This window comes from Pedobacter gandavensis (assembly GCF_032677645.1).
Lineage (GTDB): Bacteria > Bacteroidota > Bacteroidia > Sphingobacteriales > Sphingobacteriaceae > Pedobacter > Pedobacter gandavensis_A.
Genome location: NZ_JAVTSB010000010.1, coordinates 173,015 through 230,685 on the forward strand (window position 1 = coordinate 173,015; position 57,671 = coordinate 230,685).

Below are 57,671 nucleotides of genomic sequence, written 5' to 3' on the forward strand. Positions count from 1 at the left end.
AGTCCTTTAGTCAGACCCTGCTAATCTTTACGGCCATCCCTCTTTCTGCAATCGGAGGTGTTTTCGCCTTGATTCTTAGAGACATGCCTTTCAGTATTTCTGCCGGAGTAGGTTTTATCGCATTATTTGGTGTAGCTGTACTCAATGGAATTGTATTGATCGGTTATTTCAATCAATTGAAAGAAGAAGGCATGACCGATATCTACCAGCGTGTAATGGAAGGTACAAAAGTGAGGTTACGCCCGGTCATCATGACTGCCGCTGTGGCTTCCCTGGGCTTCCTGCCAATGGCACTTTCTGGTAGTGCAGGTGCCGAAGTACAAAAACCTTTGGCCACAGTGGTGATTGGTGGCTTACTTTCCGCTACCCTCCTTACCCTGTTTGTACTCCCTTGTTTATACTTATTATTTTCCCGCAAGAAGGAAAAAACCGATAAATTAAATCCCAATCACATGGTAAAAAGCTTGTTTATTATCGGACTAATTGGTTTAACCAGTTTTAGCAGTGTCAATACTGCTAAAGCACAAAGCAAAGCACTCAGCTTAGACAGCATGATTGCGATGGCGGTTAACAATAACCTAAAGCTGAAATCCGCCAAACTGGGCATTGATCAGTCGAAAGCCTTACAAAAATCCGGCTTTGACCCTGCAAAAACAGAGTTTTCTGTTACGCAGGATCCTACCAGTGGTGGTGGTAACGACAATTCAGTCAATGTAACCCAGACTTTCTCCTGGCCAGGTCTGTATAAAAACCAGAATAAGGTCTTACAGATGGAAACCGGTTTAACGGAAAAAGCATTCAACTATTCCCGTGCAGAGATTGTCCGCGATACGAAAACCGCTTATTTCAATTATCTGTACTATACACAGACTTTAAAAGTCTTGAATTTCCAGGATAGCATCTATCGCAGCTTCATTAAAAAAGCAGAAGTAAGACATAAATCCGGTGAAACTTCTAACCTGGAACTCATGACCGCCAGAAACAAATATCAGGAAGTACAGGCTTTAAAAAATGCCGCAGCGGCGGAATTGAAAATCCAGGAACTGAGCATTCAGCAATTGCTGAACATCAGAAACCCAATCGTTCTGGCTTCAACAGATTTGCCCTTGTTAACTGCGGTTAAACTGGATTCAGCTTCCAGAAGCTTAAATCCAATGCTCAGTTATCAGGAACAACAGGTGGCAATTGCCAATGCGAAAATCGCCTTGCAGAAGTCTAAAGCCATGCCTGATTTCACCCTTGGTTATAGTCAGCAGATGGTGATCAAATCATTTAACCCCGCAAACATAGACCGGAGTTATACGCCAGGCACCCGAATTGCAGGTATGCAGGTTGGTATTGCTGTGCCGCTATTTAATGGTGCTGGTCGCGCAAAAGTGAAGGCAGAGAAAATTGCCGTACAAATCGCGGAGAACGATTACCAGAATACAGCCCGTGAGTTCGAAATCCAATACGAGCAAATATTTCAGGAATACCTGAAAAACAAACAGATTCTGGATTACTATACGAGTGTGGGTCTAAAACAATCAAAAGAACAATTGCGTATTGCACAGGTATCTTTTGATCTTGGAGAGATTGGTTACATGGAATATGTGCAAAACATTTCCCTGGCCATTCAAAGCCAGATCACTTACCTCGAAACATTAAATCAGTTAAACCAGACCAGCATTCAATTGGCATTTATCAAAGGAGAATAATCAGATGAACTTATATAAAAACAACTTAACACTTAGCCTGGCCTGCGCATTATTGCTAAGTACTTCCCTGATCGCCTGCAATGGCAGTAAAGAGAAACCGGCAGAAAAAGAAGCAACCGAAGTACATGAAGAAGAGGCAGAACATAGCGATGAAATTGAGCTGACCGAACAACAAATGAAAGCGGTAGGCATTGAAATCGGGACTATTCAGGAGAAAAACCTCACCGCGGTAGTGAAAGCCAGTGGTCAGTTGGCCGTACCACCACAAAATGAGGCTAAAGTAAACTTACTTTCCGGTGGGATCATTCGTAAAATCAATGTACTCGAAGGACAAAGGGTAAAAAAAGGACAAGCCCTGGCAGTAGTAGAAAATCAGGAAATGATTAAGCTACAACAAGACTACTTATCTGCAAAAAACGGCTTCTCTTTTGTCGATGCCGAATATAAACGCCAGCAGCAACTGAAAGCCGCAGACGCCGGAACAGGCAGATCTTTCCAGCTGGCAGAAGCAAATTATCATACCGAGCTTTCCAAAATCAAAGCATTGGAACGTCAGTTACAACAACAGGGAATCTCCCCTAAAAACGTTTCCGCAGGAAATATCACGGCTCAAACCACAGTAACGGCCCCTATTTCCGGAACTATCGGAACCATCCAGGTCACTACCGGTGCTTTTGTACAACCGGGGACTTCGCTAATGGACATCGTAGACAACTCAAAAATTCATGCCGACTTACTCGTATATGAGAAAGACCTTTTCAAAGTACAGATTGGTCAGAAAGTGAGTTTCAGATTAACCAATCAGGATAATCAGCAAATTGAAGGGGTATTGATCGGGATCAACAAATCATTTGAAGATGATACCAAAGGCGTAATTGTTCATGCCGTGATCACTAAACCATTACCCAACCTGATTCCAGGTATGTATGTGACCGGATTAATCAGTGTAGGCACAGAAAAATCGCCGGCAGTACCAATTGATGCAGTCGTAAAGGCCGAAGGAAAAGAATATATTTTCATCGTGGAAGAGGAAGCGAAAACTGATGAACATGAAAAAACGGAAGCACCAAAAAGCACCGGAGCAGCTGAAAAAGAAACGCCAAAAGGAGCAGAAAAACATGAACACGGTACGCATTTCAAAAAGGTAGAAGTGGTGACCGGAGTTTCAGAACTGGGATACATCAGTATTACCCCACTGGAAAAACTCCCTGCAAACACCAAGTTAGTGGTTAAAGGAGCATTTTATCTGCAATCTAAATCTACAGCTCCTACGGCTCACTCCCATTAAAAACCGGTATTTTTACAACCATAATTTGAGATTCAGCAAATCTTTACAGACTTGCTGAACTCCTAAAGATCTTCAAATGACGAAAGACATCGAACAACGGCTAAACCGTAAAAACATCAAACCCACTGCCATGCGATTGCTGGTATTGGATTTTTTGATGCAACAAAATGCGGCCATTAGTCTGAATGATCTGGAGAAAGGTATGGGTCCGTCCGACAGGATCACCTTATACCGTACCCTGAAAACTTTTGAAGAGAAAGGCCTGGTTCACCACATTGATGATGGAACAGGTACTACAAAATATGCTTTGTGCATGGAGGAATGCGATGGTGACCATCATCAGGACCTCCATGTACATTTCTATTGCAACAGCTGCAAGGAAACCTTCTGTTTGCCAAACACTAAAATCCCGCAAATGACACTTCCTGAAAAGTTCCGTTCAGAAGAAATGAATCTGGTGATCAAAGGAATCTGTGATCGTTGCAATCCGGATTAACCCCGCTGCAAAGCACTGGTAACCCGCGAAGGCTATCCCATACTAACTTTGCAATAGTATTGCATCATTTTTGCTGGTAAGTTTGTATATTAATTATAAACAAGACGCCAGAATCTATGAAACTCAAAGACTGCTGTAGTACAGAAGAAAACGATAAAACCGCTATAAAATACCAGAATCAACATCCTAAAAACGGCCATGCCAATCATTGCCATGCCGGTCATCAACATGAAGGACACACGCACAGTGCTGAGGAAAGCCATGACGATGACGACGGGCATAACCACGGTTCCGGAGAACCGGAATCCTGGACCAGTCACTGGCCGCTATTGACCTCCCTCGCTGTGGTCATCATCATGCTGACACTCGAATATGGCTTTGGCATTACCTTTAACACACTTATTCAGCTGATCATATTTATTCCTGCCTACCTCCTGGCTGGTTATAATGTCTTAGAACTCGCTTTCAGAAAAGCCCTGAGATTTGATTTCTTCAACGAATTTTTCCTGATGAGTGTCGCCACAATTGGTGCTTTTGCCATCGGTTCCTACAGTGAAGGTGTAGCCGTTATGGTCTTCTATTCTATCGGAGAATGGTTCCAGGACAGTGCCGTAAATAAAGCCAAAAGAAGTATTAAAGCCTTATTAGATATCAGACCCGACAGTGTCGATGTCATCCGTGAAGGAAAAGTGATCACAATTGCCCCGGCAGAAGTAGCACTGGAAGAAATCATTCAGGTGAAACCCGGAGAAAAAGTGGCCCTGGATGGCATTCTATATTCTGAAAAAGCAATATTCAATACCGCTGCCCTGACCGGAGAAAGTAAACCAGATTCCAAAAACAATGGTGATCAGGTATTTGCCGGAATGATCAATTTAAATCAGCTGGCACAAGTACAGGTGAAATCACTGTTCAAGGATAGTAAACTCAGCAAAATTCTGGAAATGGTACAAGATGCGACCGCCAGAAAGTCACAGACCCAGCTTTTCATATCCAGATTTGCCAAAGTATATACCCCAATTGTTTTCCTGCTGGCCGTACTGCTGATTGCCCTTCCTTACTTCTTTGTAGCAGATTACAATTTCCAGGACTGGTTTTACCGTGGACTCGTATTCCTGGTGATCAGTTGTCCATGTGCCCTGGTGGTCTCTATTCCACTCGGTTATTTCGGAGGAATCGGACTCGCATCCAAAAACGGAATCCTGTTTAAAGGATCAAACTTCCTCGATATCATGACTAAAATTGATACCGTCGTGATGGACAAAACCGGAACCCTGACCAAAGGTGTTTTCCAGGTGCAGAAAGTCAGTACCGAAGCTGACATTGATGAAAAAGAATTCATACAATTACTCGCAGCTATTGAAAGTAAATCGACGCATCCGATTGCCACAGCAATCGCTGAATACGCCGGAACTACGCCAGACCAGGATAAGATCAACCACGTAGAAGAAATTGCAGGACACGGCTTAAAAGGGCTGGTTGATGGCAAGGAAATCCTTGCAGGCAACGCAAAGCTGCTTAAAAAGTTTAATATTCCCTATCCTGCGGATATAGATGCCATCGTAGATTCCGTAGTGGTGGTGGCCATAGCTCAGAAATATGCCGGCTATGTCACCATTGCCGATGAAGTCAAAGAAGACGCAAAACAAGCCATTGCCGACCTCCATGCTTTAAACATTAAAACCGTCATGCTGAGTGGTGATAAACAAAGCGTGGTAAATAAAGTAGCTGCATTTTTGGGCATCGACCAGGCCTTCGGCGACCTGCTTCCTGAAAACAAAGTGACTAAAGTAGAAAACCTTAAAGCCGATGGAAGAACCCTGGCCTTTGTAGGCGATGGGGTAAACGATGCACCGGTAGTTGCTCTGGCAGATGCCGGAATTGCGATGGGTGGATTAGGTAGCGATGCCACCATTGAAACCGCCGATATCGTGATTCAAAATGATCAGCCTTCCAAAATAGTATCGGCCATAAAAATTGGTAAGCTCACCAGAAATATCGTGTGGCAAAACATCATCCTCGCCATGAGTGTCAAAGCAATTGTACTCATTCTTGGCGCTGGTGGAGTAGCCAACCTTTGGGAAGCGGTGATTGCCGATGTAGGGGTAGCCTTACTGGCGATCTTAAATGCCGTGCGCATTCAAAGAATGAAAGTATAATTGCCAGGCTTCTTGATTACCCTGCCAATTTAAACGATCAAATTTCAGAATATTATCGCGCTATTGCATGGTCACAAATCAAACCGGACCATCAAATGAAGCACAAATTTACCCTGACTGTGCTGGCCCTCCTGGCCAGCACAGTTCTTTTATCTTTTATCAACAACCAGGACCCCAATAGTACCGCTACCTGGAAGTCGAAATTCCTCAACATTCATAAAGACGGAACCATCAGCTACCACCCCGACGAACAAGGAAATACCATCCCCGATTTCAGTCTGGTAGGTTATCACCATGGCCTAACGCCAATCCCAACTCTAAACACACTCAAAACCCTACACCCCATAAAAGGCGATGCCAGAGCCATGATCCAACAGGCAATTGATGAAGTTGCCGCCTTACCCGCTGATAAAAACGGCCATAGAGGAACCATTCTGCTAAAAAAAGGCGATTACCCGATTGCCGGAAGCCTACTCATCAAATCCGACGGCATTGTACTTAAAGGCGAAGGAAACACAGCCAAAGGCACAAGACTCATCGCTACCGGCAAAGGTTCCCGCTCCCTCCTCGTAATTAAAGGCAGCGGCCAGGTCACAGAAATCCCGAAAACCAGGGTAAATATCAGCGACACTTATGTGCCTACCGGCGCAAAATCTTTTAACGTAACCGATGCCAAATCCTTCAAAACCGGAGATAAAATCATCCTTTTCAGACCGGGCAGTACCAACTGGATCAAGGAAATACAAATGGATCAGATCATTGCCAGACAAGGCACCAAACAATGGACAGCGGAAGATTACAACCTGAGCTATGAAAGAGAAATCACCCAAATCAAAGGAAATACTGTTTTCATCGACAATCCGGTGGTGATGGCCATAGACCAGAAATACAGCACCGGTGCCATTTTTAAATACAGCTACAAAGGCCGTTTACAGGAAGTTGGCGTAGAAAACATACTTTTTGAATCTGAATATGCGAATGATACCGACGAAGATCATGGCAATATTGCCATCGATTTTGATGATATTGAAAACGGCTGGGTAAGTAACATCACCGCGCGATTTTTTATTTATGCCGCGGTTAGTCTCAATACCGGTGCAAAAAACATTACAGTAAAAGACTCCAAATGTCTGGATGCAAAATCGATCATTACAGGTGGCAGAAGATATTCTTTTAACAACAACGGACAACAGAACCTATTCATGAACCTCGAAACCACCGAAGGCCGTCACGATTACGTAACCGGGGCTAAAACTGCCGGACCTAACGTATTTTACAACTGCACATCCAGAAATACACATGCAGATATCGGTCCACACCACCGTTGGGCAACAGGAACGCTATATGACAACATCGATACTGATGGACAAATCAACGTACAGGATCGTGGAAACTGGGGTAGCGGACACGGCTGGTCGGGTGTAACTCAGGTTTTATGGAACTGCACTGTAGAATCGGCAGCTGTCCAAAACCCATGGGCATCTGGTAAAAACTACGCCATTGGCCTTAAAGGCAAGAAGGTATCGGGCCGCCTGCCGGGAAAACCGGATGGAGAATGGGAAGGTCAGAATCAGATAGACCTGCAACCAAGTTCTTTATTCATTGCACAATGCAAAGCCGCCGGAATTAATATCCGGTAGCTTTCAGTATAAAATCTACAATGGGTTGCGGATTGGGAAGACTATGCGGATGATGTTTGCCTTGCGGCTTATGAATCAAATGAATATCCCCGCCCGCAGCCTTAATTTTCTCTGCAAAAGGAAGGCTGTTTTCTGCCATCGGCACCACCTCATCTATATCTCCACAAACGTGTAACATCGGATATTTACCTTTCACAATGGCTGCAATCTGATCTATCGGACTCCCTTTAAAATCAGGCGCTTCCGCATCATTGGCATAGCCATAATCTTTCAGGACAGTTGCCCAATCGCCTTTACTTCCCGGGCCTTTACCCTTTCCTCCAGGCCAGCTTTTTAAATCCAGCACCGGATTATCGGCATAAACACAAGCCACTTTATCCGGATTAGCCGCAGCCCAATTGTAAACATACACTCCGCCCCTGCTCATTCCTTCCATCACCGCCTTCTTTGCAAAACCCAACTTTTGCAGGGAGCTGTAAAAATCATTCCAGATCCCAACAGCTTCGGCATTGCCATACAACTCGGCTACATCGCAATACACCACATGGAAACCACGTTCCAGCATCGCGATATCCGTTTGTGCCTCATGGCCATAAAACCTCGCCCGCCATACCCAGGGCATCCCTTTGGCCACCTGCTTCGGACTCACAATCTTCGCGTCCCGACCTTTAAAAGAAAAGTTCAGTTGCTCATAACCATAAAAAGAACTCCGTTTCACTGGCGTTTTAATCTTCCTGGAAAGGTCTTTTCCGGGTTTTGTTTTCTGAAGGATAAAAGACTTTAAACGTTCCGCAATAAAGGTATCACCTGCTGCATTTGGGTGGACTTTATCCGCCAGCAAAGCCTCTTTATCCGCAAATAAGGAATAGAGATCCAGCAATTCCAACTGCTCCTCATAAGCGATCTTTTGTACCATAGGCATCAGGCTATCTTTCAGGTAAGCACCTGAAATCCCAAATTTCGTCTCCGAAAAAGCCTTCAATGGAAGTAATAAAACCACTTTGGGTTTAGTAGCAAGGCCCTGAAAACTATGAACCATATCTTTATAATCGGCAACAAAAGCCCCCATCTGCGCACGGTTGAGCTCCTTACTATCATTCGTCCCCAATTTGATAAAAACCAGATTCGGATTGCTCTTCAATACCTGTTGATATTCAGGCGTATTCCAATAAGGCTTGTTCCCTTTTTTAAGCATGGTTGCCCCGCTAACACCAAAATTCAGCACCTCATAACCCGACCCAAGCATGGCCTGTAACTGCGCCGGATAAGATTCTTTAGCGCGGTCTTTCAATCCCGAACCAAAGGTGATACTATTCCCAACACAAGCAATTCTTATTGCCGACTGTGCATAGCCCTCAAAACCAGTTAAAACCAACAGCCATATCAAGCAGCACTTAAATACTTTTCCCATGTAATTTCTATTTAGCTTTCGCCAGATCAACTCCTTTTAATCTCCATTGCAGTTGTGCCTCAAATAAGGAGACAGGAAGCACCGGTTTCCCTTGCGACTCATTTAGGCCGGCATGGGCAAAAGTTACTACTTTATCCGCAGTAAAGCCAACCAGAATTGGCAAAGCAATCGTATAGTTTCTTCTGCGCGAGCTATCCCAGAAATCATAATGCTGATCTTTAACTGATTTATGCTCAAAATTCCAGAGCACCAGCTCCTTACCATGATGTGGATATCCGGGTTCAGGCCCTCCTAAATTATAAAACACCCCACCTTTAATATCATCATAAAGCGTTGCATAAGGTTGTCCGGAATGGATATCAATGTTCTGATCTACGCCCAAAGTACAGTTGGTAATCACCGTTCCTACGGCACTATAACCGGTTCCGGCACCATGATGTTGCGCCCCGTTAAAGGAACAATTCTTCACCAAAACCCCATATCCGGCACGTGCATGAATCGAGGCATGGCCCTTTTTCCCTCTAAAATGAGTGTTTTCTATCGTCATCCGGTAGCCAGAGCGGATAAAAACCCCCTCATTCAGGTCATGAAACTCACAATTCCTGATCCAGCTGTCCTTTAAGTACTCCATTCCAACTGCCTCATACGCATAATCATGGATCTCATTCTTATGGTGTACAAACTCTTCCGGGTAATTTTTCCAGTTACTGGAGAATTTAAGGTCCTCAATTCCGCATTCTGAGATAGAATTATAGCTATCGATGTCCCAGGTTCCGCTCTTCACCAATTTGATATCCAGGTGAACAGGGTTCTTAAACAGCACCTGATTTCCTGCAATCTTTGCAATCGTGTGTATCTCATAAATCTGCATTCCTCCCTTATCGCCAAATAGCCTCGACCATTGTGGTTTTAAATCCAGGGGCGCAAAATACAGTCGCGTAAACTCCTCAGACCGATGTCGGATCACCACATCCTGCCCTACTTTCAATTTGGAAGCATCCTGAACATTTACCGCAAAAGTTTCCCTTCCGGCATCAGCCACGATAGTGGTTAGTTTCTTTCCGACCCCAGCTGCTGGCTGAAACAAAAACTGTCTTCCATGAATCCGCATATTTGCCTGGTATATTTCAGTCCCGCCGGCACCACTTCCTGAGCCTTTTAAAATGATCCCGCTTTTAGAAATCCTGATCTGCTTTTTAGCATCCCCATCCGGGGCGATCAGGTATTTTCCCGGCGCAAAGAAAACAATTCCTCCACCCGGATTTGCCTCCGCTGCATTAACAGCTTTCTGTATCGAAGCATCATCAAACAACTCGTCATTTGGAATCGCACCATAATCGGCTACGTTGAACACCTTTTTCCCGGTCAAAGCAGGCAGCTCCTTTTCCGACCAATGATACCCTGCATAAGAGAAATCAGGAAGAACCGGAGTTTTACCCTGCTGTTTTGACTTTACAAAATCCGACCAAAGTGGTGATACTTGTTGTGATTTCCCGGCGATTGCCAAAAATAGCAAGGGGAAAATAAGAATTGATTTCTTCATGAATCAGGAAATATTAAAAGCGGCTTGTACGAAGATACAGGCCGCGTTATTAAACAATAATATAAAGGATTACAATATCAGAAAAGAAGTAGTCAACTTAGCCCAGGAAGGGCCAATTTTACCGCTTTCCCAGAAGGGTTTAAATGCCCGCTGTCCAGGTTTTAAATACAAACCATTGGCCATCTTTTTAAGCGATTCGTTTTTCAATACAAAACCTTTTTCAGGAGTACCAGCGTAAGACTTACTCAATAGCTGGTTATCCTCAAAAAGAACAGAAACCTTGTCATCGTACCATTTTAATGGAGACTGATCAGAAACAATGATATTCTTTGCAAAAACCGTGTTTAAAGCAAGCAGGTATCGATCTGGATTATAGCCCGCAGCAATGGCAAAAGGCTCCTTACAATTTAGAATCAGGTTGTCCCTGATCACCGCATTTTTTACCTGCCAATGACTCGTTAATATCGGATTTGGCAATCCTGCCATGATAGAAATCGCCGCAGAAACGCTGGTTCCTGTTAAATCCTGAAAGTAATTATCATGCACAATATGATCTTCCCCAATGATCCGTACCCCACCGGTTTTAGGTTTCCCATTCCCAATAAAGAAGTTTCCGTAGACTTCTGCATGATTCCCATGCCTTAAAGTCAGCGTCGCCTTGCACTCATAGAACAAATTGTTTCTAATGATATTCCGGCAGGATTTGTTGGAAACAGCCTCTAACTCCCCGTCACAATGCTCAAAAACATTCTCTTCTACGATCGTAAAGGAATCATGAAAAGACCAGGTACTCGTTCCGATTCTAATCGTTTCTCCACCATTTCTACCCAACTCCGGACGTGGCCCAAAATAATTATGGTCAATCTGGTGGTAATTTGGCTTTTCAGAAAGCCAGACAATAAGCGTAACACCTTGATGGCGCTTGCCTTTAAAAAAACAATGGTCTACCCGGTTATGATTTCCTCTTAAAGAAAGCCAACGGTAATCTACCTTTTCATCCGGGGAGTTATAATCAACCACAGCAGTATTGGTTATCCTGCAAAAGGAAGACTGTTCAGAAAAACCGATCACATCACCTTCATTCAGAAAACCATTAACAAAAGATAAACCATCCACCAATAACCAAACACCATCAATAACCAGCGAAGAATTACCGGTCAGGAACGTTTTTCCAGGATTTACAGCCATTAAAACAATGGGAAGCGCTTTGCTCCCATTGCCTTTAAAAACAAGATGCTGATCTTTCCAGTCCCCTTCTGCCATCAACACCCGATCTCCGGGAGCCAATACCAAAGCTTCCAGTTCCTTTGCAGAACCAATACGATGATCTTTTGCCTGCCCGATAACAGCGATCCATAACAGAAAAACAGTGAAAAGTATCGTTCTCATTTGCTTAATCTAATGCACCGGTTTTCATTTCTTTTTTAGGCTGATCAGTCGTCTGATGATCCACAGTACCTTCAAATTCAACACGGATCACCGAAGCCACCGCATCGGGAGCCTCCGCAGGAACACGGATCAACAGGTCATCACCTTTTCTTTCCGTAGTCACTTTACCCTTCGCTAAAAGCGCCGCTGATTTTACTTTATTTTTAACACCAGGAACCACTAAAACCCCATCTTTAGGCCAGTTGAACACCGAAAAATAAAGTACCGTGCCGTTTTTAGTTTCTTTCTTTGTGCAACGACCCCAATCTAATGGCGCTAGAGGGCTGGCTTTTGTACCATAAATCGCTTCGCTGTTTACTTTCATCCATTTACCGATATCACTCAACCTTTGCACACTTTCCTCAGGAAAAGTACCATCAGGTTTAGGGCCCACATTCAGCAGGTAATTCCCTCCTTTAGAGCTGATATCAGCTAAGTTGCGGATCAGGGTTTCTGATGATTTCCATTTATGATCCGCAGTACGGAATCCCCAGGTACCATTCATGGTCATGCAGGTTTCCCAATCCATGCCATCCAGTTCTGCCTGATTAGGGATCTTTTGTTCCGGAGTTTTAGTATCACCAGGAAAATTCGGTCTTTTCAAACGATCATTAGTAATGATTTGTGGTTGTGATTTTAACGCATTCTGAAGCTTCAAAGCCGCCTCATCCGTCATATTTGTTGGGGTATCCCACCAAAGCACGGCGATATCTCCGTAATTGGTCATCAATTCTTTTACCTGTGGTACAGCGACCTCATCAATATACTGGTCGAAAGTTTTAGTCTGTTGCGCAGCATCCCAATGTCCTTTATTGGCCAGGGTATAGGCATCAATCTTTGTAGAATCCGGATTTGCCCATCCTTCTCTCATTTCTTTTCGTGCAGCTGATCCCCCTGGATTGTTCCAGTCCTGAGCCTGAGAATAGTAAAAACCTAATTTCAAACCTTGTTTCTTACAGGCTTCTGCTAAAGGTTTCAGCAAATCTTTACCGTAAGGAGTCGCATCAGTGATGTCCCACTTACTGGCTTTAGAGTTAAACAAAGCGAAACCATCATGGTGTTTAGCGGTAATAATCAGGTATTTCATACCCGCATCTTTCGCCATTTTCACCCAGGCCTCCGCATCGTATTTCGTTGGATTAAAGCTTTTTGCCATTTCCTGATACTCAGCAACAGGAATTTTAGAGCGGTTCATGATCCATTCTGCGCCACCGCGACGTTGTTCATGGCCTTGATACACCCCGGCAAATTGTGCATAGACCCCCCAGTGGATGAACATCCCAAATTTGGCTTCCCGCCACCAGGCCATCCGTTCGTCTTTAGTCAGCGCGCGTTGACCATGGGCCAACTGAATGAAAAAAGATAAGGCTATGATAAGTGATAATGATATTTTACGCATGCTCGTTTATTTTGGTTAGGTCTTCTAATGTACTGCATATTTGCCAAGTAGCACACTCTCCAATTGGCTGATCTTTCAGCAATATTACCAGCTATTATTTCAACTGATCAGCTCTTAATAAAGCTTCCAGGTAATAATAATCCGCATAAGAAAGTGGCACATCCACCTCAGAATTGGAAGGTTTAGAACCCGTACTACTGATCAGGATAAAACCTTTATTGGTCCCAACCGGCGCAGTATATTTATTGGCCATGCTGTTCATCATCACATTTGCCTTATCCAGATAAGTTTTCTTTTGATCACTATAAGCACTCAATTCATACAATGCCGAAGCGATGACCGCAGCGGCGGATACATCACGAGGCTCATCAGGAATATTTGGCGCATTATAATCCCAGTAAGGAACCAGATCTTTTGGCATATTCGGGTGATTCAGGATATAAGCAGCAACGTTTTCTGCCTGCTTTAAATAAGCAGGATCTTTGGTGAACCGGTAACACATCGTGTAACCGTAAAGCGCCCAACCCTGTCCTCTGGACCATGCTGATTCATGGCTATAGCCCTGATGGGTTTGTTTTTTCAACACCGCTCCCGTTTGAGGATCATAATCAATCACATGATAAGAGCTGTAGTCCGGGCGGAAATGGTTTTTCATGGTGGTATTCGCATGGCTCACCGCGATCTTATAAAAAGAAGAATCACCACTTAACTGCGTCGCCTCGAACAACAATTCCAGATTCATCATATTGTCGATGATCACTGGGTTTACCCATTTATCTCTGCTATGGTCCCAGGATAAAATCACCCCTGTTTTAGGGTTAAAGCGGGTGGCCAGTTTCTTTGCCGACTCTAAAACAACTTCTTTATAATGTTCATCTTTCGTAATGCGATACCCGGTTCCGATACTACAATACACCTTAAAGCCCATATCATGAGTGGTACCGTTCAACTTTTCCTTCTCAATGTCTGCAGAGAATTTCCGGGCTTCTTTCATCCAGGGTTGTTGCTGATTGTATTCGTACAAAAACCACAATACACCCGGAAAGAACCCACTGGTCCAGTCTCTGGAAGCCACCAATTTCAGCTTCCTGTTTTCAATGGTTCTTGGCGAAACCAAGGCCGGATTCCCCGATTTAACTTTCGCATCCTCCACCTCCTTCAACATAAATTCGGTTTGTTTAGCGGCCAGCTTAAAGGCCTTTTTAACGTTCGGTTTCTGAGCAATAATGCTGGTATGCAGCAAAGAAAGAGCTAGTACTGTAAAAAAGTATCTTTTCATTATTAAATAGGATAAGGGTAATTATATAGGTTATCGGTAATTATAATTTCAACAATTGAAGGATCTCAACAACATGATGATGCTAAGGAGCAACAGGTATCACCTGCACTTCCAGCAATTTCATCAGCTCAATGCCTTGCGCTTTTGCAGCAGTAAGTTTGAGCTGATATACCCCGGCAGGTAAATCTATGACTCCTATTTCCTGAGTCACCACACCGGTTTTCTGATTAAATGTTGGCATTTCCACATTCAAAGCATCCAACTCCAGCCGATAGGTGGCATGAGGATCTGCTCCCCCGAGGTATTTAACCAGGATCTGATATTTTGCAGGGGCCAGCGTTTTAAAATCCCAGGAAAAATATTGCCCTGTCGATTTTAACCCATCCACAAAATAGCGGTCGGTTTTTCCATCCCCAAAGCCAAATCCTTTTCCATGCAATTCCGCATCAAAAGACAACAACCGGTTTACGATATCCTTATCGGCTAGTAAACGCATAGAATCAACCTGCAAAGGGGCATTCAATTCCAAAACCAGGACTGCATCCGCCGCATCCGGACATTTCTTAGGTACCGAAATACTCAAATCTGCCGGCCCTAAACGCTTAACCAACAATTTCTTTTTGGCCGGGTCATTCAGCAGGTAGGCCTTTTTTACCTCCGTTTTTAAACCGCCCAGCAACAGTTTCCCGTCTTTTGGCCAGTCAAACACATGCAGGAATACCTTATTCCCTTTTTGTGTGGTCACTCCCCAGGCCGGAATCGGTAAAGTCGAGCGACCTGCTCCAAAAATGGAAGCTTTATTTTTATGCAGCCATGGGCCGATACTATCGAGAATCCGCTGATCTTTCTGATCAAAACTACCATCCCCTTTAGGGCCGATATTCATCAAAAGATTGCCCCCACGGGAACTTGCATTTGCCAGCAACCGGATAAAAAATCCAGCAGATTTATGACTGTTATCGTGTTTCGAATAGCCATAAGACTCATTGGTGGTTGGGATGGCTTCCCAATCTCCAGGTACCGTACGGAATTCTGCCGGACGATCGCCGGTATTTTGATAATCACCGAAATTCCCTGTAGCAGTTCTCGCCAAACGGCCATTTACCACAATATTCGGGTCCGTTTCACGAATCGCCTGAAGTATCTTCAGATTTTCAGAAAAGGGTAATTTATGAGGGGTATCAAACCATAAAATATCAGGGTGATACTTGTTGATCAATTCTTTAATTTGAGGAATTGCTTTCTCGTCTACATATTTTTGTGCTTTAGGCAACCAATCCGGATGGTTATCAAACCAGTTTGCTCCGCCAATCAATTGATCACCACCAGGGTTTTTATACTCCCAGTCGTTACCCGGCGCATTTGGATCCTCCCAATCGAAAGCATGAGAATAGTAGAAGCCGAACTTCATGCCATGTTTTTTAGCTGCTGCGGCCAACTCTGCCATCGGATCACGTTTAAAAGGTGTCTGATCCATCACATCAAAATCAGAGATTTTAGAATCAAACATCGCAAAACCATCATGATGCTTGGCAGTAATGATAAAGTAGTTCATCCCTGCCTTTTTCGCGTCTAAAATCCACTCTTCTGCATTAAACTTCAAAGGATTGAATTCAGCAGCAAGTCCGAGATAATCAGTCTTGCTGATCTTTTCCTTCCGCATCAAATGTTCGGCATAACCGTTTACGACCTTACCTTTCCATTCTCCTTCCGGAATAGAATACAAGCCCCAGTGTACGAACATGCCAAATTTAGCATCCCTCCACCATTGCATCCGCGCCTCATGATTTTTCATCGATGCCGTCCACCAGCCGTTTTTAGCTGCTGCAATTGCCCGTTCATCACGCGTTTTTGCCTGGTTAAACATCTCTTTATCTTCATCGCCAGCCACCTGGCTATAACTATAACCCGCAGAAAGCGATAAGGACAACAATAAAATAGCCGATTTACAATTCATCATTTATCATCTAAAAACAGGTTTACAATTTTACCGATCGATTTTACCTGATCAATTTAACCAAATCAGCGGATTTCTGACCGGCAAATTGCGGATCACTTCTTCCACTTTCGGATCATGCTCCAGTTTCTGCCAGGTTTTAAACCAGGTCTGCTCCTGAAAAGCATCTGCCGCAAATATTAAGAAAGGCTGTGCTACCGGCCAGTTGTCCCAATACATTACATCCGGTTTTAAAGGCCATTTACTTTTATCTTTTACAAAAGGGTAGAAATATTCCACTCCTTTTCTGATCGATTTCCCATCTGCCGTTTCAAAAGTCCAGAGGTTATCCTGAGGCGTAGAAAGAATCTGGCAAATGGTAGTCATGGCATCCAGGTTAAAAACTGAATATCCATAAGGTTTAGTCCGTGACATTTCCCTTGGGAAACTGCCATCTACCGCCATTTGATTCGGTAATAACACGGTTTTATAACGGTCGCTACAAAAACGCATCAACTCCTGATTTCCAGTCAGCTTCGCAAAAGACGCCACCTGCATCGTAAAACAAGTCCCATGATTATTCTCCGCATTCATCTCTTTTATACCATAAGGATGAGTCATCAGCCAGTTCAGGTATTCCGAAAACCAGTCCTTAACCCCTTTTAACACTTCTTTATCCAAAACAGCCGACATCACCAGGACGCCCTGCGCTACTTCCATCAACTGAATCGTATCGATGATCCCAATCCCACGACCAGTAAACCTGCCCTTAATCGCCTGTGCGAATTTCAGATCCGGATTCATCATCGTACCCTCATTGATAAACCAGGCTTTCAAATGAACCATGGCCTGTTTCGCATATTTCTCTTCTCCGGTTAAGCGATAAGCAGAAGCGAGTGCGCCAATAATTTCGCTAAAGCGGATCATGGCTAAACGATGCGCCACAAAATTTTCCGGATTGGTCATCCCATCCTTTTGTATATAAGGACTGTCAATATTTTTAGGATCCGGCCACCAGTAATCACCTTCGGAAAAGAAATCATGTAAACCACCGGCAGTTCTGGAAGAACTTTCTGCGGTTACCGTGATCGGTTTTTGTTGCATAGCCCATTTTGCCTGAGACAAAATCTGTTTCTTCAAAGTCAGTTCCGCCTGTTTCTTTATTTCATCAGCAAGATTCGTTTGCTCATTAACCTGATCAAAATCAGCAGCAGGTAGCGGATTCCCACTGACAAACCGGGGAAGGCCTGCCAATAGAAAAACAGCTGTACAAATCATTAGGGTCAATTTTTTCATCATATTTTTTTACTAGTCATCGCTTTAAAACTGATCTTATTCAAGGTGTTTGGTTTTCCTTTAGCAGCAGTGCTGATCGAAGCTTTCAATTTCCCATCTTTTCCGCGTTCCATGTTAATCTCCCTAAAGCTAAAATCTCCTTTTTCATAATTAAAAGTCTCGCCATCATCATCATAAAGCTGATACGTTCCTGGCTTACTTCCATAATACCTGATCTCCAGGTCTATCTTATCGGTAGGTTTTGGTGCATGTAATAAAGCCGGGCCCATCGGAATGATACCACCATCTTTAACATATACCGGAATCCGGTCTAAACCTGGTGTTACAGTAATCACCGTTCCATCCCCTACAAAATCACCGGTATAAAAATCAAACCATTTCCCTCGCGGAAGAATCACCGTACGTGTTGCTTTGCCGGCAAACATTGGAGCAACTAATAAATACTCGCCTGCCATATACTGGTCTTTTACTTCTTTAGTGACCGCTTCTACATAAGGATTATCTTCCAGATTGGTGCTTTTAAGTTCCTTCTCCGGGCCATAAGCAAACCCGGATTCCAGGTTCATCGCACGGAAAGGAGGAATCCCCTGAAAATGATACTTTGCAAACTCACTATACCAGTAAGGCATCATTTGCATCCGTAGCAAAGCCATTTCTTTCACCTGCTTTTCAACTTCCGGATAAGACCATGGTTTTGTACCGCTAGACCAGGCATTGATCATCGCCATTGGCGAGAACACCACCGATTGCATCCTGCGCAACCACTCTTCTCCTGTTTTAGAAGCCCTAACTTCCGGCGTCCATAAAACTCCCGCAAAACTGCTGTTGATTAAAGCCGTAATAAAGTCTTCATGGTTATAATAATCGTTGTAAATCACATAAGGGAAAGCCGTTCCACCACCATTAGAGCCACGCACCAGGCCATAAGTTCGCTGATTGCGCTCATGAAAAATAGCGGTACTGTAACGCTGCATCAGCAAACCGTAAGTCTGACGCATCTGCTCCGCACTTTTACCCGAAGGGAAAGTCGTCACATCTGGCCATAAGTAATGGTCATAACCATCCACCTCATCAAATTTATAGCCGCTTACCCCGATAGCTACCTGACTCTTTTTCAACTGTCCGAACAACAACTGCTGTGCCTGGGGCATGGTCAAATCAGGAATTGCACCCAGCCAAACGGTATGGTCTGCGGTAAAAGGCTTAATTTCTTTGTAAATCGGAGATTCCGGAGAAACATAAGGATTGGTCCATAAATTCAGCCTGATTCCCTTTTTAAGCATATCGCTCACAAAGCCGGCAGGATTTGGAAACCTGCTCTTATCCCATTCAAAAGAACAAGGATAAGCCTTACTTTGCCAACCCGGTTCTAAACCGATAAAGTCTAAAGGAAAACCTTTATCGGTAAATGTTTTCGCTTCATTCTCCACCTCATCCGCGGTAAACAAGGTTTTCACCCGTTGCGTAAAACCCAATCCCCAACGCGGAGGCAAAGGGCCACCGCCATTAAATAAATTATAACGGCTCACCGCATTTAGTGGCGTCGGACCGGCAAAAACATAAAACTCTACCCCTTCTGCCGGAACAAGAATCTCCACCGCATCAGAATAAGGACGCGAAGCCCAGCTTTTATCCGTATTCCGATCTTTAGCCGGAGGGGCATTTTCGCTGTCTCTACGAACCGCAGAACCTGCATAAACTTTCAGGTAACGGGCAGAATTGATGAAAACCCCGTAACCATCAGAAGACACATAAAAAGGGGTAGGCGCATGTGTACGGCCATTGTCTTTACCCCCAAAATGGTCTACATGCAATTCCAGAATTTTGCCCCGCTGATGGATCGTCTGGAAGTTTAACCCAAAGCCAAACAACTGCTCTGCCTTTTTCAGCGGAAAGCGCAAATACGTTTTCCCATCTTTTAACTGCGCAACCACTTCCTGTTGTACCATCGGGAAAGCAGAAGAACCTAACTTGTTTAAGCCTTCCAAATAAGGTTTAGCACCCGAAGCCGTTAATAAATTATAACTCTCAGGTTGACCAACTGTCCCTTTCCAAACCCCTGGAGCCACCAACTCCCAGGCAATATTTTGTGCATTTACGCAAAAACAACTCAGTAAAAATGCAATACAAACAACAATGCTTTTAAACATAAACCTAATTTATATCGTTACAATCTTATAAACCTTACCCTTTTCTGTCTTAAAATCTACCACATAACCCTGAGCAATATCCAGGTCTTTCAACACTACAGTAGAAACCTTTTTATAAGCTGGTACATACGGTTTTTGCATTAATAAATTATGATTCTCCCCGGTAGCCGAAGAAACACCTACCGCTACAATTTTCACCGGTTGCAAAGTCCGCAACCTGCAATTTCCACCGATCTCAGATTTGATGGTCGCCTCAGTCAGTTTTCCCTCTTTCCAGCTCATCCCGACTACAAAATTTCCTCTTGCTTTAATCCCCTGAATATTCCCCGAAGTCCAGGCATCCGGTAAAGCTGGCAATAAGCTGATCATCCCGTCCTGACTCTGCAACAACATCTCCGTAATTCCGGCAGTTGCACCAAAATTCCCGTCAATCTGAAAAGGAGGATGTGCATCAAAAAGGTTCGGATAGGTACCACCCCCACTCATCTGCGCTTTGGTTAAGGTCGGATCGATATAAGTAAAAGCATCTTCCAGAATTTTATAAGCATGATTGCCATCCTGTAACCTCGCCCACCAATTGATTTTCCAGGCCATAGACCAGCCGGTACTTACATCCCCTCTAAAAACCAGGGTTTGTTTGGCTGCACTGGCCAGCTCCGGAGTTTCAAAAACAGAAATCTGGTTGCCGGGAAACAAGCTGAACAAATGAGAAATATGACGGTGTTTATCCTGAGGATCATCCCAATCCTGAAACCATTCCTGCACCTGACCATACTGGCCAATGTGGAAAGGATATAACTTTTCGCGGGCATTAATCAATTCTTTTCTGAAAGACGCATCGATATTTAAAGCCTCCGTAGTACGGATTAAATCCGTAAACAACTGTCTGAGGATCGACATATCCATCGTTGAAGCTTTAGAAAGCTGGTATTCCTTACCTTCAATTTTAACCGTATTTTCAGGAGAAGTAGAAGGACTCGTCACCAGGTAACCGCTTTTATCATCCTTGATCAACCATTGTAACATAAATTCTGCCGCACCTTTCATCAGTGGATAAGCCGTTTTACTTAAAAACACCTTGTCTCCCGTAAACTGATAATGCTCAAATAAATGTGTACTGAACCAGGCGCCACTCATCGGCCAGGCCGTCCACCTTGGTGCACCTTTCGGATCCCAGTCGTAGCCACCCGGAGGAGAAGTTTTTGCCCATAAGTCTGAATTATGGTGGGCTACCCAGCCCTTGTCTATATTGTAATTTACTTTAGCGGTTTTTGCCCCGTTTACAGCCAGCTCTTTCATAAAATCAAAAAGTGGCTGATGACATTCCGAAAGGTTGGCATTTTCTGCCAGCCAGTAATTCATTTCCGTATTGATATTGGTGGTATAATTGCTACCCCATGGCGGTTGTACCTGGTCGTTCCAAATCCCCTGAAGGTTAGACGGACGAGATCCCGGACGGGAGCAGGCAATCATCAGATAACGACCAAACTGGTAATACAAAGCCTGTAAGCCCTGGTCGTTTTTAGTACTTGCATACTGCTTCAAGCGCTCATCGGTCGTTTTCTTTTCGGCAACAGCATTGCCTTTCAGTTCAAACTTTACCCGGTTAAAAAGCTGCTGATAATCCTGCACATGTTGCGCTTTCAATGCCGCATAACTTTTCCCGAATACCGCATTCATATCCGCCAATGAGGAGATTGCAGGATCTTTTCCTTCAAGGCCCGGCGATTGGTCAAAACCATTAAAACTGGTGGCTTCCGTTAAATATAAAGTTACTGCATCAGCATTGTGAACAGCCAGCTGATCACCGGCAGCTTTCAAAGTTCCCCCCTCATTTTTAACCCGCAAGCGGATCTCAAAAGTCATCCCTTCTTTTTCATCATACTCCACTTGTTTCGGCTCATAATCCCGGTTGGCCACAAACTTCGGTGCCTTACCTTTCAAGATTAATTCTTTATCCCCCGCAGCGGCAGTCTTAAAACGCAGCTTACTGATCAACCCGGTGTTAAAACTAATCGATCCCGGTTTACTTGCTGTAATGCGCATCATCAACACCTTTCCAGGGAAACTGGTAAAAACTTCTCTTTTATAATCCACTCCATTCAAGGAATAATTCACTGTCGAAACCGCATTTTCAAGGTCAAGCGACCTGCTGTAACTTGCAGGGATACTATCCTGCTGATGAAACTGCAAATACAAATCTCCTAAAGGCAGGTACCTGGCCGAATAAGGGCCCTGCATTTTCCGCCACAGCTGTGTGGCTTCCTCATATTTACCTTCATCTATCGCCTTACGTACCTGCGGTAACACGGAGGGCCCTGCCGGATTATTCCCCGGATCAGGAAAGCCAGACCAAAGTGTATTGTCGTTTAAAGGGATTCTTTCCCGGTTCACGCGACCATACACCATGGCCCCTGTTTTTCCATTTCCTAAAGGCAAGGCTTCCTCCCAGGCTTTCGCCGGACGGTCATACCATAATTTTAAAGGCTGCTGTGCAGCGGCATTCAAACTAAGGGACAGGGCTCCTAACCATACATACAGTTTCTTCATATTCAATTAGTTTAATTCCACAAATGCAGTTGCCAAACCATCAGCTTTTACGCTCGCTACACTCTTTCCTTTATTCATTTTTAAACTGATCTCCGCGCGGCCATTTCCCAGCTGTACTTTACTGGAACCCCTGGCAGTTCCCAGGTCGCCCATTAAAGTACCATCACCGGTTAAGCCAAAGCTGATATAATTTTGCGCATCCAGACACAAGATATTATTCTTGTCCAGCATTTTAACACGGATCGTCGCAATACCATCTTTTTCAGACACCTTTTCCAGTACCAGTTTTGCAGGTTTATCCCATTTTGCCGTTTGATATTCTTGTGTGATCTCGTCAGTAAACACCTTTCCGTCTTTCTTCCCTACCGCCTTAATCGTATTCTGACCTTCGTTAAACCTAACCATCCAGCGCAAACCAGCGGCAGGAAAATCGGGACTATTTCTTTTCTTCTTGCCCAGGCTCTTACCATTCAGGAAAAGTTCTACTTCATCCAGATTGGCATATACCTTGACCATTTTTTCTTCATTGGCCGCACCCCAACGTACCGGCCAGGAATGCCCGTAAACATGGATCATCGGATCAGTTGTCCAGTACGACTGAAACACATAGAAAGACTCTTTCTTAGTCAAATCGCGCTCTACCACCCCTTTTTGATTCATATAAGGAATCGGATTATCCGGACGAACCGGTGTTGAGAAATCTTTAAAAGGCCAGTAAGCTGCACCGGTTAACCAAGGCATCGTTTCCTGTTCTTTCAAATGCCAGTCGATCAGATTAACTATATAACTCTCACTCCAATCGCCATCTTTAGAAACCCTGGCACTACCTCCAAATAAGGAAGCATCGCCTGCGCGCTCATCGGCACCCTTACCCTGTGTCACCAGACTCAATGCATTATCCGGATTTTCAGAATGGCGCCCGGCATGACTATCTCCACCCCATTCTACATGGAGGAAGTTGTCTACTTTATCAAATTCCTGCTTAGATACTTCTTTATATTCCGTGTAAATACCACGGTACCAACCTGCCCAGATAGACGGAGAATACACATCTACGATATCCCTACAGAAATCACACCTTCTGATTGCTGTTTTTCTGGAAGGATCTAAAACATGAGAAAGATCGTTCAACTCTTTCATGAACTCCCTGATCTTATGCTGATCAAATTCGGAGAAATCCCCAGGCCAGTCATTTTCATTTCCCAATCCCCAGATGATCACCGAAGGATGGTTGTAATGTTGCTCTACCATATTGCGAAGCATCGTTCGCGCCTGGTTTTTATAGCTTTCACCACCTAAACCACCGCGACACCATGGAATTTCCTCCCAGACTAAAATCCCTAAACTATCACACAAATCCAGTACAATTCTGGACTGCTGATAATGACCCAGGCGTATAAAATTAACGCCCATACTTTTCATCAATACCATTTCCTCGCGGATCTGATCTTCTGTCATCGCCGCAGCTACTCCCGCATGATCCTCATGACGGTGGGTGCCCCTCAACAATAACCTTTTGCCATTCAACATAAACGGCCCTTTTTTAACAAACTCAAAGTTCCTGAATCCTATTTTCTCCGTATGAACAGCAGCAACGCCATTCGCAGTAACACTCATTTCTACCGTATACAGGTTTGGATTTTCTGTAGACCATAACTTAGGTTGCTTCAAAGTAGTTCCCCAAAGGTCTTTCTTGCCATAAAAAGCTTTCCATTCTTTATTAAAGGAAGCCACCAATTTTCCCTGAGGATCCTTCACCTTAATATTAACCATTACAGTATCTACCCCATCAGGATTTAACAATTTAGCGCTGATATTCAAAGCCCCTAAAGCACCCTTCGCATCCACACTGGCTGTTGCAAAAACCTTCTCTGCGGAGACCTGCGGTACATAACGAAGGTTCAGGTAACGGTACAACCCGCCATACACATTGAAATCTGAAAGATCCGAAGGGATCATTTCAAGATCCCGGGAGTTATCCGAGCGGATTTCTACCGGGATCTTTCCTTTAAACTGTTTTTCGAATAAAGGGTTTTTACGGAAAGCTGCTACCGCATCGGTAATATCGGCCGTCCATTCATCATAACCGCCTACATGTTCGGCTACTAAAACATCATAGATATAAACCTTAGTTTTTTGCCCTGCTCCTTCAAAATGCAACAATGTCCGCCCGCTTTTATACGGATTACTGATCGTCAGCTGTGTCCGGTACCAACCTGGTCCCTGGTAATAATTTACATCTGGTGTTACGGCATCCTTCGCATTAAAACAATGCGGAAGTATCACCTGCTCCCAAACCGGAACGCTTTCCGGGTTTCCGGCTTTCACCGGCCTGATGGCCTCATAAATACCCCCAAGATCACCTTTCAAAAACTCCCAGTTTTGGGTTAAACGTTGACTTTGCTGTGCAAACAGCGGACTATAAAACAATACAGCAACGATTAGTACCAGCTTTCCTTTCCAGTTTCTATAATTTCTCAATTCTTATATTTTAATAGGTTCAGCCATCCTAAATGGCAAATTCGATCTCATGCATTAACCGATTATTCAGGAGAAAAAGCGCGCTTCTTCTCCTGAATAACAGGAATAATTTTACGCTATAAATAACTGTATCTAAAAGGGTATACCGTTGTTCCATAAACGTGTACCTGCCCATTGGTGGCAATTTGCCCCGCAGAACGGTCAGATGCAAAATCGTTAATTCTCAATGGCGTACCATCCGAGTAAACAATCCTCATATTAATCTTACCGTCCGGATCAAAACCTGAACCACCCTGTATAAAATTGTAAGTAAAGACCACAGTATTAGGTAATGCAGCTGGATCAGGGGTAGACTTAGTTAAAAGATAGCTCAACATGGATTCGTCTTTTTTCGCCACTGTTCCCGGAGGAAGTAAGGTTTGTAAAGTTGTGTTCGCTGTAATGGCATTATTAAAGCCATAGTCTCCCTGAATGATCAGGTACAAAAAGTAGTTTTTAACCGTTTCTTTTGAATAATCACTCCATTTTGTTGCTGGGCGCGTTTTTGGTCTCAATGTAATTGGATCCAATATCGGTGCACCGTTTGCATCTTTTAACACAATCGGTAAATCAAACCAGAAACCGCTTTTAGGCAACTTTGTTTTGTCATCCAATACACGGATGGCATCATTGTGCAAAAAGAGAAATGTTCTACCCGACTTTTCATACTCGGCAAGGTCTATTTCGGCATAGTCGAGTCCAAGCTTCATATACTTAAAAACCGTATCATTCACTTTCGCAGGAACAGTTGCACGGCTTTCCAGGTATTGTCTGGCAGTCATATAAATATTAGGATCTAACACCTTTTTAATATATTCATGATCTTTCTGTACTTCCAGACCAAACATAGAGCAGGAAGAAAGGGCTGCTGAGACCAACAGCAAAAAAGCAGCCTTTTGTATGTTTTTATATTTTTTCATTTCGATCAGTTTAAATTGATTAATACTTTGGAAAGAGGAAGCCTTACTCTGTATAAGGTTGATTTTGAACTAATAAATTATTAGAATTCAAGACATTCCTGTTAATTGGCCAGTAATACTTGCGTTTATCGGTACCCCATCCTGATGGCGTTGCTCCTTGTTCAATCTGACGCGTGATCAGAATTGGATCCATAAACTCGGCCACACGGTCAGTACGCACAAGGTCGAACCAGCGTTTTCCCTCTCCGAACAATTCCAGTTTACGTTCCTGTAAGATCGCGGTTTCCAGATCTTTAGGAGTCGGAAATTGATCCGGAGTATAACCCGGAAGACCAGCTCTCATATGAACCAAATTCAGATATCGCACCGCATTGAACTTATCACCTGTCTGATTTAATGCTTCAGCATACAACAAATACTGGTCAGCCAGACGGTACATTGGAAGCAATACATTTAAGGTAGCTCCAAAAGTCCCTGTATAAGTATAAGCACCTAAAAGACCCGGGGTATAAACACCTGGATACCACTTCCAGGTCCTGTCCCTGGTTTTTGTGTTGATGTCAAACGTCTGCTTCACACGAATATCCGTAGTACTCAAAGACCAGCTGGTGAAAACCTCTTCTGAAATTCTGTAAGGCGTATTGTTAGGGGAAGTAGAGATCCCAGCCATACAAGCGCAACCATTAGCCGCATAATCCCAATGGATATTCCAGATTGCTTCTATACTACTTGCCGGATTTACGAACATATCTTTCCAGGTCGCCGTAGGTTGTAGGTCTGTTGCTGCACCACCGGAACCTGTAGCTGAGGCACCCGCCGCATTATACACTTTTCCTGTTGGCCCTTTAGCCGCGAATAATCTCTTGCTCCAGATAATGGCATTTGGATAATCCTTTTTCCACATGTACACATCAGCCATCATCGCACATACCGCTGCCTCACTGATATAAAACACTTTGGCCGTGGCTCCTTTAGCCATGGTATTATAAGCCATGGTCAAGTCTGAAATCACCTGATTTAACACCTTTTCCTCTGAATCTCTTGCTTGTTCCGGATCATCATAAATACTCACGTATGGTTCCGTTCTGATTGGAGCGCCTCCCCATACTCTGGCTATGTAGAAATAGGACATCGCCCTCATCGCATAACATTCTGCCATATAACTCTTTAAAGTAGCTGCAGGAAGCTCATTAGCTGAACCTGGCTGCGTATAACTATTTACTTCAGGGAGCTTTTTGATTAATAAATTTGCGCGCCCGATCACCTGATATAAAGGACTCCAGTCAGCCCATTCATTATTAGCGGTCAGTGTATTGAAGTGCATTTCATTATCCGCATTCTTAGAATAGGTTTTAAACCTTTCAAAATTATCGGCTCTTGCATCTCCCCAATAGGTATATCGGTTAAAGAACTGCTTCTCTCCGATCATTACACGTTGAAAACCACCATACATACCGGCCATTCCCGCTTCCGCATCGAATCTGTTTTTATAGAAATTATCCAGGGTTCCGTCAGAAAGTGGCTTTTCATCTACCAGTTTCTTACAACCGGACGATATTATCCCCAGTCCCAGAAGGGTTATTAAAAATATCTTTTTCATACTCGTAATCATTAAAATCCAACGTTAATACCTAAACCTAACTCTCTTCTCTTCGGATATTTTCCATTATCATCTCCTGGTGTTAAAGCACTGGAGCTAAATTCAGGGTCATATCCGGTATAATTGGTCCAGGTAACCAGGTTGCTACCATAGATATAGGCACTGATATTTTTGGTGAACACCTTTTTCGACATTGCCGGTGTAAAACGATAAGTAAACCTGGCGCTCGACAAGCGAATAAAAGAAGCATTTTCCAGGAACATACTATTACCATTTGCTTTCTGACTACCTCTGGTGTCCTTATCAGGGAAATATGGATAAGCGGCGATATCACCTTGCTTGGTCCATGCTCCATAAATCGCTTCAGGCATTGCCGGTCCATTTGAAGAACTGTTATTCGTTAAACCTTGTTTAAAGGAATTATAAACCTTACCACCAATTGTTCCATTAAAAATAAAGGAAAGAGAGAATTGTTTATAGCTCAGGTTATTGATCAGACCGAAGTAAAAATCAGGTTGTGCATTGCCAATCACATGACGATCTGCATCATCTATCACCCCATCATTATTCACGTCCAGCCATTCAGTATCACCACCTTTCAGTTTTGCCCCATTTGCGTATAAACTTTTAACAGTTCCAGTGTAAGGTTGTCCGTTTAGGGTATAACCATCACATACTGAAGTCATGTAAGTTTTACCTGCAGCATCCAGAGCTTCCACAACTCTTACATTTACAGGTTCTAATTTTAAACCATCCGTGTTAAAAGCATTGGACACATCATAAGGAAAAACCCCTTTATTTTTCCAGCCATAAAAATCACCGATGTTACCACCTTCCTGAATCAGGTGTTTATTTCCGGCAATAAATTCCTGACCATTATAAAGCTTTTTAATCTTTCCTTTTTCAAAGGTTAAGTTTCCGGTAACGCTCCAGGTGAATTTATCAGTCTTGATTGGAGTACCATTTAAGGCGATTTCCAGTCCTTTATTCTCAATATTTCCAACATTCACTTTTACGGTACTGAATCCTGTTTCTTTAGGAATCTGACGGTCGTACAATAAATCATTGGTGGTTTTAATATAATAATCGGCACTCAGATTCAATCGTCCTTTCATAAAGACAAGGTCCATTCCCAGATTCTGAGTTACTGTATTTTCCCATTTAATGGTTGGATTTCCAAAAGTATCCATTAGGGAAGCGCCGGCAATTCCGCCATAGCTATTGCTCCCCACTTCAATTCTCTGAATAGACTCATAGTTTCCACTGGCATCATTACCCACCGTACCATAACTTACCCTTAACTTCGCATCATCAAGGTATTTCTTAGCCCAGCCCATAAATTTCTCATCAGAGAATCTCCAGGCAGCAGATCCGGAAATGAAACTTCCTGATCTTCGGTCTCTACCAAATCTGGAAGAAGCATCATTTCTAAAAGTACCCTGAACAATATAACGCCCTTTGTAATTATAGCCCGGACGGAAAAAGAAGGAAGCTAAGGAATAAGCAGTTGCACCTACCCTTTGTTTCGTTAAATCCACCATATTGGCACCAGTCACGAAATGCACATCTTCAGAAATTAAATTCTTGCCTTCCAGGTTCGTAAAATCAGAACGCGTTCTGTCTGCACTAAAACCGGCCAAACCCGTAATCGTATGATTTCCGATCACTTTATTGTAGTTAAAGAAAGCCTGCGTCTCATAATATACCCTTCTGGTTGTCCCATTTCTGGCTAGATTTTCAATTCCATTTGCACTTAAAAACCTTGGCATAAAATACACCGACTTTCCATCATCCAGTTGCGCATTAAAAGTCGCTGTGAAATTCAGGTCTTTGATAATATCATATTTTAAAGAGTTCGAAATTTGCGCTTTATAAGTATCCTGCCTATTGTCTTCCAGCAAAGCATTCGCGACGGGATTTCTTTTCGAATTCAGGTAACTGGTTAGCGTCCCGTCTGGGTAATAAATCCGGGCATAAGAAGGACGGTCGAATACTGGTTTTAAAGAGTTATTGATGCTCGTAAAATTTCCGGTCTGAAAATAATAGGAAGCATTGGTAGACCATTTTACTTTTGGTGCCACCTGAAACTCTACGTTAAATCTGGATTGTAACCTCTTAATCCAGGTATTCAGCGCGATTCCCTGATCATCCAGGTAATTCCCACTTCCGTAATAAGTGATTCCTTTTTGTCCGCCGCTAACACTCAGTTTCACTTCATTACGCTGACCGGTATTGCCCAAAAGCATATCCTGAAGGTCATTGTCTGAATTAAAACTTGGATTCAGCGAATCTACCAGACCACCAGCATTCCCATTCGGGTTACCTGCCTGTAGTTTTCTGTAGTACCTTAGTTCCGAAGCATTTGCCTGTGCAATTTTATGTGCCAGTTTCCCGAAAACATGAGAATACTGGGCATCGATCCTCGAATTTCCGTCTTGTCCGCGTTTAGTGGTAATCAAAATCACCCCGTTCGCAGCCCTTGCACCGTAAATGGCCGCTGATGCTGCATCCTTCAACACCTCAATATTTTGAATATCACTCGGGTTAATGGTACTTCCATTGTCACTGATCACTCCATCAATAACATATAGAGGATTGGAACCATTACCATCTGTGGAAAATGTAGAAGCTCCCCTGATTTTTATAGAACCCTCTGCACCCGGCTCACCACCGTCGTTCATCACCAATACCCCTGCTGCCTGACCTTGCAAAGCATCAAAAAGGTTAATCGGCTGACGTTCTTCAATATCTTTGGCATTCACAGAAGATATGGCCGCAGTAAGGTCTCTTTTTTTAGTTTTTCCGCCATAACCGGTCACCACAATTTCATCCAGATCACTTAAGTTCTCTTTCAGAGAGACATTGATGGAAGTTTTTGTCCCTACCGGAACTTCCTGAGGGAGGAAACCGATATAAGTAAAAACCAATACCTGGTTCGGGCCGTTTACGGAAATCGAATACACCCCATCACCATTTGTGGAAGTGCCTACAGCCGTTCCTTTGATTTTCACCCCCACACCAGGTAGCGGAACGCCCTTATCGTCCTTCACCACGCCTTTTACTTTAATTGTTTGTGCAAATGCAGAAGCGGAAAATAACATTGCTATGGCTAGAAATGCGATTACGCCAACCTTCCTGATCTGGCACACTTTCCATTTGTCAGACAAATAGAGGTTCATAGTATAAATTTGATTCATACTTTAGTTTTAAAAATGAGTAAATACTTTAATTGATCTTCAGCTAGTTAAACCGGGAATCCGGCAAGTACACTGGTCAGGAGGAAGAAGCCGTACATCCCTGATGGCTGTTTGTGGTGGTAGTCATTTTCATACTTTTGGTTCGTTTAATTTATTTTGGTTAGTCTAAGGGACGGATTATTTTTCAGGAATCAGTCGGTCGGTTTGGCGTAGTTGTCAACGGAATTGGCTCGTCTTTAGTTGACGTATTCGGTTACAAATTCCCGCTGATAACAGAGGGGACTTTTCCCGGTTACTTTCTTAAAACACTTATGGAAACTGGCGAAATTATTAAAGCCACTATTATAGCAAATCTGTTTGAGGTTGAGGTGCGCTTCAATTAAAAGCTTGCAGGCCTGCCCTACTTTGATCTCGGTCAGAAACTGAGAATAGGTTTTGCGGGTACGCGATTTAAAATAGCGACAGAAAGAATTGGGGCTGATCCTGGCCACATCGGCAATCTCTTCCAGGCAAATCTTATTCCTGAAATTGGCATAGGTATATTCGTAGATATCGCTGATCCGGTCTTTCTCTACCTGCTCCAGGTCATATTGAAATCCTACAGAAGCCAGGGTTTCCAGCTCGCCACATTTAGAAATTTCCAGTAAGGCCTGCATCAGCATAATGAGCCTTTCCGTTCCTTCCGCTTCCAGCATGTTGCTTAACAAGGTCGCCACTAAAGCTTTGTTTTTCCCGGTCACCTTCACCCCTCTTCTGGATTTCTCCATCACATCTTTCAGCGCTTTATTCTCCGGCAGGTTCAGAAAGAAATCTCCCCAAAGGTCTTCGCTAAAATGGGCAACCTTTACATCGGCTGTGCCGCTCTTTTCGCCACCTTCAAAATAGGCATCTTCAAATCTCCAGTAATGGGGTAAATGAGCGCCCACCAGGATGATGTCTCCGGAATCAAAAGACTGAATATTATCACCGATAAACTGCATGCCTTTACCTTCATTAAAGTAAATTAATTCCAGTTCCTGGTGGTAATGCCATTTGTTATTTACAAAGGGTTCTACATCCTGTCTGACACTAAATGATTGCGCAGGAGCCATGGATACTTTTAGTAGTTGTGCTTTCATAATCAATAGTTGTTGTGTTGAAATCCGGAAGACTTTAACCTAACATCGACTTGAAACACGAGGGATGTAATCATTGAATGCTCGTTCATCAGATCTTTGGTCTTACAGATAAATTATACTTGGTTTAGCTAAATTACCCCTCTTATCCATTACTAAGGGGGGTAATTCTTAAGTATAAAGGGTGAAAATCTTAAATGACACCAAATTATTCTTCCAGTGCATAATCAGAAGGCGTTCTGCCAAACTGTTTCACAAACTCTTTACTGAAATATTTAGGGTCATTAAAACCTACGAGATAAGCAATCTCATAAACGGTATAGACCTTTTGCCGAAGAAGCTGGGCAGCCCTTTTCAGGCGGACAGATTTAATGAAATTATTAACGGTGAGACCGGTCAGCACTTTAATCTTTTTATACAGGATAGGCGTACTCATCCCAAGGTCGGATGCCAGCGTATTCACACTAAACTCCGGTGTCGTAAAGTTATTCTCAATCAGGGTCATCACCTTGCTCAGGAACTCTTCATCAGAAGATTCAATTAAAATATTAGCGGGTTGTAAGGTAATCTGCTGACTAAACCTGCGCCTCATATTTGCTTGCAACAAGAGCAGGTTAGCAATAGTCAATTGAAGTTTACTGATGCTAAAAGGTTTGGTCAGGTAAGCTTCTGCACCCGTTTTCAGGCCATTCACCTCATGGATATTCCCCGTTCTGGCAGTCAGCAGAATCACGGGAATATGGCTCGTCCTGACATCCGTTTTTAAAGTCCGGCACAATTCCAGTCCGTCCATTACCGGCATCATCACATCACTTACAATCAGGTCTGGTATTTTCTCTATAGCAACTTGTAGCCCAATCGCACCGTTTTCTGCTTCCAGAACCAGGTAATACGGGCGTAAAGATTGTATAATAAAATCCCTCACTTCGTGGTTATCTTCTACAATTAACACCGTAATCTGCTCATCTACCTCCCCGTTTTCTACAGCAGGCATCAGCATCAGCTGTTCCTCTACCGCACTATCTGCAGTCTGGTAATGGGCCGGATTTTCAGAATTCAGGAAATCCTGCACCAGTTCTTCTTTTGAAAAATGCGCCTGACCCAATTTCAACTTCAGGCAGAAACAAGTACGTATGTCCGCATCCGGAATATCTTTCTGCTCCGCTAAAAACAATGTACCATGGTGCAGCTCTGCAATCTTCTTGGAAAGCGCCAGCCCGATACCCGTCCCGCTATTCCTCGAAAGTGGGTCTTTGACCTGATAGAAATTGCTGAATAGCTTATCTCTACTTTCTTCCGGAATCCCTTTCCCATTATCGCAGGTACGTATTTCTACAAAACCATCAGCTGTTTTTAAAACCGATAAACGGATCATTCCACCTTCCGGAGTACATTTAAAGGCATTTGACAAGAGATTGTACAATACTTTTTCCAGCTGCTCATTGTCAAAATAGACTTCAATCTGTTCCTCTTCTGATACAAACTGGTAATCCATTTTTTGTTTAATGGCCAGATCTGTAAAAGAAAGGTAAATCTCTTTGGCAAAGCTGACGATATTTCCCGGTGCAATATTGAGGCTTAGTTTCCCGGATTCTGCTTTTCTAAAATCGAGTAGCTCATTGACTAATCTGGTTAAGCGACCTGCATTTCTTCTTACTGTGAGCAGTTTCCGGTTTAAAGCCGGAGATTCCTGCGTTTCATTGATCAGCGTTTCTAAAGGCCCTTCGATCAAGGTAAGCGGCGTTCTGATCTCATGAGATACATTGGTAAAGAAATCCAGTTTCATTTGATACACGTCATGCTCGCGTTTCAGCAGTGCCCTGATCCAAAGGAATCTGGAGAATAAAAACAGTAAACCTGCAAAAGCCGACAAATAAATCAGGTAAGCCCACCAGGTTTTCCAGAAAGGCGGGTTCACATGGATCATCAATTTCGTAGGCTCAGGATTCCAAACCCCGTCATTATTAGAACCACGGATCAATAAGGTATAAGTGCCCGAAGGCAGATTGGTAAAAGTAGCGGAAGGACTACTCACGTAATTCCAGTCCTTTTCAAAACCTTCCAGTTTATAAGCATACCTGTTCTTCTCGGATTTGATGTAATTAAGCACAGCAAAGTCTACCGTGAAAATATTCTGATGGTAAGAGAAAGTAAGCGCTTTAGTGAGGCTGATGTTCTCTTTCAGCAATTGCGTTTCATCATTGATCGCAATTGGTTTATTAAACAGACGAAGGCGGCTAAACACCACTTTTGGCACCCTGTCGTTATCTTTAATCTGATCCGGAAAAAAGCTGACCAAACCATTAAATCCTCCTAAGAAAAACTCCCCTTTGCTGTCTTTAAAGAAAGAGTTGTAATTGAACACATTGCCAGGAAGGCCATCCCGAACGGTATAAGTCTTAAAAGTCTTGCGGTCAAATTTCGACAAGCCATTGTCGGTGCTGATCCAAAGGTTGCCTTGATCATCTTCCAACATACCAAGCATTACATTGCTCGGCAAACCATCCTCCTTTTTAAAGACGCGGATGGTTTTATTTTTTGGCATATAACGTATCAATCCGGAATCATAGCCACCCAACCAGATGAAACCACGGGAATCTTCCTGCACAAAGTTGATGTCGTTGAACGACAAGCGACCGTCATTGTTTTTAAACTTACGGACCCTGGTCGAATTTGGCGCCAGAATATAAGTTCCGGAATTACAGCAAATCCAGATGTTATCTTTTGAATCCTGATACAGGCAACGCACTACTTTTAAATCGTGTTTGTCATGCCCGCCAAGAAAGGGAGAAAAATTATCTTTCTCCTCATTGTAAAGGAACAGCCCATTGGCCCGGGTACCGATCCAGAAACGCTGCTGCCGGTCGTGTAATAAAGAGATGATCCGGCTGGAATTTAAAGCACCAGGGTCTGTAGGATTAGCCGTATAATGCCTGAAACTTTTAGTGGCCGGAAGGTATTGATCCAGTCCGCCTTCATACGTACCCACCCATACTTTACCTTTATGGTCTATAGAAACTGCTTTCACCAGCGTAGAGCTCAGGGAAGAAGGGTTTTCCGGATCATGGCGGAAGCTACTGAACTTCCCCGAAGCACGGTCGTAATAATTGAGCCCTTCTGCTTCCGTCCCAATCCAAAGGTTCTTTTTTGAATCCTCCACAATAGAACTGACCACATTACTGCTGAGTCCGTTTTTGCCGATTTTAGATTTGTATTCCCTGAAAGGGGTAGAATTGACATGATAAACATTTACGCCACCATAATAGGTACCCACCCAGATAGAACCGGCAGCATCTTGCATCAGGTCGTAGATAGAATTCTGATTCAGACTGGTCGGGTCGTCAGGTAAGTGGTTTAAAACTTTTATTGCCTTTGTTTCCACATCAATGATATTGATGCCATTTAAAGTAGAGACCCATAGTTTGCCATCTTTGGCCAGCATCATTTTACGAATCACATTACTGCTGATGCTATTGGGTTGTCCGTTCTTAAAGCGGAAATGCTTAAAGGTTCCTTTTTCCCGATCCATGAGTTCGAGTCCGCTGTTATGCGTCCCGATCCATAGGTTATGTTGGTGGTCTTCCAGAATAGCACTGATGTCGTTATCGCTCAGACTTTCAGGACGGTTGTTTTCATGCACATAAGAACGGCAGATATATTTTCCATTTTTGAGCACCATACTGGTCAGTCCCTGAAGGGTGCCCACCCACATCACATTGTTGTGATCCTGATATACTGATTTAATCAAATGATGTACAGGCCCTTTTTGCGGATCATTGGAAGTCATGAATCGCTCAAATTTATCCGGGGCCACCAGCTTGTTCAAACCGCTGTCTGTGCCTACCCAGATAAAACCCTGCCGGTCTTCATAAATACTCCTGATGATGTTATTGCTCAGGCTATGTTTTTGTTTTGGATGATACTGAAAGCGCTTAAAAGAATTGGTTTTCGGCAGGTATAGGTTGAGGCCCTTCTGTGTCCCTACCCAAACATTCCCCTTACTATCGGTAAGCAGGGCATTGATGTTCATGCTGCTCGTTAAAGAGGTACTGTCCCCTTTATGGTATTTAAAAACTTCGAAATTCTGCGAATTGAATTTATTCAGTCCGTCTTTAGTGCCAAACCACATAAAGCCCATACTGTCCTGGGTAATCGATAAAACGCTGCTTTGCGATAGTCCGTTTTCTACCGTCAGGTGATTAAAGCTAATGCTTTTTTGTTGCGCAGAAGTCCCGATATAGGAAAACAGCAAAGCCAGAAGCAATAGTTTATAGTGGTTCATTTTTTAATTCTTTCCCAATATTCTGCTCCGCAGCGCAGGATATTGTAATATTTGGTCGGGGTAAAAGTATATAAAAAATACCTTCCCTACCAAAAACCACAGGAATTATTGATTCAACCAGTTTTTAAAGGCTTCTGCACGTTCTTCACTCACCACTACTTCCAGCCCTTCTACCGGCGCTGGTTCCAGCACAATCCTTACCCTGTTTCTGGAAAGTTTGTACATCTCGCGAACGGCTTTAATGTTGATGATAAATTTGCGGTTGATGCGGAAAAAGTCGGAGCTGTCCAGTTGAGGTTCCAGACTGCCGATTGTTTCTTCGATGATGTAATTCTGCTTATCGTTGGTAACCAGGAACAGGTATTTACCTTCTGCCATAAAGTAGGCCACATCTTCCGACTGTACCGTCTTGATCAGCTTACCTAATTTCACCATGAAGCGGTTACGGATTTTCGGTACCGGACCTTGTGTCTGGTAACTGAATTGCGGCAAACCGATTTCGGAGATCTTACGAATCCCTTTCAGTTTCGCTAAAGCCGCGGCTACATCTTCCTCATCAAAAGGTTTGAGCAGGTAATCGATGCCTTGATTTTTAAAAGCTTTGAGGGTGTACTGGTCGTAGGCTGTGGTAAAGATCACCGGACAGTCTACCTCTACCTGTTCAAAGATCTGGAAGCTTTCGCCATCACCCAGGTGGATGTCCATAAACAAGAGATCAGGTGTGTTTTTACTGAGCCATGCTACTGCTGCCTCCACCGTTGCCATGGTAGCCATTACTTCAATATCCGGATTTAACTGGCCCAGTATTTTGCGTAAGGTAACTGCTGCCAATTCTTCATCCTCAATAATTGCTACTTTCATCCTCTTCTTGCTTGGCTGCAAAAGTAAAAAAAAACTCCGGTCTGTAAAACAGACCGGAGTTAATCACCCGCACTTATCTTTCTTTATATTTATTAATGCTATTGAAGGTTCGGATTTGCTCTGATTGCAGATTGAGGGAAACGAATAGTATACCTCGGATCGTTCTTCTGTATAGTATACGTAATATCTTTTAGCTCATGAGTCATTGCCGGCTGACCGTAACGTCTCAAATCATACCAACGGTGTCCTTCCAATGCCAGTTCTCTTTCTCTTTCATTCAGAATTTCCTGATATAAATCTGCTTTACCCATTCCAGAAATTCTGGTCTGTTCTGTGGCAAAATAAGCAGGCGTTAAACGTTTCGCTTTTAAAGCCAGTAAGGTTTGTAATGCAGTACCCAGATCTTCTGTTTGTAGCGCGGCTTCTGCCTTAATCAGGTAGAGCTCCCCGTTACGGAAAGAGATCTTGAAATCATTAAGGTTGCCTTTATTAGACATCAGTTTGTCTTTATTTTCTTCATAACCCGCATCTCCAGGGAAACCTTCGAATTTTTTGAAATACAGAGCAAACCTTTTATCATTTCCCTGATTATAGATTCCTAATAAATGCGTAGAAGCGAAAGAAGCATTTGTTGCACCCGGGTTAAAAGCTGCTTCCATCGACATAATGTTCTCTACAGATTTAAAATTGTTAGGTGATAAAGCATTTGCTGCATTCAGATCTTCCAGTTTGTCATTGATAGCCAAACCTTCCTGACTCGCTTTTAATGCACTGCTCCATTCTCCTCTAAACTCATGAATTCTTGCTGTTAGCGCTAAAGCTGCACGTTTGCTGAAGCGATAATTCTGACCGGCAGGGAAACTGGATACATTTAACAAAGCTTGTCCTGCGGCAAGATCTGCAAAGATCTGATGGTATACTACTTCAACTGTTGAAGGCTTATAATTTGTTTCCAAATCAATCTTCAAAGAGATTGGAACACCACGATCTGTTGCCGCCGTATTCTGATCAAAAGGCTTCGCATATAAATTCAATAACTCGAACAATGCATAAGCGCGAAGCAAATAAGCTTCCCCTTTAATCTGAGCGGTCTCTGTAGAAACCCCAGCTCTGGTTTCAATATCTTCAATCACAGAATTTGCGTAGAAAATCGAAGTATAAAAACCGCCGTAAGGCATTTCCAAAGAAGTGGCATCAGGATTCAAGTCATTCCACTTGTACTGATCGTAGTAGTTTGGCGTTTCTGTGGTAAAGAGATTCAAGGTCAATTCGTCTGTACGAAAAGCCAGATTCGATTTATGACTTGGAAACTGAGTATATCCAGAATTTAACAAGGCTCTGAAATCCTCAACCGTAGTAGGGATTACTTTCCCTACCGGCTCAATATCTAAATATTTTTTACAGCTGCTGGCTGATATCATCAGGAACAGAATCGCTGTTAATTTTATGATCTTATTCATGGTTTCTTAATTAAAAAGTTGCGTTTAAACCAATTGAAATACTTTTGGTGATTGGTTGTGCATAAATGTTACCATAAGTTTCCGGATCAAAATAACCTTTGTAATTCGTACCGATTACGAAAGGATTTCTTGCTTCCATACTAATTCTCAAGCTATTTGCTTTTACTTTTCCAGCAATTGCTGTTGGCAAGCTATAGCCTAAACGGATACTGTTAATACGCACATAACTCATATTTTTAACGAAAATATCTAAGTTACTATAGGTATTGGCAGGATCATTACCATTCTGCCAGCTATGAGCCATCCATCTTTCACCACCAAAACTATCCGCTCCATAAATACCCGGCAAACTGCTACCTGTATTTGATGGAGACCATGCGTTAAGAATTTCTCTCGAGTAATTCCTTCCACGGTCAACCTGCGAAGGGTTAAAAAGAGGTGCTGTATTCACCAGTTTATTGATATTGAAAAGTGCAGAAATTGATAAATCGAAGTTCGAGTAACGGAAACGGTTAGTCAAACCACCTGTAAATTTCGCATCACCATTACCTGCATAAGTATACAGATCCTGGAAAGCTTTACCACTGTATTTGCTACTCACAGAAGTACCAGCAAACCATTCTGAATCGGCATTCGGATCATATAATCCGTAAAACTCTTCCATAGAAAGTGTTTTGCCATCTCTGATAAATAACGGAAGACCATCTTTGTCTAATCCAGCAGTTTTAAGCACCCAGATTCCATTTACCGGATAACCTTCTTTAGATGGCATAAACTGATTAGGACGAACCTTTTCTCTGATCACCTTGGTTTTGTTGTGGGCAATATTGAAATCAGTTGACCACTGAAAATTAGCCGTGTTGATGTTTCTTGTCGAAATCGTCAACTCTATACCTTTATTACCTAATTGAGAGAAGTTAGAACTGGTATAATTGAAACCATTTTCTAATTGTAACTCTTCAATACCAATCAAATCTTTACTGAAACGGTCGTAATAATCCAAAGTCACCTGAACGGCATTTTTGAACAATCCTAAATCAATACCGGCGTTGAAAGTAGAAGTTTTTTCCCATCTCAACTTGTTATTTGGAGGACTCGTTACACCGATAGTCGGTTGGTTTCCACCAGGAAAGGCACCCGAGTTACCATAAATCCCTACTACAAAAGGAGAGGTACTTTTATCAATATTTCCTTGTAAACCATAAGAGGTACGAACGCGTAGGTTCGAAATCCAGGAGATATTTTTGATAAACTCTTCCTCACTTGCATTCCATGCACCTGAAAGGGAATAGATAGGCAAGTATCTGTATTTAGGGTCTACACCAAATAAGTCGGATCCGTCGTAACGAATACTACCATAAGCGGTATATTTTCTGTCGTAAGTATAAGACAAAGTACTGTAGAAAGAGGCATATGCATTTTCCACATATCCTTTTTGATAAGGACGTAAATCTTCTGCATTAGCATAAGAATTGTCTGGAAAAATAACTCCCTGACTAGTCAGCGTACGTTCGTTAAAACCAAAGCCCCTGGTTGCAATCGATTCGTTAGTTGTTCTTCTCAACTCAGAACCTGCTAATGCTTCAATTTCATGCTTTTCAGCAAACACCTTTTTATACTCTAAAATAGTTTTCCAGTTGTATTGGAAGCTGTTTGCCGCTTGATTGTAAATCGTTCCACCTTGTGGCAGGAAAGATTCCTGTTGCTTGCTAATCGGATTCCAACGTTTATACTTATCTCTATATTTACGGGTGTAATAAGAATTTTGTCCACCAAATTTCTCTACGTCAGTATCTTCAAACTGAAGACCTAATTCCGTACGGATACTCAGGTTTTTATTGATCTGATATTTCAAATCAAGGATAGCCTTTACACTCTTATTGTCTAAAGTATAACGGGTATTTTCACGTTCTTCAATGGCATTAAAAGGAAGGTAAGTATCACCACCACGGTCACCGAAAATATCCGGATCATAGTTAAAACCACCTGCTAAATTTCTCACCGTTTGGTAAGGATTTACATTCCTGGTATACGTACTGATATTGGTAAATGCATCTGCATCTGCAAGGTAATTGGTACGTGTAGATTTGGAACCAAATACCGCTGCTCCTGCTTTCAACTTCTGAGAGATGTTAAAATCAGTTTTCAGCGTCATGTTGTAACGCTCTAAACCTGTTTGTTTAGTGGTACCTTGTTCATTGTAATAACCACCAGATAAGTAATAAGTAGCTTGCTCAGTACCACCAGATAAACCTAAAGTATATTGTTGGTTAATCGCATTCTGATAAATTTCCTTACCCCAGTCTGTTCCGTCAGCTCTTAAAGCATTGATGGCTTCCTGAGTGGAAGGATTCAAGGCAGAGAAACCACCTGTTCTGTATTTATTCAACTCCCCTGTTCTTTTCAAAATTCTCGCTACTTCACCATTACCGGATCTGTAGGTTAAATCTGAACGGTTAGCCAAACCCAATTCAAAATCTACTTTCTCCGTAGCATTCATCAGGTTCAGTTTCCCAAAATCAGGACGTTGTGAGACGAAAGAGTTCGCGGAGAAATTAATCGCCATTGGCCCTTGTTTACCTTTTTTAGTCGTGATTACGATAACCCCGTTTGCTGCTCTTGCGCCATAAATAGCGGTAGCCGCAGCATCTTTAAGAATCGTAATGTCGGCGATATCATCAGGGTTTAAACCTGCAATTGGTAAGTTACGCAATTGATCGATATCATCCTTTCCAATGGTATTAGGCAAATTGGTACCGTCTAAAGGAAGACCGTCCAATACCCATAGTGGATCTTGTGAACCGTTTAATGAAACTGTACCACGGATTCTGATCTGCGGAGCAGCACCAGGACCACCGGTAATGTTTCCAACAGAAACACCGGCAACCTGTCCTTCTAACATCTGGTCGATACCGGAAACACCGGTCTGACGCACTTTGTCATAGTCCAGCTTTACTGTAGCCGTTGTATTTTTACGTTTTGCAATGTCAGTATAACCATTCACCACTACCTCCCCCAAGGTATTGTCAGCGTTCTTTAAAGAAACTGTTACGTGTGTCTGGTTGCTGATATTGATTTGTGCAGAAGTATACCCAAGGTAAGTTACCCTTAACATTGTAGTTCCTTCCGGTACTTTTAAGCTGAATTTACCGTCGCCATCAGTTACAGTTCCTACCACTGAATTCTGAATCACTCCTGGTACACCACTTTGTTCGCCAATCATGGCCTTGTCTACAAATACCGAAGCTCCAGGTATTGGCAAACCATCGTTTTCATCCAGCACCTGACCAGTGATAGTCTTAGTGGCCTGGCTAAAACCCGCGAAGCCGAAGCCCAGCAGGATTAATATTAGCATTAAATGTTTATTCATGTCCCCTTTTTAAAAATATTATGTTGTTTTGGTTTGGTTAGTTCATTCTTAAACTCTGACGAATCCTAAGGATTAAGTCTAAGTAATGACCTTTTGTTGCATCATCTCCCCTGCCTTTGTTTTTATCCAGGATCGTAAGAATCTGAAGTAACTCACTGCGTTTCGCAGCTGCCACATCAGAGGTTCTGCCCATAGAACTCACCTGAATATTTCTCAATGATTTTTCCTCAGCCCCTACAACTGATTTACCATCATTACTGAAATCACACACTTGCAATTGATTTTGCATTTTTAATTTATTGTCTTGTAAAGATGTCTTCGTGATTTTCTCCAACATTTTGTCGGTGCTTACCAATAATACATCTACGTAGTTTTGTTGTAACATGCGGTCGGTAATCGAAAGCGTTTTTCCACGTTGAGTTTTCGCGAAAACCGTTTCTCTTACTTCTTTTAATAACTCATTAGCGGTGTATACGCTGTCTTTACCCAGCAATACTTCCATTTCCATCATTCTCAACAGACGCTCCTGACTAACCAGGCTGTAAAGAATCCCATATTGAAATTCACGTCTTACATTGTATGGTCCATATTCATATGGTCCTGCCGGAGAATCCTTGATCGGGAAAGTTTTCAATAACAGATCCTTACTGAACAACCAATCCGGAACTTCCATCACCTCTTGTTTCAAAAATTCAAGGGATTTAATTTGCATGGCTTTTGGAACTGGTGTATAAGCATTCTTATGATCACCTGCTACTGGTTTCTCCAGGTAGTAACCACCGATATTTGCGGTTACATGCTCTGCGTAAGTCAACCATTGGAAAATGGCCGCCATATACAGTTTTCCTGCCTGATAATAATCTTCACCAGGATTTGCAGCCCAGGTAGAAATCTGAGGGATCAGACGCTTTAAGTTTAACAAACCATAACGACTTGCTTTAACGGCATCATCACCTAAATCTTCTGATTGAGATCTTGGATCGACCACATTAGAGCTTTGTTGCTCACCATAGAAATACAAAGGATCATTTTCATGGTCTTTAATCCATTTCGCCAATACCGGAATTTCCTCATGTGGATCTTTCGTATCTAACCAACGGTATCCCCATGCGATTGCATATTTATCATACTGACCGATTTTCGGAGTAATACTGGTTACATTATCTTCTGGTTGCGCTACGTAATTGAAACGTGCATAATCCATGATCGAAGAAGCGGTTCCACCCATGCGCTCCGTAAACGAAGGCGAGCGTAGCGAATCTACAGGGAAAGCAAAAGAAGAACCCATGTTGTGTTTTAAACCTAAAGTATGACCCACTTCATGAGATGATACAAAGCGGATGGCATGTGCCATACGTGCATCAGTAAATTTATTAGCTCTTGCACCTGCGTCAATCACACCAGTCTGAACCCTCATCCAGGATTGCAAAGAAGTCATTACATTGTGCCACCAGATCACATCTGATTCCAGGATTTCTCCGGAACGCGGATCGATAACTGCAGGGCCCATTGCATTAGATTTCGGCGAAGCTGCATAAGTGATTTCCGAATAACGGATATCATCACCATCATAATCAGCGATGTCTTTAACTTCTAATGCCTGAATTGCATTTTTGAAACCTGCGGCTTCAAAAGCTTTTTGCCAGTCTACCACACCAGCAATGATTTGCTGTCTCCATTGTGGAGGCGTAGATGGGTCAATATAAAAGATGATCGGTTTTTCCGGTTCTACCAGTTCACCAGCAAGGTAACGGGCACGGTCTTCCGCTTTAGGTTCCATTCTCCATCTGGTTAACAGCTCCCTTTTCTCCATTTTATGCTGCGTATCAGAGAAATACCATCTTGGTGTGGTAAAAAATCCTACCCTATCGTCAGCATAACGAGCTTTCATTGGCGTTTCCGGTAACAATAATACGTTAGTGGTTACTGCCACACTGATTGGAATACTGTTTTGACCTTCGGTTACTCTGGTGCTCAATAAAGCGCGTACCACAACATTTTGCGGGAAACTTTTAATCTGCTCAATAGCAGATAATGCGCTTTTAGGAGCAGTACCTAAACCAATATCGGTAAATACATCATTAAAACTTTTATCAGTACCATCAAAAACCCTGTTCATTTTGATCACTATTGCGGATGAATCCGGGCTATAGGCTTCAATTTTGAAAGATTCGATGACCGAACCGATGAAGTTATCTTTTACAGAACGGGTGATGGCATCCCCTTCCGGTGATTCTACCTGAGGAACGATGGTTTTCACCCAGATCGTTTTTGCTAATTTATTTTGTGAGAAGCGAATCACTTTGTTTTCAAAGTTCATCCCTTTATTTAATCCGGATTCATTAAGTGCTAATGGTACGGATGATATTTTGTTGACTACCAGAAAGTCCTTGCCCATTAACTTCAGGGGGATCTCAAAGTAGTAATCAGTTTCTACCTGGTGGACTTTAAAAAGTCCATTAACCGTTTTTGCTTTCTTTAACAAATCGGCATAACTTTTCAGCTCCTTACCTTTGGTGGTGTCAGCAGCATTTTTCTTCTTTAGCGAATCCGCTAATACTTTCTTAGTTGTTTTTGTTGGAAATTTTTTAGTCGTTTGTGCGTTTACCTGTGTAGTAAACAAGCCAGCTAAAACAGCCAAAAAAAATGAAGTCTTATTCAAAATCATGTTCCAAAGTGGGGGATAATTGGCACATAATGAAATTTTCGGGAGTGAACTCGTACAATATACTTAGTGAAAGCGCAGTTTTAAGGAGTGAGATATTTATTGTTAACTGGATATTTTGTCCTGATTACTATTCAGTTAAATGTAAAACAGGCAAATAACATCTGAAGTATTCTTCGTCAGTTTCGTAGGTAAAGCCTTGATTTCCAAAATAGGAATAAGTGCTTTTCAGGTAATTGAGACCCTGTTTTCCGGAATCTTTGACATCTGTGCGCAATTGGAGGTTATTGCTCACGATAATCGTGCTTTCCTGACTTCTAACGGTAATTTTCAGTGGTTTTTCTTTAGAAAGTATATTGTGTTTAACGGCATTTTCGATCAACGTTTGTAGGCTCATGAAAGGAATTTCGCCCATCAGCAGCGTTTCATCAATCTGGATGTCTAAAGGTTCCAGGGCATCGCCAAAACGGATTTTCAGCAGGAAGAAATACTCCTTCATGAAGCGCAACTCATCAGCTACGGGTGCAAGCCCGGTAGGGTAAGATTCCAGCACATAGCGGTATACTCTCGAAAGCTTCACTACAAATGCCTTAGCGAGCTCCGTATCCTCCGCAATCAGCGCATTCAGGGAGCTGAGGGAATTGAAAAGAAAATGAGGGTTCACCTTCTCTTTTAATTTACTCAGTTGCAGCAAGGCATTGTCCTTTTCATGGGTCTCTGTCAGGAGTTGCAGTTTTTGCTTTTCCATAGACAATTCCTGTCGGTTAATTTCTACTTCCCTACGCAACAGAAACTCTTTCTGCCACTTACGCTGGTAGATCCAGATCAGCCCTAAGATAATAGTGACAGAGATCAGGCCCATATAAATAGAATAAGTTCTGATATCCTCGAAATCTTCCTCTAATACAATAACCGGAACATCAACGATAATGGTCCAGTTCAAGCCATTGATCACATTGGGAATATAATATCTGGTAACGGGCAGACCTAAATAATCGGATTCCACCAATTCATGTTTTGTCTTTCCATAAGGATGGATCTGATTAAACAGGGTATCTTGTTTGGGATTAAATAATTGCTGACCGATTTGCTTTTCATTCGGACTGGTGATACAAATACCTTTTTCATCAACAATTAAGGCATACGACTGCCCTTTCTGGTCCACAGAAGCAAAAGCGCGCTGCAATTCCTGCAGGTCAACGTCCAAACCGGTTAACAGGCGTCCTCTATCTGATTCTACCGTATTGCTGGCCGTTAACAAATGTAAAGCAGGAGATACCTCGGTTTGTGATCCTCTCACATTACTGGTATCATTGGCCAAAAACTGTTGCTTTGCCCAGGCTTTTACATAAAGAGGCATTGGTACTTTCTGAAAAGAAGCAGAGTTGCGAATCAGGTATACAAAAGAAGTGTCTGTTCCTTTGATGATGGCATACCATGCTTTTTTCACTTTTTCGTCCGACAATAATACGGTGCCCAGGGTTTGCATTAAGCTCTCCTCAGTGATGTCTTTTCTAAGTTCAGGAAAAAGTGTAGCGGCCACTTGCGTGCCTTTTAGGATGTTACCGAACTCATACTGATAAACCAGTACTTTCTGACGGTACACATTGGTGCCTGCAAAATCAGCGATAGTATTGATCCGTTTCTCCAGAAAACGACCAGTAAAAAAGGTAACGCCAGCGATACACAGAAAGACTGCCAGACCGATAACTATCAGATATTTTGGGGTTTGCAACACAAGCTTCATTGCTGCAAAGATAGGAAAAGAGAAATGATTCCTGGTTAACACAAACGTTTGCGTTAACCAGGAATATTCATTATGATATGTTAATGACGCTAATTTTTACTTAGCGGCTCTGACTTTAGTGTTACCACCACCGTCTAAAGTAAGGTCTACCGGCTTGTTGGTTGTCCAGTTACCTCTGGTGAAATCAGGAATATCAATGCTGGTTGATCTTTTTGCTACTGATTTTTTGCTTAAAGGAACAATACAGCTCCATGATGCAGCATCATACACATTCTGATCCAGCGGTAAACCGTTGCGTAAGCAATCAATTAATCTCCAGTCCATCATGAAGTCCATTCCACCATGTCCGCCAACTTTTTTAGCTATTTCTCCAACATGTTTGATCAGTGGAGGTGTATAATCGTCATATAATTTTTTCAATTCTGCTTCTTTTACCCATTCTTCTCCAAAAGCAATACGCTCTGGTTCAGGATATTTACTAGCAAAACCTTTCGTACCACTCAACAAGTGAATTCTGGAGTATGGACGAGGAGAAGTTACATCATGTTGTAACATCATCGTTTTCCCTTTATTGGTTCTGATGGTAGTGGTATTCATGTTACCTCTAAAATCCTTACCTACAAACTGGTTGTAGAAAGCGTCTTTTTCAGCTCTTTTCTTCGCTTCTGCACCCATCATGAAGTCGTTGGAAGACATAGATACTAAGTAGTCCATTTTATCCCCTCTGTTGATGTTCATACACTGTGCAATCGGGCCTAAACCATGTGTCGGATAAACATTTCCATTATAGTTGATGTTTTCTTTTAGTCTCCACATATCTTCATAACCGTTCTTATTGAAGTTTAAATCTAAAAGATCATGGATATAAGCACCTTCTGCATGGATCAATTCGCCAAACATACCCTGACGAACCATGTTAAGGGTCAACATTTCAAAGAAATCATAACAGCAGTTTTCTAACATCATGCAGTGCTTACGCGTGCGTTCAGATGTTTCTACCAATTGCCAGCATTCGTCTAAGGTTAAAGCTGCAGGAACTTCTGTTGCTGCATGTTTGCCATGCTCCATGGCGTAAACTGCCATTGGGGTATGTAAATGCCATGGCGTACAGATATAAATCAGGTCAAGATCTTCGTTATTGATCATGTCCTTCCAGCCGTTTTCGCCGGAATATTCTTTTGCTTTTGGTAAGCCTTTTTTCTCGAGTATTTTTTGTGCTGCCGTAGCTCTTTCCGGTAGTTTATCGCAAAGTGCTTTAATTTCTACCCCTTCAATAAAAGCCATTCTGCCTACTGCACCCGGACCACGCATGCCCAATCCGATGAAACCGATCTTTACCTTATCAATTTTCGGTGCTGCATAACCAGACATGTTAAATCTAGCGCCACTGGTGTTTGGGTAAAGTGAAGGAGTTTCATTTGATAAAATCTCATTTGGTTCAGACGCTTTTGCGAATGAAGGCAGGCCCATCGCTACTGCGCTGGAGCCAATAGCTAGTTGTTGTAAAAACTTTCTACGGTTTGGTTTCATTTTTGGTTGGTTTATGTTGGTTGTCTATTTTTGGTTAAAAAGACCATTAAATGACATCCTAACCTGTTTAACGAATATAATGATTGTGTTTGTTTTTTGCTGAGAGAAAATTTGCGCAAACGCTTGCGTAAAAGCAAATTATGAATAAAAACCAACCAGAATGATTTATTCCGATTGGTTTATTATTCTTGGTTTCGGGTGTGTGATCAGGATTTTTCGAAGCGATAATTCGCTCCTTTAAGGGCATTAAAGCTAACAACTCCTTGTTTTTCAGTAGTTCTGGCAACTACTTTACCTTGCTTATCTTTAACCAGCATATTTGCAGGTAAGTCTATCTTACAATTCCCACCGTTTAAGGCCAATACATTTCCTTTTTTCAGCGCTCCGTTTTCCCAGTCGAAATCAGCGACAAAAGCGTTTCTGGCGCGCATTCCTTTAACAGAACCATCTTTCCAGTCCTGATCAGCAGGCAAAGCAGGCAGTATGCGGATCACATTGTCATTACCATGACTTTGCATCAGCATTTCTGCGATTCCGGAAGTACCCCCAAAGTTTCCATCAATCTGGAAAGGCGGATGTGCGCAGAATAAGTTAGGATATGTTCCTCCTGAGTGCATGTTTAGTTTTCTGGAAGGATCTACCAGGGTAACCAACTGCCTGAACAGTTTTAAGGCATGATCTCCGTCTCCTAATCTCGCCCAATGGTTGATTTTCCAGGCTTTGGACCATCCGGTACCCCCATCACCTCTTTGAATCAAACTTTCACGTGCTGCTTTAGCCAATTCCGGACTGTCCCATGGTGTAATTTCTTCATATGGATGCAAACCGTAAAGTTGAGATACGTGACGGTGTGTTGGTTCTGCATCTTTCCAGTCGTTCAGCCATTCATTGATATCCCCTGCTGCACCAATCTGATTGGGCGCCAAACGTTCTCTGGTGGCTGATAATTCTTTAGCCCACTCCTGGTCTTTTCCTAAAATCTTTGCGGCTTCTATGCTATAGCCAAAAATCTCTCTGCAAATCTGCATGTCCATGGTTGGCCCCATTGCCGTCTGTCCTTGAAAACCATTTGGCATGATATAGGTATTTTCCGGCGAATTTGAAGGTGCGGTAACCAACCATTTATGTTCTGGTTCTTCTATCAGAATCGCTGAAAGGAAAGTCGCCGCTTCTTTAAATACAGGGTAATATTTTGCTAAGAATTCTTTATCGTTCGTGAATTTATAGTGCTCCCAAAGGTGTTCGCACAACCAGGCACCACCGGTTAAAGTAGAACCCCAATCAGCACCCTCACCCGGAGACGTGTATCCCCATGGATTGGCTATTACGTGTGCAACCCAACCTGGCGCATTGTAATAGGCTTTTGCAGTTTTTGAACCCGGTTTTACCAGTCCGGCAATCCATTGGTGCAACGGAGCGGCAAGATCACCTAATCCGGTTGGTTCTGCCAGCCAGTAGTTCATTTGAATATTAATGTTCAAATGGTAATCTCCGTTCCATGGCGTTTGATATTCTTCAGCCCAAAGTCCCTGTAAATTTGCAGGTAAACTACCTTGCTGCGAAGATGAAATCAACAGGTAACGGCCAAAATTATAGTACAACGCCGGAAACTGAGGGTCCGGTAATTGTTTGGCATAACGCTCCATACGTTCCGGTGTACTCAAAGCTGCAACTTCTGAAGGTGCCCCTTTTAAGGAAAACCTGTTTCTATTGAAAAAGCTACCGAAAGCGGTTAAATGTGCTTTTTCTATTTGTTGCGGACTTAAATTCCCGGCTTTCATTAAGTTGTTTTTCACGGTAGCCACCGGATCTGCTCCACGCTTGTTGTAATCTGCTACGTTATAATCGGTAGCGGCAGTCCAGATTAAAATCACCTCATCGGCATTGCTCACTTCTATTTCATTTCCTTTGACGATTTTTTTCCCGCCTTTGGTCTGAACCTGTAGTCCGGCCGCGAAACGAAGTCCGGCTTTTTTACCGTTTGGCAATTGCCCGTTCATCATCAAGGTCTGCCCTTCCGCTTTCACAGTTGCATTTTCTTTTCTATTGATACTGGTGCTGAAACTGATTTTTCCTTTTTCGGATGCGCTGATTTTCATCATCATCACATTCCCCGGAATACTAACCAGCGCTTCCTGAGTATAACTTACGCCATTACGCTTCCATTTTGTAGTCGCAATCGCCTTTTCTAAATTCAATATTCTGCTGTAATCGGTGTAAGCTGAGGTGGTGTCTTTCCAATTGATCTGGAGATTTCCCATAGTTTGGTAGGCGCCGTAAGGGTCGTTTTTCCCATTACCACCTCCGGAACCTGCTCCTTTGGCTACAAACTGTTTTTGCAACAGCTCCTGAGCTTCTTTATTCTGTCCTTTCAACAGGTAATCCTGGATAGGTTTCAGGTATTGATGGGCATTTTCCCGATCGGCATCCTGTACCCCACCTGACCATAAAGTGATCTCATTCAGGCTAATTTTGTCTTTGTTCGGGTTTCCATAAATCAGGGCACCAATACGTCCGTTACCTAAAGGCAAGGCTTCCTGGAAGTTAGCAGCCGGCTTTTTAAAGTAAATGGTAACGTCAGAAGATTGTGCAAAAGCCCCTGTACTGACTGCAAGAAGAAAGGTGTTGCCAAGTGCAACAAGGAGAATATTCCGGTAAAGCTTCATTTGGTTATTGGTTTCAGGTGTGTTAGCCAAAGAACGTCAGATTAACCGGGAATAAACTGAGTTTTTCTGTCAAATTATTAAGGAATTTTGGCAAGCAGTTCAATTTTATCAGACGACATGAGATCTATCTATTATTATCTTAGTAATTTCAATAACACCCACAAATAGACCACATCAATTACTTTAATAAAAAATAATTACCCTAAAAGTTGTTGATCACGTTTTAAATGTAGTAGTTAGACCAGAGCCCGATTGTATATGACCGAACCTGCTACACTGCCCACCTTCTTAAATCCATTGACCGATTTTGGTTTTAAGCATCTATTTGGTGCAGAAACTAATAAGGACCTCCTCATTTCCTTTATTAATGCAATTTTTAAAGGCGAGAAGACCATCATAGACATTCAGTATGGCGCTACAGAATATGCAGGAGTACTGCAAGTTCACAAAAAAGTATTTTTTGACCTGACCTGTACCACAGTTGATGGTGAACACTTTATTTTATATCCTTGCTGTGCTGGATTTTAAACTTACAGATAGCGAACCGGGTACTTACCTTCAAGACATTGCATTAATTAATAAAATTAACGGGCAGCTATTTTCCCCTAAGCTTGGCTTCAAATTCATTGAATTACCCAGCTTTAATAAGACGGCAGAAGAATTAGAAACAGATTTAGATAAATGGTTATATACCCTAAAAAATATGAGCACACTAACACAAGTACCAGCGAGCCTCCAGCAAGGAGTTTTCTTTAGATTTTTTGAACAGGCAGAGTTGAATAGACTGTCAAAAGAAGATCTGGCGATCTATGTAACGAACTGGAAAAATCACTCGGATTATATAAACTCTATAGCATTTTCCAGGGTTGAAGGGATAGCAGAAGGAGAAATGAAAAACAAGTTACTTACCGCGCAAACTTTAAAACAAATGGGATTTCCCATTGATCAAATCTTTGCAATATCCGGGCTCCCAATTATAGAAATTGAGAAACTAGAATCACTAAATAAAATAGATCCAAAAGGCTAATCCCTATCCGTCAGATAAAGTCGTTCTTTTTATGAAAAACGACTTTATTTATACAGGTAAATGCGGGGATTTACCCGGGTTGAGTAACCTGTTTACTAAAATATGGGGCGTCCTCCAGGTAGTGTAATATGGATTCAGCGTCCTTATCTGCAATCTGGTTGATGGTAAATTCCTTGAGGTGTCCTAATTTCAATAGGGATCCACAGCCCGCATCTTTAAACAGTTTGCTTAATTTTTCATTTTCGTCAATATGATAGGAGTTAAAAGCAGGGAGACTATCAATTTCCAGGTATTTTTTATCCTCTTTAACGACACTTAAAAGACGGCCAAGTTTCTCCCCTTCAAAAGTATCGTTGTTGGTTAGAAATAAGAAAGTATGGATCATCAGTTTGGTTCCATGCTGTTTTACGACCAGATAGCCAACTTTCTCACCAGCGACACGGAAATCAACATGACTTGCATCCCCCATCCATCGATGAGTTATTTTCGGCTCTAAAAAGGTGAGCAGCAGTATTTGATGCATGATTCCAGGACTGATATTGATTCGTTCCTGTAACCTGTCGAGGGTATGCGTACTGATGTAAATTTCCAAAGGGATATCCAGTCCCGTTGTTTTGAAACCGAGCAAGGAGGGCTTAACACTATAGTGCTCCCATTTGAATTCAGTTGAAAGCCAGCCCAGGCGTATCGCATTCCGCATACCTTTCGTCGTTTCGACCTTCTCTTTTGTTGGTTTAAAGCTGTGGATCAGAATATCATTATCCGGATTAAATTTAGCGAAAAAGGGAGTCAGCCCGAGATCGCTCCTGTAAATATGGTCATTGTAATCACTCAATAAAGTACAAATATCGGTGACTATATTAATGAGCAATTCCTGCAAATCATGGTGAAAGGAACTATCGTGTGAACCGAACGAAAAATGTCTTTTAATTTCTTCCAGTTCCGGATCACCATGGGTTTCCATATCACCAATACTATCGGTTAAGGTTATCCCTTCTGAGAGATACCAGGAAAGCAGTATTTTATTGCCATTAGGAAGCGTAAGTTCTACACCTTCAATATAATTCTGCAACAGTTTATTAAACTGAATTACCTTGATCTTGTCGAGTCCTGATCCAGGAGCTGCTTTAGCTTTTAGTACCGGATACCGACATTCATAAAGTCTCCCCAGAAAGGCATCCGGAAGTTTTTGCAGGAGCATATCCCCTCCAATAAGCATAATTATTTTTCTGGAACGATCTAAAAACCTCTCCTTTAATGCCTTACGTTGTTGTTCAATATTAGCCGCAGACTTAATTGCCACCTGCTTCTTTTTCTTTCTGTCCATTTTAACTTTATTTGGCACCAGCACATTTCAAACCACATTACTGGATTTAGTCCAACTCAAATATACACTCTTATATCCGATTGCAAATTATCATAATCAAAAAAAACCTCTAAAATTAAAAACATTTGTTAATTATTTAATAAATAAATATACTTAAAATGGTTATTGCAATTTTAAATACAGTAGTTAGACCAGAACCAATTGTACATGAAAGCGCAGGATCCCCTAACCGATTTCGGCTTTAAGTATCTGCTTTATTAAGGAGGAAGAAGAACTGGAAACAGATTTAGATAAATGGTTATATAACCTAAAAAACATGAGCAAACTAACAAAAATGCCCGCAAGCTTCAAGGATGGAATTTTCCAGGAGGTTTTTGAACTGGCTGAACTTAATAAAATGTCAGATATAGACCGTGCAATCTATGATTCCAACGTAAAGTCGGTTTCCGATTATGAAAACACGATACGTTTTGCGGTAAAGAAAGCGGCAATAAAGGCAAAAAAAGAAGGGATAGCACAAGAGAAAGCAAAAGGAAAAATAAGAGAAATGAAAAATAAGATACGCACTGCCAAAAACTTAAAGCACCGGGGATTCTCCGCAATTCAAATCTTCGAAATAACCGACCTTTCAGTTTCAGAAATTAAAAAATTATCCTAAAATATGAGTACATTAACATCCCTAAAATATCCTAACTTATCCATCATTCGAAAAGATTATTTTTTGGGATACTGCCAAAAACTAAGGTTTCTTTTTTAGGCCCCAGCTCCAATTTGCTCTAATAGCCGGTGTCACAACGCTGGCTTTAAACTTATGTTCCTCCGCATATCCTTCGGAGAGATAAATCGTTTCTCCGGGTATGGTGGAAAAGTTAAGGTTCACTTTTCCGTCATTCTGAAAAACGGAGAACGTGATTCCCTGTCTTTTATCAGAACTTAAAAGACTTACGTTCAAATCTGTTTGTATCCGACAAGTATCCCCCTTGCTACTGTAAACCTTAATAAATTTAGTCTTTCCATTGGTTCTGCCGGCAGAAACCAGGAAACCACCTTCTGTGCGAAGCTTGTCAAACGAAACATCCTTCCATGCCCCGGGGACAGCAGGAAATATTCTGATTTTATTTCCCCAGCTCTGAATTAGTAACTCCTGAATGGAAGTGGCAGCAGATAATGGAGTTTCGATCACAGGTCCAGACTCCTGATACAAGGTATTTGGCTGAATAAACTGATCAAAAAGCTGGTTTAGCAAGTCGTAAGCCTGATCTCCTTTGCCCATCATCGCATTGATGGAGGCGGCACCTGTAAAAGTATAACCTTGCAAAGCACCTTTCAGGGAAAGCCAATGGTTCAACGACTGCTCGATTAAGGCCTTATCCTCCGCATTTACCGGCGTCATCAAATGATACGGGTATATCATCATCAAATGAGAATAATGTCGGTGAGAGCTTGTTAAGCTTACGTCCTTCCCTATCATTAATCCGGTTTCATTTACGGGATAAGGTACCAGATTTACCAAAATGTTATTCCATTTATCAAGATCTTCATCCTGAAATCCTTCCTTTTCATTTAAGTTGATTAACGTTTTCAGGCCCCAGCGCAGACTAGCCAATGCGTAATTGGCATCTTCCGCATATTTATATTCTGGTGAAAAAGAAGAAGGTAAATGCCATACCCCCTGGTCATCCTTTTTCAAATGATACAAAAGATGATTTACAGATCTTTTTAATAAGGGATATATGTGTTTCTTTAGCTCTTCCTGATCTTTGGAATACGCATAATACTGGTAATAATAGAACATAGTCCAGGTCAGGTTTCCCAGTTCAAACTGTCCGTTTTCTTTGTTGGCTTCGGCTAATGGCGCCACTAAATCATAGCCGGAAATCCTGCCAATTGCCGCAGCATCTTTCCTCCATGGTTCCGGCACATTATTAATCAGGTTTTGAAGATTACTATTTAAGGTATTAAACAAGGATTTCCCAAGTTCAAGATGGTTGGCTGTAAATATTGGCGAATAGGTAAGCTGGGTATTCAGGTTCCACCATACCCCTGGCCATGGTGTTTTTCCGTTAAACCAAGGCCCCACCAGGTCGATCATTGGCCGGTTTTCTCTGGTCGCTGAAGCCAGTTTATAGAGTTGAATCCAGTAAAAACTTTCCATCCGCTGATCAGGAATAGAAATGAAACTCTGCTGATAAAACTGATGCCACCACTTTTGATGTGCAGCTAAAACTACAGGATATGTTGCTTTTGTAAAAGCCTGAACGACTTGTGTCGCTTCTTTTACCTCATCAGATTTTCCGGACGCGTCATATCCTACAGAAAGGATCATGGTGTGCTCCTTTGCCGTTTTCTTTTTGGTCCATACTGTGGCATAACCTCCATTGTTTAGCAAAGGCTGCCGACAAACCTCAAAAGCTCCTGTTTTCGAAAGTTGATAAGCCGGGTTTTCCGGATATACGGCAGGGTTTCCGGCATTTTGACCAATCATCCGCGGACTTATGCTCTTTTCGGCAATAAATTGCCAATTAATATCATTTTCTAATTGAGTGCCTTTTGCAGATATATAAATCACATTAGTATTAGCAGGCACAAAGGCATTGAATTTCAGGCTTCCTTTAGTCGTATAAATCGTCCCTTCCGCGATTGCATTATAAATATCAAGGCTCATTTTAGCGCCGGTAATTTTCCCGACGGTCTTGATCGTCATCCTGCCAATAGGTAATCTGGGTCTGGAAATTAAGGGCTCAGAAAGTCCGTTTCCTTCGTGCTTTCGCTGATCCGTAACATCAGTACGGCCAATATCAAATCGGATCGTCTGCTCATCTTCCTTATAAATATTGGTACCGATCAAACCATTTCCCAAAATGATACCAGTATAATAGCTGGTGCCAATCGAGTCCCAACGCAGGGTTTGCCGTTTCATGAATGCAGACCAATCTATTTCGGCTGGTTTTACCTGTGCAGACAAGGTAATCGTGGCGAACAAGAACAAGATCAAAGAAAAACAGGTTTTCATGTGTGTGAAAATTTCAGCAACTCCAGTTACCTAAACAAGAGCCGGTTAACTAAATCTACTCAGATTTAATTAAAATACCCATGCTTTGCCAAAATCACTGAACATTATAACGAAATCCTTAAGTTAATAGAATCCTCTTTTTGAAAAAACAGGCAAACCCTCATTATTATAATAGTTGATTATGATTTCTGTTATTTTCATAATACAGGAAAGCTGATTACTTTTGCTTCCTTACAAAACAAGGAAAAAGATGAACATTTACTTAACAGCCATTATAAAAAGTACCGAAGGAAATGCAGAGGCGATGAAAGCCATGTTGTTACAATTACTTGCCGAGTCTAGAAAAGAAAATGCTTGTATTCAGTACGACCTTCACCAGGATCAGGAAAATAAAAATGTGTTTATCTTCCATGAGATCTGGGAAAGTCAGGAAGGATTAGACCTGCACAATGCACAACCTCATATTGCTCGTTTTATTGCAGATACTGCAAGCATCATAGACGGTCCGGCAATGATTCATAAAATAGAAAAAGTTGCTTAACTTTTAAGACCCCCTGACATCAGGGCTCTTTTAAACGAATATAAGAACAGGTTTTTCAGCATCACGTCTGACCCCTGTCTTTATATTCGTTTTTTTTTACCTAAGCATCCGCTAAATGCGCCATACCATAAAGGCTTAATTTCAGCAAAGTGGCTACTTCCTCTCGCATAACGCCATAGTAAGCTCAGGATCCGTTCTGGTACGGGTTAGGGTGCCTTCGATAGGAGACTTTATTTCTTAAGGTTTCTTTCCGGATTTTATGAGAGGTTGATAGGGCCTATTTGGGCATACAGCCCCATCAAAGTACTGGATAACAGCTTGTAACTTTCTTTTAGGACTTAAATAAATAAAGTATCATTATGAGGATACACCGAAGATAATTACTACCTTCCTACTCATCAAACCGAACAATACCCAACTCAACCTCAACCCCTTAACCTCTCTAACATGGCAATAGCTTCAAACGGTCCGCATGGCCACCTTAACGGAAAAGTTGGCAATCTTGTTTTTTATATGCTCAATGGGCAACCTGTGGTACGTTTAATCGGCAGAAAGGGAAAACCTAGTACGCTTCAACTGGCCAATTATCAGGAAATGGCTGTCACCACCAAACTGCTAAGTGGAATGGGTGGTTTTATTAAACTCGGTTATGGTTTACAGGCCAGAGGAACGGTGCATAATGCACATAATTTAGCCACTTCTTATCATAAAAAACAGGCTTTAACAGGCGAATACCCCAATATTCGCATTGACTACAGCAAGGTAAAGGTAAGTCAGGGCCATATGCCGGAGACCGCGGATTTAAAGATCGAAAAATTAGCAGGCGGACTGGAAATCACCTGGGATCCGACACCTACTACCGACCTACAGCACAACGACAGTGTGATGGTGATGATTTGTTGCCCGGAAAGCGGAAAAGACAGGGAATACCTGAATATCGCCAGAAGATCAGAAGGGAAATGTTTTATTCCGATGTATGAAGAGGCCTTAAATCAACAGATAGAACCTTATATTTCATTTATTTCTGCGGATGGAGAAAAGGTGTCCGACAGTGTTTACCTGGGCAATTTGAATGGTACTGGTAAAAATGCGTCAGAAAAACAGGAAGAAGAGAAATATCAGCGGGTAAAAACAAGATTTGATCAGTTGGAAAGTAATTATTCAGCGCAATTGAAAGCCAATTATGGCGAAATCCCCAAAAACAAAGCATTTAAAACCCTCGAAAAGGAATATAAGGTCCTCAAAAAACAACTGGAACACCTGCCCGGAAAGCCCGGCTAAATCAAAAGAAAGAGACCACTACCCCCTTTTTATATCGGATAACGAACTTTCTTATGTCTCCCCGTAAATTATCTTTGATCAGGTCATAGATGAATAGGGAATCACTGAATATAGCTTCCTTTGTAGGGTAATCATTTTCACCTGACGACTCCACAAACACAATCAAGTTAATCTAAAAACGCATCTATGTAGTAATCAGGCGATAAAACACCATTTACAATTATTACAATAAATTTCAAACATTTATAGCCTTAAGGGGTTGTTCAAGAAACAAAAG

The 57,671-nt window shown here is 42.3% G+C and carries 32 protein-coding genes and 1 pseudogene (1 of these 33 cut by a window edge); 9 read left to right on the forward strand and 24 right to left on the reverse strand.

The annotated features are described in order from the left end of the window. The 5 genes from R2Q66_RS17465 to R2Q66_RS17485 form a co-directional block, all read left to right on the forward strand. On the forward strand, window positions 1-1,697 hold the end of the coding sequence (locus R2Q66_RS17465; protein ID WP_316751366.1) for a CusA/CzcA family heavy metal efflux RND transporter. Its footprint begins 2,689 nt before the window's first position; only the last 1,697 of its 4,386 coding nucleotides appear in the window; its start codon lies off the left edge, out of view; it ends in the stop codon at window positions 1,695-1,697. Between the two features lie 4 nt (window positions 1,698-1,701). After that, the gene (locus R2Q66_RS17470) at window positions 1,702-2,985 is read left to right on the forward strand and encodes an efflux RND transporter periplasmic adaptor subunit (RefSeq protein WP_316751369.1); all 1,284 of its coding nucleotides are present in this window, start codon (window positions 1,702-1,704) and stop codon (window positions 2,983-2,985) included. A gap of 76 nt (window positions 2,986-3,061) precedes the next feature. Then, complete coding sequence (locus tag R2Q66_RS17475) at window positions 3,062-3,481, forward strand: Fur family transcriptional regulator (RefSeq protein ID WP_316751371.1); 420 nt, start codon at window positions 3,062-3,064, stop codon at window positions 3,479-3,481. 116 nt (window positions 3,482-3,597) lie between these two features. Beyond that, the gene (locus R2Q66_RS17480; RefSeq protein ID WP_316751373.1) at window positions 3,598-5,640 is read left to right on the forward strand and encodes a heavy metal translocating P-type ATPase; all 2,043 of its coding nucleotides are present in this window, start codon (window positions 3,598-3,600) and stop codon (window positions 5,638-5,640) included. A 95-nt stretch (window positions 5,641-5,735) separates the two neighbouring features. Beyond that, entirely contained in the window at window positions 5,736-7,280 is a 1,545-nt protein-coding gene (locus R2Q66_RS17485) for a hypothetical protein (protein WP_316751375.1), read from the forward strand. Here R2Q66_RS17485 and R2Q66_RS17490 read toward each other — a convergent pair. The 22 genes from R2Q66_RS17490 to R2Q66_RS17595 all read right to left on the reverse strand — a co-directional run bounded on the left by R2Q66_RS17490 (window position 7,267) and on the right by R2Q66_RS17595 (window position 50,235). After that, on the reverse strand, window positions 7,267-8,691 hold the full coding sequence (locus tag R2Q66_RS17490; RefSeq protein WP_316751376.1) for a GDSL-type esterase/lipase family protein: 1,425 nt from the start codon (window positions 8,689-8,691) through the stop codon (window positions 7,267-7,269). The genes R2Q66_RS17485 and R2Q66_RS17490 overlap by 14 nt on opposite strands. 7 nt (window positions 8,692-8,698) lie before the next feature. After that, window positions 8,699-10,234, reverse strand: a complete 1,536-nt coding sequence (locus R2Q66_RS17495) for a DUF4955 domain-containing protein (protein WP_316751378.1) — start codon at window positions 10,232-10,234, stop codon at window positions 8,699-8,701. Between the two features lie 69 nt (window positions 10,235-10,303). Further along, on the reverse strand, window positions 10,304-11,623 hold the full coding sequence (locus R2Q66_RS17500; RefSeq protein ID WP_316751381.1) for a polysaccharide lyase 6 family protein: 1,320 nt from the start codon (window positions 11,621-11,623) through the stop codon (window positions 10,304-10,306). 4 nt (window positions 11,624-11,627) lie between these two features. After that, the gene (locus R2Q66_RS17505; protein ID WP_316751383.1) at window positions 11,628-13,061 is read right to left on the reverse strand and encodes an alpha-L-fucosidase; all 1,434 of its coding nucleotides are present in this window, start codon (window positions 13,059-13,061) and stop codon (window positions 11,628-11,630) included. A gap of 94 nt (window positions 13,062-13,155) precedes the next feature. Then, window positions 13,156-14,340 (reverse strand): glycoside hydrolase family 88 protein, encoded by a 1,185-nt coding sequence (locus R2Q66_RS17510; RefSeq protein ID WP_316751385.1) that lies wholly within the window; start codon window positions 14,338-14,340, stop codon window positions 13,156-13,158. A gap of 82 nt (window positions 14,341-14,422) precedes the next feature. After that, entirely contained in the window at window positions 14,423-16,300 is a 1,878-nt protein-coding gene (locus R2Q66_RS17515) for an alpha-L-fucosidase (protein WP_316751387.1), read from the reverse strand. A gap of 48 nt (window positions 16,301-16,348) precedes the next feature. Continuing rightward, on the reverse strand, window positions 16,349-17,575 hold the full coding sequence (locus tag R2Q66_RS17520; RefSeq protein ID WP_316751390.1) for an alginate lyase family protein: 1,227 nt from the start codon (window positions 17,573-17,575) through the stop codon (window positions 16,349-16,351). Then, window positions 17,572-19,722 carry a TIM-barrel domain-containing protein gene (locus tag R2Q66_RS17525; protein ID WP_316751393.1) on the reverse strand — a complete coding sequence of 717 codons (2,151 nt, stop codon included), beginning with the start codon at window positions 19,720-19,722 and terminating at the stop codon, window positions 17,572-17,574. The genes R2Q66_RS17520 and R2Q66_RS17525 overlap by 4 nt, the downstream gene beginning before the upstream one ends. 9 nt (window positions 19,723-19,731) lie before the next feature. Beyond that, complete coding sequence (locus tag R2Q66_RS17530) at window positions 19,732-22,272, reverse strand: glycoside hydrolase family 95 protein (protein ID WP_316751395.1); 2,541 nt, start codon at window positions 22,270-22,272, stop codon at window positions 19,732-19,734. 6 nt (window positions 22,273-22,278) lie between these two features. Beyond that, window positions 22,279-24,753, reverse strand: a complete 2,475-nt coding sequence (locus R2Q66_RS17535) for a glycoside hydrolase family 2 TIM barrel-domain containing protein (RefSeq protein ID WP_410479437.1) — start codon at window positions 24,751-24,753, stop codon at window positions 22,279-22,281. Between the two features lie 116 nt (window positions 24,754-24,869). After that, complete coding sequence (locus R2Q66_RS17540; protein WP_316751398.1) at window positions 24,870-25,712, reverse strand: hypothetical protein; 843 nt, start codon at window positions 25,710-25,712, stop codon at window positions 24,870-24,872. Window positions 25,713-25,755: 43 nt separating this feature from the next. Further along, window positions 25,756-27,312 carry a RagB/SusD family nutrient uptake outer membrane protein gene (locus R2Q66_RS17545; RefSeq protein WP_316751400.1) on the reverse strand — a complete coding sequence of 519 codons (1,557 nt, stop codon included), beginning with the start codon at window positions 27,310-27,312 and terminating at the stop codon, window positions 25,756-25,758. A gap of 11 nt (window positions 27,313-27,323) precedes the next feature. Continuing rightward, window positions 27,324-30,509, reverse strand: coding sequence for a TonB-dependent receptor (locus R2Q66_RS17550; protein ID WP_316751402.1), 3,186 nt, complete (start codon window positions 30,507-30,509; stop codon window positions 27,324-27,326). 236 nt (window positions 30,510-30,745) lie between these two features. Continuing rightward, window positions 30,746-31,627: an AraC family transcriptional regulator gene (locus R2Q66_RS17555; protein ID WP_316751404.1), complete on the reverse strand. Its 882-nt coding sequence runs from the start codon at window positions 31,625-31,627 to the stop codon at window positions 30,746-30,748. A 205-nt stretch (window positions 31,628-31,832) separates the two neighbouring features. Beyond that, window positions 31,833-35,906, reverse strand: coding sequence for a two-component regulator propeller domain-containing protein (locus tag R2Q66_RS17560; protein WP_316751406.1), 4,074 nt, complete (start codon window positions 35,904-35,906; stop codon window positions 31,833-31,835). Window positions 35,907-36,011: 105 nt separating this feature from the next. Beyond that, the gene (locus R2Q66_RS17565) at window positions 36,012-36,767 is read right to left on the reverse strand and encodes a LytTR family DNA-binding domain-containing protein (RefSeq protein WP_316751408.1); all 756 of its coding nucleotides are present in this window, start codon (window positions 36,765-36,767) and stop codon (window positions 36,012-36,014) included. A 98-nt stretch (window positions 36,768-36,865) separates the two neighbouring features. Beyond that, entirely contained in the window at window positions 36,866-38,227 is a 1,362-nt protein-coding gene (locus tag R2Q66_RS17570; protein WP_316751411.1) for a RagB/SusD family nutrient uptake outer membrane protein, read from the reverse strand. A 10-nt stretch (window positions 38,228-38,237) separates the two neighbouring features. Further along, on the reverse strand, window positions 38,238-41,597 hold the full coding sequence (locus tag R2Q66_RS17575) for a SusC/RagA family TonB-linked outer membrane protein (protein ID WP_316751413.1): 3,360 nt from the start codon (window positions 41,595-41,597) through the stop codon (window positions 38,238-38,240). A 37-nt stretch (window positions 41,598-41,634) separates the two neighbouring features. After that, the gene (locus tag R2Q66_RS17580) at window positions 41,635-44,238 is read right to left on the reverse strand and encodes a zinc-dependent metalloprotease (protein WP_316751415.1); all 2,604 of its coding nucleotides are present in this window, start codon (window positions 44,236-44,238) and stop codon (window positions 41,635-41,637) included. 154 nt (window positions 44,239-44,392) lie between these two features. After that, window positions 44,393-46,009, reverse strand: coding sequence for a histidine kinase (locus R2Q66_RS17585; protein WP_316751417.1), 1,617 nt, complete (start codon window positions 46,007-46,009; stop codon window positions 44,393-44,395). 96 nt (window positions 46,010-46,105) lie between these two features. Then, window positions 46,106-47,539, reverse strand: coding sequence for a Gfo/Idh/MocA family protein (locus tag R2Q66_RS17590; protein ID WP_316751419.1), 1,434 nt, complete (start codon window positions 47,537-47,539; stop codon window positions 46,106-46,108). Window positions 47,540-47,745: 206 nt separating this feature from the next. Beyond that, on the reverse strand, window positions 47,746-50,235 hold the full coding sequence (locus R2Q66_RS17595) for a glycosyl hydrolase family 95 catalytic domain-containing protein (protein ID WP_316751421.1): 2,490 nt from the start codon (window positions 50,233-50,235) through the stop codon (window positions 47,746-47,748). 228 nt (window positions 50,236-50,463) lie between these two features. Between R2Q66_RS17595 and R2Q66_RS17600 the strand changes: the two are divergent. Continuing rightward, window positions 50,464-51,232, forward strand: a pseudogene (locus R2Q66_RS17600) (PD-(D/E)XK nuclease family transposase). 70 nt (window positions 51,233-51,302) lie between these two features. On the opposite strand, the gene R2Q66_RS17605 reads toward R2Q66_RS17600, so the two are convergent. Then, window positions 51,303-52,559: a hypothetical protein gene (locus tag R2Q66_RS17605; RefSeq protein ID WP_316751422.1), complete on the reverse strand. Its 1,257-nt coding sequence runs from the start codon at window positions 52,557-52,559 to the stop codon at window positions 51,303-51,305. A 256-nt stretch (window positions 52,560-52,815) separates the two neighbouring features. Between R2Q66_RS17605 and R2Q66_RS17610 the strand changes: the two genes are divergently transcribed. Beyond that, window positions 52,816-53,217 (forward strand): PD-(D/E)XK nuclease family transposase, encoded by a 402-nt coding sequence (locus R2Q66_RS17610; protein ID WP_316751535.1) that lies wholly within the window; start codon window positions 52,816-52,818, stop codon window positions 53,215-53,217. Between the two features lie 81 nt (window positions 53,218-53,298). On the opposite strand, the gene R2Q66_RS17615 is transcribed toward R2Q66_RS17610, so the two are convergent. Beyond that, window positions 53,299-55,572: a glycosyl hydrolase family 95 catalytic domain-containing protein gene (locus R2Q66_RS17615; RefSeq protein WP_316751424.1), complete on the reverse strand. Its 2,274-nt coding sequence runs from the start codon at window positions 55,570-55,572 to the stop codon at window positions 53,299-53,301. Window positions 55,573-55,822: 250 nt separating this feature from the next. Between R2Q66_RS17615 and R2Q66_RS17620 the strand changes: the two genes are divergently transcribed. Further along, window positions 55,823-56,113 (forward strand): putative quinol monooxygenase, encoded by a 291-nt coding sequence (locus R2Q66_RS17620; protein ID WP_316751426.1) that lies wholly within the window; start codon window positions 55,823-55,825, stop codon window positions 56,111-56,113. A gap of 447 nt (window positions 56,114-56,560) precedes the next feature. Beyond that, on the forward strand, window positions 56,561-57,394 hold the full coding sequence (locus R2Q66_RS17625) for a DUF6266 family protein (protein ID WP_316751428.1): 834 nt from the start codon (window positions 56,561-56,563) through the stop codon (window positions 57,392-57,394). The last annotated feature ends 277 nt before the right edge of the window (window positions 57,395-57,671 follow it).

Coding starts and splice junctions, on each gene's coding strand:
- R2Q66_RS17490 (WP_316751376.1), bottom strand. CDS start 8,691: ATGGGAAAAGTATTTAAGTGCTGCTTGATATGGCTGTTGGTTTTAACT.
- R2Q66_RS17500 (WP_316751381.1), bottom strand. CDS start 11,623: ATGAGAACGATACTTTTCACTGTTTTTCTGTTATGGATCGCTGTTATC.
- R2Q66_RS17570 (WP_316751411.1), bottom strand. CDS start 38,227: ATGAATAAGATCATAAAATTAACAGCGATTCTGTTCCTGATGATATCA.
- R2Q66_RS17585 (WP_316751417.1), bottom strand. CDS start 46,009: ATGAAGCTTGTGTTGCAAACCCCAAAATATCTGATAGTTATCGGTCTG.
- R2Q66_RS17530 (WP_316751395.1), bottom strand. CDS start 22,272: ATGAAGAAACTGTATGTATGGTTAGGAGCCCTGTCCCTTAGTTTGAAT.
- R2Q66_RS17625 (WP_316751428.1), top strand. CDS start 56,561: ATGGCAATAGCTTCAAACGGTCCGCATGGCCACCTTAACGGAAAAGTT.
- R2Q66_RS17575 (WP_316751413.1), bottom strand. CDS start 41,597: ATGAATAAACATTTAATGCTAATATTAATCCTGCTGGGCTTCGGCTTC.
- R2Q66_RS17485 (WP_316751375.1), top strand. CDS start 5,736: ATGAAGCACAAATTTACCCTGACTGTGCTGGCCCTCCTGGCCAGCACA.
- R2Q66_RS17540 (WP_316751398.1), bottom strand. CDS start 25,712: ATGAAAAAATATAAAAACATACAAAAGGCTGCTTTTTTGCTGTTGGTC.
- R2Q66_RS17480 (WP_316751373.1), top strand. CDS start 3,598: ATGAAACTCAAAGACTGCTGTAGTACAGAAGAAAACGATAAAACCGCT.
- R2Q66_RS17470 (WP_316751369.1), top strand. CDS start 1,702: ATGAACTTATATAAAAACAACTTAACACTTAGCCTGGCCTGCGCATTA.
- R2Q66_RS17520 (WP_316751390.1), bottom strand. CDS start 17,575: ATGATGAAAAAATTGACCCTAATGATTTGTACAGCTGTTTTTCTATTG.
- R2Q66_RS17525 (WP_316751393.1), bottom strand. CDS start 19,722: ATGTTTAAAAGCATTGTTGTTTGTATTGCATTTTTACTGAGTTGTTTT.
- R2Q66_RS17550 (WP_316751402.1), bottom strand. CDS start 30,509: ATGAATCAAATTTATACTATGAACCTCTATTTGTCTGACAAATGGAAA.
- R2Q66_RS17515 (WP_316751387.1), bottom strand. CDS start 16,300: ATGATGAATTGTAAATCGGCTATTTTATTGTTGTCCTTATCGCTTTCT.
- R2Q66_RS17555 (WP_316751404.1), bottom strand. CDS start 31,627: ATGAAAGCACAACTACTAAAAGTATCCATGGCTCCTGCGCAATCATTT.
- R2Q66_RS17605 (WP_316751422.1), bottom strand. CDS start 52,559: ATGGACAGAAAGAAAAAGAAGCAGGTGGCAATTAAGTCTGCGGCTAAT.
- R2Q66_RS17475 (WP_316751371.1), top strand. CDS start 3,062: ATGACGAAAGACATCGAACAACGGCTAAACCGTAAAAACATCAAACCC.
- R2Q66_RS17560 (WP_316751406.1), bottom strand. CDS start 35,906: ATGAACCACTATAAACTATTGCTTCTGGCTTTGCTGTTTTCCTATATC.
- R2Q66_RS17545 (WP_316751400.1), bottom strand. CDS start 27,312: ATGAAAAAGATATTTTTAATAACCCTTCTGGGACTGGGGATAATATCG.
- R2Q66_RS17565 (WP_316751408.1), bottom strand. CDS start 36,767: ATGAAAGTAGCAATTATTGAGGATGAAGAATTGGCAGCAGTTACCTTA.
- R2Q66_RS17590 (WP_316751419.1), bottom strand. CDS start 47,539: ATGAAACCAAACCGTAGAAAGTTTTTACAACAACTAGCTATTGGCTCC.
- R2Q66_RS17505 (WP_316751383.1), bottom strand. CDS start 13,061: ATGCGTAAAATATCATTATCACTTATCATAGCCTTATCTTTTTTCATT.
- R2Q66_RS17620 (WP_316751426.1), top strand. CDS start 55,823: ATGAACATTTACTTAACAGCCATTATAAAAAGTACCGAAGGAAATGCA.
- R2Q66_RS17615 (WP_316751424.1), bottom strand. CDS start 55,572: ATGAAAACCTGTTTTTCTTTGATCTTGTTCTTGTTCGCCACGATTACC.
- R2Q66_RS17510 (WP_316751385.1), bottom strand. CDS start 14,340: ATGAAAAGATACTTTTTTACAGTACTAGCTCTTTCTTTGCTGCATACC.
- R2Q66_RS17495 (WP_316751378.1), bottom strand. CDS start 10,234: ATGAAGAAATCAATTCTTATTTTCCCCTTGCTATTTTTGGCAATCGCC.